Genomic DNA, 56,310 nt, shown 5'->3' with positions numbered 1-56,310 from the left:
AAGTCCGGCACGCCCCGGCTGGTGCCGAGGAGCAGGCCGAAGATCAGGTAGTAGACCAGCGCGTTCAGCAGCGGCGTGGCCACCTGCCACAGCTGGCCCAGCTTGGCCTGGCTGTACTGGGCGGTCAGCTTGGCGCTGGAGAACGCCGCGATGAAGTGGCGCCGCTGCCACAGCTGCCGCACGTACCCCGGCAGGCTCGGCCGGGCGCCGCTCTGCGTCAGCCCGTACTTCTGGGCCAGCCGCACCGGCGTGAGCCCCTCTTCCGGGGCCCGCTGGGCATTCACGGCGACCGCACTGTCGTGCCTGGTCTCGCTCACAGTTGACACTCTCGTCCTCAAGGGGCGCTTCCCGGAGTGAGGTGGGTACCCCGGGCAGCGCCGGATGCTGCTCTCGCCCCGAGCTTGTCAGATGACCGGAGGCCGGCCCAGTCGGGTCAGGCGCCACACGGTACGCCACTTCATGGGGCGCCTGGGGCCGCACGGCTTGGTCCAGCCCTCCTTGAAACCGCCCAGCCAGGCCCGCAGCCCCGGCAGCGACGGGCGCCGCGCGAGGGTCAGCAGCAGCCATACCCCGAGGTACACCGGTACCAGCGGGGCGGGCAGGTTCCGGCGCGCCAGCCACACCCGATTGCGCGCCACCATCCGGTGGTACACGGCGTGCCGGGTGGGCGCCATGGTCGGGTGCAGCAGGACCATGTCGGAGCGGTAGTCGATCATCCAGCCCGCGTCCAGGGCCCGCCAGGCGAGGTCGGTCTCCTCGTGGGCGTAGAAGAAGTCGTCGGGCAGCCCGCCGACCTCGTCGAAGACCTTCGTGCGGACCGCGTTCGCGCCGCCGAGGAAGGTCGTGACGCGGGAGGAGCGCATCGGATCGGACGCGCGCAGCCGCGGTACGTGGCGGCGCTGGGTCTCCCCGGTGTCCGGGTCCGCGATGCGGAAGCTGATGATGCCGAGCTCCGGGTCGTGGGCGAACGCCTCGCGGCACAGCTCGGCCGTGTCCATGGTGGCGAGCAGGCCGTCGTCGTCGAGGAAGAGCAGGACGTCCTTCTCCGACCCGCCGGGCCCGAAGGCCTCGATCCCGACGTTCCGGCCCGCCGGGATGCCGACGTTCTCCGGCAGCTCCACGGTCCGTACGCCCTCGGGCAGCTCCGGCAGCGGCGAGCCGTTGCCGACGACCACGACCTCGACCGCGTCGCCGTTCTGCTTGGCGACGGAGTCGAGGAGCGCGCGCAGCTCCTCGGGGCGGTTGCCCATGGTGAGGACGACCGCGCCGAGCTTCAGGTTCTGGGGAGTCTGAGTCACTTGAGCCTGCTTGAAGCCATGATGGAAACGAGGTGCAGCAACGTCTGGAGGAGCGCGATACCGGCCAGCACCGCGACGCCGAGCCGCGAGAAGAACAGGTCTCCGCGGATCGTGTCGAGGACCGCCAGGACCAGGATCAGCAGCGACGCCTCGATCCCGAGGATCAGCCGGTGGAACTGGAGCGCGGCCGCTGCCTTGCGGGCCAGCGCCATGCCGGACGAGCGCGGCACGGACGCCGACTCCTGGACCGGCGGCTTCCCGGTCTGGTGGCGGGCGACGCCGACGAGGTCCGTCTCCGCCTTGATCATGATCGCGCCGACCGCGGCGAGGGTGCCGAGGAACGCCCACAGCCAGTCGATCCGCCCGGAGCCCCACAGGTCGGCGGCGCGCAGACCGAAGCCGACCAGCACGGCGGCGTCGGTCAGGTAGGCGCCGACCCGGTCCAGGTACACGCCGCCCAGCGAGTACTGCTCACGCCAGCGGGCGATCTCGCCGTCGACGCAGTCGAGCAGCAGATAGAGCTGGACCGCGACGACGCCGAGGACGGCGCCCGCGATCCCCGGCACCAGGAGTGCCGGGGCCGCGAGCACGCCGAAGACGGTCATCAGGTAGGTCAGCTGGTTGGGCGTGATCCTGGTGTTCACCAGGTAGCGGTCGCAGCGCAGCGAGATCTCTCGCATGTACAGGCGGCCCGCCCAGTGCTCACCGCTGCGGCGGTCCTTCACCCCTGCGGGGTGAACGACGGGCCGGAGTTCAGCTACCGATGGCCTTGGCATAGTCGAGGTATGCGTCCTTGATCTGGTCGGATTTCAGGTTGAGGTGTTCGAGGATCGTGTAGCGCCCGGGTCGCGTCTGCGGGGCGTACTCCACGACCTGCACGAACTCGTCCACGGTGAAGCCGATCTCCTCCGGCAGGACCGGCAGGCCGTGACGGCGGAGAACCTCTGCCATGAACACCGACTCCTCGTGGGCCCCGCGCAGATGCATCGCGAAGGCCGCACCCAGGCCGCACTGCTCGCCGTGGCTGGCCGCGCGCTTGGGGAAGAGGAGGTCGAAGGCGTGGTTGATCTCGTGGCAGGCGCCGGACGCCGGGCGGGAGTCGCCCGACACGGACATCGCGATACCGGTGAGGACCAGGCCCTCGGCGAGCACCTGCAGGAAGCCGTCGTCGCCGACGCCACCGGGGTGGCGCAGTACGGCCTCGCCGGCCTGGCGCGCCATGGCCGCCGCGAGCCCGTCGATGTCCTCGCCGCGCTCGCGGGCCGCGAGCTCCCAGTCCCGGATCGCGGAGATGTTGGACAGGGCGTCGCCGATGCCGGAGCGGACGAAGCGGACCGGTGCCTCGCGGATCACATCGAGGTCGATGACCACCGCGATGGGGTTCGGCACGCCGTACGAGCCGCGGCCCGCGTCGTTGTCCAGCGTCGCGACGGGCGAGCAGAGGCCGTCGTGCGACAGGTTCGTCGCGACGGCGACCAGCGGCAGGCCCACTCGCGCCGCGGCGAACTTGGCGCAGTCGATGATCTTGCCGCCGCCGAGGCCCACGACCGCGTCGAAGCGGCCCCGCTTCTTCATGGCGTCGGCGAGCTTGATGGCGTCGTCGAGCGTGCCACCCCCCACCTCGAACCACTCGGCGCTGGGCAGCGCCGGCGCGAGCCGCTCACGCAGCACGGAGCCGGAGCCGCCGCTGATGGCGATGGCGAGCTTGCCCGACGACGAGATCCTCTGGTCCGCCAGGACACCGGCCAGGTCGTTGAGCGCCCCCGGCCGGATGTCGACGACGAGCGGCGAGGGGATGAGCCTCGTCAGTACTGGCATGCGATTTCACGGCCCTTCGCGAGGTCGTCGTGGTTGTCGATCTCGACCCACTTGACATCGCCGATCGGGGCCACGTCGATCCGGAAGCCGCGGTTCACGAGCTCCTGGTAGCCGTGCTCGTAGAACTGCTGCGGGTCCGCCTCGAAGACGGTCTTCAGCGCGTCGGCCAGCTCGTCGGCGGCCTCGCCCTCGATGAGGGTGACGCCGATGTACTCACCGGTGGCCTCGGCCGGGTCCATCAGCTTGGTGATCTTCGTCATGCCCTTGTCGGGGTCGACGACGACCTTCATCTCCTCGTCGGCCAGGTCCTTGACCGTGTCCAGCGCGAGGATGATCTTCTTGCCGTCGCCGCGCGCGGCGAGCAGGGTCTTCTCGACGGAGACCGGGTGCACGGTGTCGCCGTTGGCGAGGATCACGTCGTGCTTGATCGCGTCACGACCGCACCAGAGGGAGTAGGCGTTGTTCCACTCCTCGGCCTTGTCGTTGTCGATCAGCGTGAGCTTGAGGCCGTACTTCTGCTCCAGGGCCTCCTTGCGCTCGTACACGGCCTCCTTGCGGTAGCCGACGATGATCCCGACCTCGGTCAGGCCGATCTCGGCGAAGTTGCCGAGGGTGAGGTCGAGGATGGTCGTGTCGCCGTCGACCGGCACCAGGGCCTTGGGGAGGGTGTCGGTGTAGGGACGCAGACGCCGTCCGGCGCCGGCCGCCAGCACGAGGCCGATCATGCGGGTTCTCCTTCGTCGTGTACGGCGGGTGCATGGGAGGACACCCAGAAGCGGATGCTCTCGGTGAGCACCAGCAGCGCCAGGGCCCCCGCAAGGACCGTGAGCGCGATTGTGAAACCTGAGATGGGCAGTGCGGCCGCGGCGATGGTGACCACGAGGGCGCGGCCCTCGTGCCCGCCGGTCGCCCGCACCAGGGCGCGCGGGGGCGCGCCGCTGCCGCCGCGGATGCGGTACACCGTGTCGTAGTGATGGTAGGCGACCGCGGCCACCAGCCCGAATGCCGCCGGCAACGCTCCGTTCACCTCGGAGCGGGCCGCAATCACCAGAATCGCGACGTATTCGCCGATGCGGAAGAGCGGCGGCACGAGCCAGTCGAGCGCGCCCTTGAGGGGGCGGGCGACGGCAAGTCCGGAGAGTACGGCGTAGCCGAGCGCGGCCACGCAGACCCAGGGGCTGCCCCAGCCGGCGAACGCGGCGGTGGCGATCATCACAGCGGCGCCGGCGGCGGCGATCACGGGGGCCGCGAAGCCGGGGAGCTTGCGGGCCGCGCCCTTGAAGGCGGCCGCGAAGCCCTCCGCGAGCGGCCCGGAGTCGCCGAGGTCGGCGAGCGCCTGCGCGGCGCGGTCGGTACTCCCCCAGCTACCGCTGGGAGGTGCCCCCATCGCTTCGCTCGCCCTGCGGGTCAGCGAGCGCAGTACGCGGCCCGCCGTGGTGTAGCAGGCGGCCAGCGCGCAGCCGACGAGCAGCACCCAGAAGACGATGCGGGGCGTGGTGCAGGCGGTGAGGACCGCGATCAGGGCCCAGCGCTCACCGATCGGCAGCACGATCATCCGGCGGGCCCAGACCGTCCAGCCGACGCTGTCGAGCTTGTCGGAGAGGGCCGCGGTGGGACTGGTGTTGGCGGTGGCGTCGTGGTTCGCCTCGTTGAAGGAGAAGTCCACGACATGCCGGACCGTCTGCAGCACCATGGCACCGAGCGCGAGGGCCCAGACGTCGTCCCCGCCGCGGGCCGCGCCGAGCGCCAGGCCCGCGTAGTACGCGTACTCCTTGGCACGGTCGAACGTCGCGTCGAGCCAGGCGCCCATCGTCGAGTACTGCAGGGAGTAGCGGGCGAGCTGCCCGTCCGTGCAGTCCAGGACGAAGGAGAAGAGGAGGAGCAGCCCGGCGGCGATGAAGCCGCCGCGGGTGCCGGTGGCCGCGCAGCCCGCCGCGATCAGCGCGGTGAGCAGGGACGCGGTGGTGACCTGGTTCGGGGTGAGGCCGCGCCGCGCGCACCAGCGGGCGATGTACTTGGAGTACGGGCTGATGCAGTACGTGGTGAAGAACCCGTCGCGGGACTTCACGGCGGTCCGCAGCCGTACGGCCTCGTCGTCCACGGCGCTCACGGCCGCCCGCGCCTCGTGACGCTGCTGTGCGCCGGAGGGTACGGAGGCGACCAGCGAGCCGAGCTCGGGGTGGTGCACCGATACGCCCTCGGCGTCGAGCGCCGTGGCGACGGCGTCCGGGAGCCCGTCGGCGGAGTCCGCCGTGGCGAGCGCGCGGGTGAGCGCGGCGCGCGCCTCGGGCTGCGCCGTGAGCGCGCCGGTGACCGCCGCGGCCGGGAAGCGGGGGTCGGTCAGGGCCAGGCGCAGGCTGTGCAGGTGGCCGACGAACCGGGCGTCGACCAGCGCGACCCGGCGGCCTGCGGGGACCTCGGCCAGCAGCCGGGCCGCATCGGCGGCGTCGGCCGCGCTGCGGACGTCGAAGCCCAGCTCGCGCAGGTCGCCCTCGAGCGGCGACCCGGCGACCGGCGCACCGGTGAGGATTGCGGTCGACAGACGAATTCACTCCCTGAATGCTGGCAAGGCCGCCGGCCGGTCCGCATTCGGTACGAACTACCCGGGCAGCAGTCGTGGCACACCTCGGGCCCCGGAGGGGTCGGTGGCACGTCGGCAGAGGTTAGCGGATCGCCGGATGCGGCCGTTCACCACGCATTCACCGCCCGGTGGCCGACCGGCGGCGGCGTCTGCCGCGATCATCATGGTGGATCTTGCCGTCGATGAACAACTGCGGCGCTGGTTAGGGTGCCGGTTATGACATGGCTGATCACAGGTGGGACGGGTTATATCGGCGCGCATGTGGCGAGGGCCATGGTGGCGGCGGGCGAGCAGGTCGTCGTGCTCGACGACGTCTCCAGTGGATACCCCGCCCGGCTGCCCGCCGGGGTGCCTCTGGTGCGCGCTTCGGTACAGGACCGTGACGTGGTGGACGCCACGCTCGCGGAGCACGGCGTGACCGGCGTCATCCACCTCGCCGCGAAGAAGCAGGTCGGCGAGTCGGTGGAGCAGCCGCTGACGTACTACAGGGAGAACGTGCACGGGCTGACCGTGCTGCTGGAGGCGGTGGCCGCGGCCGGCGTGCGCCGCTTCGTCCTCTCCTCGTCGGCGGCGGTGTACGGCATGCCGGACGTCGACCTCGTCACCGAGGACACCCCGTGCACGCCGATGAATCCCTACGGCGAGACCAAGCTCGCGGGCGAGTGGCTGGTGCGCGCCGCGGGCCGGGCGCACGGCATCGCGACCGCCTGCCTGCGTTACTTCAACGTGGCGGGTGCGGCGGCGCCGGAACTGGCGGACGTCGGGGTCTTCAACATCATTCCGATGATGTTCGAGAAGGTGACCGCCGGGGAGCCGCCGCGGATCTTCGGCGACGACTACGACACCCCCGACGGCACCTGCGTCCGGGACTACATCCACGTCGAGGATCTGGCCGAGGCGCACCTCGCCGCGGCCCGCCGGCTCACAGACCTCGACAGCCCGAAGGACCTCACGCTCAACGTCGGCACCGGCCAGGGCGTCTCCGTACGGGAAATGGCCGACCTGGTGCTCGGGGTCAGCGGCCGCCATGACCTGACGCCCGTCGTCGAGGCGCGGCGGGCCGGTGACCCGGCACGGGTGGTCGCCTCGTGCGAGCGGGCGACCAGGGAGCTGGGCTGGCGCGCCCGGCACGGCATCGACGCGATGGTCGGCTCGGCCTGGGAGGGCTGGTGCCGCCACCATCCGGAGGCTCGTGGGGCCGCTGAGGAGGGCGCACGGTCGGCTTGAGACGGCGCGTAACGGCTGCTGCGCGCCGCCTGTTCTGCCACGCCGCACACGGTGCGGCACTGTGCCACTGATACGGGCGCTACTAGGGCAGACTGAACATCGAGGACCGACCGAGAAGGATGGGCATGCCGATCACACCTGCCAACGGACAGACTTCCGGAACCGCGGCGGTGGCCGCGCCGGACACGGCCGCGGAGCCGATCATGCTGGAGCTGGTGGACGAGGACGGTAGAACGATCGGTACGGCGGAGAAGCTCGCCGCGCATCAGGCACCCGGGCAGCTGCACCGCGCGTTCTCCGTGTTCCTCTTCGACGAGCAGGGGCGGCTGCTGCTGCAGCGCCGCGCGCTGGGGAAGTACCACTCCCCCGGTGTGTGGTCCAACACCGCCTGCGGCCATCCGTACCCGGACGAGAAGCCGTTCGCGGCAGCCGCCCGGCGTACCGCCGAGGAGCTGGGTGTCGCCCCGTCGCTCCTCGGTGAGGCCGGCACCGTGCGCTACAACCACCCGGACCCGGAGTCCGGGCTGGTCGAGCAGGAGTACAACCACCTCTTCGTGGGCCTGGTCCGGGACACCCCGCAGCCGGACCCCGAGGAGGTCGGCGAGTACGCCTTCGTGACGCCGGCCGAGCTGACCCGGCGCCATGCCGAGGCCCCGTTCTCGGTGTGGTTCATGACCGTCCTGGACGCGGCGCGTCCGGCGATCCGTGAGCTCACAGGGACGTCGGCGGGCTGGTAGGCGTGGGCACCTCGGCGAGCGGCAGCTCGGCCCAGACGACCTTGCCGCCGCTCGCCGTGTGCTCCACCCCGCACTTTCCGCCGGCCTCGGCGGTGAGCATCTTGATCAGCCAGAGGCCACGGCCGCCGACGTCTTCCTCGTCGGCCTCCATCGCCTTGGGCCGGTACGGGTGGTTGTCCTCGACGGCGATCCGTACCCAGTCCGCGCCGATCGCCAGCTCGATGTCGATCTGCGGGGAGAGCAGGGCTGCGTGCTGCACCGCGTTGGTGACCAGCTCGGAAGTGATCAGCAGCAGGCCGTCCACGATGTCGGGCCCCGCGGGCACGCGCTGGTCGCCGAGGAGATCCCGTACCGCGTGCCGCGCCTGTGGCACCGAGGACTCCAGTGCCGGAGCGGTGAACCTCCAGACACCTTCGTACGCGAGCGGGGCCGTCAACTCCTCGGGAGGTTCGGCTGGGGGTCCGGAAGGCATCCTCACCCTTCGAGTGTTGGGAATCCCACCGTCCGGGCTGGCCTGCTGACAAAAAGTCAGCACTTATCGACAGTTTTTGAACGCATTTCTACGTGTCGATCATCCGGGAGATCGACCCTGACCCTTTTGTTCCTGTTTGAAGAACTGCCAGGAAGAGATGCGTTTCTCCGTTTCTCCCGCTTCGCCCGGACCGGCCGGAGCGCCGGCTCGGGGAAACCGGCCGCACGCACGCCGAAGGCCCCTCCCTGAGAGGAAGGGGCCTTCGGTACGCACTGTTGCGCGAGTAGCGGGGACAGGATTTGAACCTGCGACCTCTGGGTTATGAGCCCAGCGAGCTACCGAGCTGCTCCACCCCGCGTCGGTGAACACCACCTTACGGGTTCCGTCCGGCAGGGCCAAATCCATTACCGACCGGACCGGCGGCTACCCGTCAGCGCTCCGCGACCCGGCCGTCCGCGACCTCGATGCGCCGCGTGGTGTGCACCGCCTCCAGCAGCCGGCGGTCATGGCTGACCAGCAGCAGCGTGCCGTTGTACGACGCGAGCGCGGACTCCAGCTGCTCGATCGCGGGCAGGTCGAGGTGGTTGGTCGGCTCGTCCAGGACGAGGAGGTTCACGCCGCGGCCCTGCAGGAGCGCGAGCGCCGCCCGGGTCCGCTCCCCCGGCGAGAGCGTGGCCACCGGGCGCAGTACGTGCCCGGCCTTCAGCCCGAACTTCGCCAGCAGCGTCCGCACGTCCGCCGGCGCCATCTCGGGGACGGAACGCCGGAACGCGTCCACGAGCGGTTCGCCGGCCGCGCCCGGGTGCTGGAAGAGCTGGCCGCGGGCCTGCTCGATCTCCCCGACGACCACGCCGGGCCCGAGGTACGCGTCCCCGTCGTCGAGCGGCAGCCGGCCGAGCAGCGCGCCGAGGAGGGTGGACTTGCCGGAGCCGTTCGGGCCGGTGATCGCGACCCGGTCCGCCCAGTCGATCTGCAGGTCCACCGGGCCGAAGCGGAAGTCCCCGCGGGCCAGGCGCGCGCCGCGCAGCGTGGCGACCACGGCGCCGGAGCGCGGCGCCGCCGCGATCTCCATGCGCAGCTCCCACTCCTTGCGCGGCTCCTCGACGACGTCCAGCCGGTCGATCAGGCGCTGGGTCTGCTTGGCCTTCGCCGCCTGCTTCTCGGTGGCCTCCACCCGGCCCTTGCGGGCGATCTTGTCGTTGTCGGGAGCCTTGCGGCGGGCGTTCTTGACGCCCTTCTCCATCCAGTTGCGCTGGAGGTGGGCGCGCGCTTCGAGGGAGGCCTTGGTCTCGGCGTACTCCTCGTACTCCTCGCGGGCGTGCCGCCGGGCCCGCTCGCGCTCCTCCAGATACGCCGTGTACCCGCCGCCGAAGGCATTGACCTGCTGCTGCGCGAGGTCCAGCTCCACCACCCGGTCGACCGTGCGGGTCAGGAACTCGCGGTCGTGGCTGACCAGGACGGTGCCGGCCCGGAGCCCGGTGACGAACCGCTCCAGCCGGTCCAGGCCCTCCAGGTCCAGGTCGTTGGTCGGCTCGTCCAGGAGGAAGACGTCGTACCGGGAGAGGAGGAGGGAGGCGAGCGAGGCGCGGGCTGCCTGGCCGCCCGAGAGGGAGGTCATCGGCTGGTCCAGGCCGACCGCCAGGCCCAGCTGGGCGGCGGTCTCCTCGGCCCGCTCGTCCAGGTCGGCGGCGCCGAGCGCGAGCCAGCGCTCCAGGGCGACGGCGTACGCGTCGTCGGCGCCCGGCTTCTCCTCGACCAGCGCCTGGGTCGCCTCGTCCAGGGCGAGCTGGGCGGCGGCGACGCCGGTGCGGCGGGCGAGGAAGTCGCGGACCGACTCCCCGGCCCGGCGCTCGGGTTCCTGCGGGAGGTGGCCGACGGTGGCGGTGGCGGGGCTCAGCCGCAGCTCGCCCTCCTGCGGGGTGTCCAGCCCGGCGAACAGCCGCAGCAGCGTGGACTTGCCCGCGCCATTGGCACCGACCAGCCCGATCACCTCCCCCGGCGCGACGACGAGGTCGAGCCCGGAGAACAGGGTGCGGTCACCGTGACCGGCGGCGAGATTCTTGGCGACGAGAGTGGCAGACATCAGACCGCCGATCGTAGCCGCGCCGCCACCGAACAGGCGCGGCATTTCCTGCGGCCCTGTGCACGCGGGCGCCAGCCACGCCACTTGTGGGCATCAGCCCTGCGCACGTGGGTATCGGCCCGGCGCTCGTGTGGCTCCGGCCTGCGCTCGCGGGTCCACGGAGCCGCGTACGCCCGGGGGTTCGGGCGTGCGGGCCTTCCCACGTGCCGCGACGCTGTGATCGCAGTCTCTCCTGTGGGACGCGGGCCGGGCGCCGGCTCTACGATCCGCAGCATGAACCCAGGGCTCAGCACGCGTGTCAGCGGCGGCACCGCGACCGTCACGATCAGCAATCCCGCCAAGCGGAACGCCATGACGGCCGACATGTGGCGGGCGGTGCCGGAGCTGGTGGCGCGGCTGGCCGAGGACCGGTCCGTCCGTGTACTGGTGCTGACCGGCGAGGGCAACACGTTCTGCGCGGGGGCCGACATCGGGTCGCTGCGCGAGTCGGGGGACGAGAACCGCGGGCTCGCGCAGGCCGCCGAGGAGGCGCTCGCCGCCTTCCCCAAGCCGTCGCTGGCCGCGGTCCGCGGCTACTGCGTGGGCGGCGGCAGCCAGCTCGCCGCCGCCTGTGACCTGCGGTTCGCCGAGGAGGGCGCGCTCTTCGGCATCACCCCGGCGAAGCTGGGGATCGTCTACCCGGCCGCCTCCACCCGGCGGCTCGTACGCCTCGTGGGCCCGGCGACCGCCAAGTACCTCCTCTTCTCCGGCGAGTTGATCGACTGCGCGCGGGCGCTGCGGTCCGGTCTGGTGGACGAGGTACTGCCGGAGGGTGAGCTGGACAAGCGGGTCGCGGACTTCTCGGCGGTGCTGGCGAGCCGGTCGCAGCTGACCCAGGCGGCGGCGAAGGAGTTCGCGGACGGGCCGGCGGACGCGGAGCGGGACGCGTACTGGGAGGAGCAGGCGCGCGGCAGCGGCGACACGGCGGAGGGCGTCGCCGCCTTCCTGGAGCGCCGGGCACCGCGCTTCGAGTGGACGGTGTGAGCCACCCGGCCCGCATCGGAATCATGAGGCAACCGTAGACCGCACCACTGACAGCGCCCCGGCGGAACGTGTCCGCCGGGGCGTCCGTGTCAGGCCGAGCCCTTCAGGATGAACCGGCTGCGGTCGCGCAGCGCCGCCACGACCTCTGCCGGCGCCTTCTCCGGCGAGCCGCTGTCGTACGGCGGCTGCGGGTCGTACTCGACGGCGAGCTGCACGGTCTGCGCGAGGGTGTCGCCCTGAAGCCGGCCCAGGAGGGTCAGGCCCATGTCGATGCCCGAGGAGACGCCGGCCGCCGTGACGTACTTGCCGTCGAGGACGACCCGCTCCCCCGTGGGCTCCGCTCCGTACTCCTTGAGCTGGTCCAGCGCGAGCCAGTGGGAGGTGGCGCGGCGCCCCTCCAGGAGCCCGGCGGCGGCCAGCAGCAGCGAGCCGGTGCACACGGAGGTGGTCCAGGTGGTGGCGGTGTCGACGGCGCGCAGCCACTCGTGGAGCGGGCCGTCGGTCATCAGGTCGCTCTGTCCGGGGCCGCCGGGCACGACCAGGATGTCGGGCGCGGTGACCTCTTCCAGGGTCGCGTCGGCGACCATCGCGAGGCCGTGGCTGTCGTTGCGTACGGGGCCCGTGCGCTCGGCCACGAAGACCGTCTCCGCGCCGGGCAGCCGCCCGAGCGTGTCGTACGGCCCGACGGCGTCCAGGGCGGTGAAGCGGTCGTAGAGGAGGATCGCGATCTGCACGAGGTGCCCTTTCGTCAGCGTGCGGCCGACGGCTGAGGGGCCGCCGGGTGGTGCGGGCGGTACCGGCGCCGGTACTCCGCCGGGCCGGTGCCGAGGGCGCGCAGGAAGGCGCGGCGCATGGCTTCGGGGGTGCCGTATCCGCAGCGGCGCGCGACGCGTTCGACGCCGTCGGTGGTGTCCTCCAGGAGCCGGCGTGCGGCCTCCAGCCGGACTCTGTCGACATAGCGACCTGGCGTCATGCCGACTTCGTCGCGGAATGCCCGCGCGAAGTGGCGTGGTGAGAGCCCGGAGCGGGCCGCGAGCGCCTCGACGGACAGGTCGGCGGCCGGGTGCTCGGTGATCCAGTGCTGGACCTCGCGCAGCGGCGGGCGCTCCGCGGTCTGCGCGGCGAGCTGGGCGCTGAACTGCGTCTGGTTGCCGGGGCGGCGCAGGAAGACGACGAGGTGGCGGGCGACGGTCAGTGCCACGTCCCGGCCGTGGTCCTCCTCCACGAGGGCCAGCGCGAGGTCGATGCCGGCGGTGACGCCGGCCGAGGTGGCCACGTCGCCGTCCCGGATGAAGATCGGCTCGGGGTCGACGTCGACGCCGGGGAAGCGGCCGGCCAGCGTGTCGCACATCGCCCAGTGCGTGGTGGCGCGGCGGCCGTCCAGCAGGCCGGCGGCGGCCAGCAGGAAAGCGCCCGTGCAGACCGAGACCTTGCGGCCGGCCCGCTGCGCATGAGTACGCAGCCAGTCGACGAGACGCGGGTCGGGGTCCCTCGTGCCCTGCCCGCCGGGCACCAGGAGGGTGTCCGGGGGTGCCGCGTCGGACAGCGCCAGGTCGGGCGTGATCCGCAGGCCGCTGGAGGTGCGTACCGGGGTGCCGTCGAACGTGGCGGTACGGACCCGGTAGGCGCCGGGCACACAGTGGCCGGCGCCCGTGAAGACCTCCAGGGGGCCGGTGACGTCCAGGCTCTGGACGCCGTCGAACAGGACGGCCAGTACGTCGTGCGGTGGCATGGCCCCATCGTGGGCGCAGTGCGCGAGGGCGGCAAGGACGTATTTCCCACCTTTTCTGCCACGGACGGCCGGTCCAGCCGTCCGCCCGCCCCGGGCTACCCGGCATACCGACGGGTCGGTAACGTGCTGCCATGACCACCACGGCTTCCTCGCAGGACCACTCCGCGCTGCCCGACCGCGCCGGACGACGCTGTCACAACGTCGTCAACCCGCTGCACTCCACCGTCTACTTCGCCCCGGACTTCCCCGCCGAGATGGCGAAGCTCGGCATCGAGGACCGCAGCGCCGCCTACTTCCTCGGCCGGGCCGCCGCCATGGGCCCGGTGGGCCCCGGCGTCATCGCCGCGACGTTCTACAACTTCAAGTACGAGCTGATCGCCCGGCACATCCCGGAGGCCTGGTCGGTCGTCACGCCGCAGCAGGTGCTCGACGCACGGCTGCGCGCCGCCGACAGCACGCTCCGGCGGCTGCTGGGCGACGAGCTGGCGGAGTCCGACGAGATGGCCGAGGCGGCCCGGCTCGCGCTCCGCGCCGCCGAGGCCTGCGTCCGCCACGCCCGGCCGCTGTACGCCGCCCACGCCGACCTCCCGGTGCCCGAGGCGCCGCACCTGGCGTACTGGCACGCCGCGACGCTGCTGCGCGAGCACCGCGGTGACGGCCACCTCATCGCGCTCGCAGACGCCGGCCTGGGCCCCCTGGAGGCGCTCGCCTCGCACACCGCCAGCGGCCGCGGGATGAGCACGAAGTGGATTCTGGCGACCCGCGGCTGGTCGGCCGAGGAGTGGCAGGGGGCGCGCGACGCGCTGCGCGACCGCGGCCTCCTGGACGCCGAGTACGGCCTGACCGAGGCCGGTACGCAGCTCCGCGCCGACCTGGAGGACACCACCGACCGTCTGGACGCGGCGCCGTACGAGCACCTCGGGGCGGAGGGCGTGGCCCGGCTGACGGAGCTGGCCACGAAGTTCACCACCACCGCGGTCGGCAACGGGGCTTTCCCCGCCGATCTGTTCGGCCAGGGCTGAGCCGGCCTTCGGGGCGGGCCGCCGGGCGTCCGGCGGCCCGCCCCGCTGCCGTGCCTCTTGTCACACCTGTGTACTCCTGCCCGGGTCACGCGACAGGCCGGACCGCGACCCTGCACAATGCAGGCTCAAGCACAGCGCGAGAAGGCAGGTCGGGAGCATCGTGACGGCAACCACCGAGTCCACCGGGCCCATCCAGTCCCCGGGGGCTCCCGGGGCCCTGGGGTCCATCGAGAGCAGGATCGCCGAGGAGCTCGGCGTCAGGGAGCGGCAGGTGAAGGCCGCGGTCGAACTGCTCGACGGCGGCTCGACCGTGCCGTTCATCGCCCGGTACCGCAAGGAAGCGACGGAGATGCTCGACGACGCGCAGCTGCGCGCGTTGGAGGAGCGACTGCGCTACCTGCGGGAGCTGGAGGAGCGCCGGACGGCCGTCCTGGAGTCCGTACGGTCCCAGGGGAAGCTGGACGCGGCGCTGGAGGCGCAGATCCGGGGCGCGGAGTCCAAGGCCCGCCTGGAGGACATCTACCTGCCGTTCAAGCCGAAGCGGCGGACGAAGGCACAGATCGCCCGTGAGGCGGGTCTGGAGCCGCTCGCCGACGGTCTGCTGAGCGACCCGTCCGTGGAGCCGCAGGCGGCCGCCGCCGCTTTCGTGGACGCCGACAAGGGCGTGGCCGACCCGGCGGCCGCCCTCGAAGGCGCGCGGGCCATCCTCACCGAACGGTTCAGCGAGGACGCCGACCTCATCGGCGAGCTGCGCGAGCGGATGTGGACCCGCGGCCAGGTGGCGTCGAAGGTGCGCGAGGGCAAGGAGGAGGCGGGCGCGAAGTTCGCCGACTACTTCGACTTCGCCGAGCCCTTCACGGAGCTGCCCTCGCACCGCGTCCTGGCGATGTTCCGCGGCGAGAAGGAGGAGGTCCTCGACCTCGCCCTGGAGCCGGAGACCGAGCCGGTCGAGGGCCGGACGTCGTACGAGTCGTCCATCGCGCAGCGGTTCGGGATCGCCGACCGCGGCCGCCCGGCCGACGGCTGGCTGCTGGACACCGTGCGCTGGGCGTGGCGCACCCGCGTCCTCGTGCACCTCGGCATCGACCTGCGGCTGCGGCTGCGCCAGGCCGCCGAGGACGAGGGCGTACGGGTGTTCGCCTCCAACCTCCGCGACCTGCTGCTGGCCGCGCCGGCCGGCACCCGCGCCACGATGGGCCTCGACCCCGGCTTCCGTACGGGCGTGAAGGTGGCCGTCGTGGACGCGACCGGCAAGGTGGCCGCCACGGACACGATCTACCCGCACGTGCCGCAGCAGAAGTGGGACGCCTCGCTGGCCACTCTGGCGAAGCTCGCCCGCGAGCACGATGTGGAGCTCATCGCGATCGGCAACGGCACGGCCTCGCGGGAGACGGACAAGCTGGCCGCCGACCTGATCGCCGCGCAGCCGGAGTTGAAGCTGACGAAGGTGATGGTCTCCGAGGCGGGCGCCTCGGTGTACTCCGCCTCCGCCTTCGCCTCCCAGGAACTGCCCGGCATGGACGTGTCGCTGCGCGGCGCGGTGTCCATCGCGCGCCGTCTCCAGGACCCGCTGGCCGAGCTGGTCAAGATCGACCCGAAGTCGATCGGCGTCGGGCAGTACCAGCACGACCTCTCCGAGGTGAAGCTCTCGCGCTCCCTGGACGCGGTCGTAGAGGACTGCGTGAACGGCGTCGGCGTGGACGTCAACACCGCCTCCGCGCCGCTGCTCTCCCGGGTCTCCGGGATCGGTTCGGGCCTGGCCGAGAACATCGTGGCGCACCGCGACGCCAACGGCCCGTTCCGCACCCGCAAGGCGCTCAAGGACGTGGCGCGGCTGGGCCCGAAGGCGTACGAGCAGTGCGCGGGCTTCCTGCGGATCCGCAACGGCGACGACCCGCTGGACGCCTCCAGCGTGCACCCGGAGTCCTACCCCGTGGTGCGCCGGATCGTCACTGCAGCGGGCAACGACGTGCCCTCACTGATCGGCAACACCGCGGTGCTGCGCACCCTGAAGCCGGCCGACTTCGTGGACGACTCCTTCGGTCTGCCGACCGTCACGGACATCCTGAGCGAGCTGGAGAAGCCGGGGCGCGACCCGCGGCCGGAGTTCAAGACGGCGACCTTCAAGGAGGGCGTCGAGAAGATCGGCGACCTGCAGTCCGGGATGCTCCTGGAGGGCGTCGTCACGAACGTGGCCGCCTTCGGGGCCTTCGTCGACATCGGTGTGCACCAGGACGGCCTCGTGCACGTCTCGGCGATGTCGAAGACGTTCGTGAAGGACCCGCGGGACGTGGTGAAGCCGGGCGACATCGTGCGCGTGAAGGTGCTCGACGTCGACATCCCGCGCAAGCGGATCTCGCTGACGCTGCGGCTGGACGACGACCACAACGCGGCCTCCGGCCAGGGCGGCGGCCGTGGCGGGCGCCGCGAGGAGCGCGGCGGCGAGCGGCGCGGCGGCACGCCGCGGCAGCGGCAGGGCGGCGGCCAGGGCCGGCAGGGCGGCGGCAACGCCCGCGGCGGACGCGGCGGCGGCCGGGACGCGGCCCCCGCGAACGGCGCGATGGCCGACGCACTGCGCCGCGCGGGCCTGCTGGGCAAGGACAAGGGCGGGCGCTGAGCCGGCTGTACGGGAGCGGCGGGCGGCCGGGCGTACGCGCCACGGCCGCCCGCCGCTGTACGAGGACGGCGTCAGTCCTCGCCGACGTGGGTCAGTCGGTCGTCGCCGAGGCGGTGCTGGACGTCGGCGAGGAGGGTGCGGAGCAGGGCGGTCAGCTCGGCCTGCTTCTCGGGGGCGAGGCCGTCGAGCAACTCGGCCTCCCGGTGCAGCACCTGGTCCACGGTCGCCTCGACGACCTCGTGGCCGGTCGGGGTCAGGGTGACCTCGACGGTGCGCGGGCGCCCCTGCGCGGGCCCGCGGATCACCAGGTTCTCCCGTTCGGCGCGGGCCACCCGCTGGGAGACGGCGCCGGCCGTGATCATGCTGCGGCGGCCGATCTCGCGGGTGCTGAGGGTGTACGGCGGGCCGCTCCGCCGCAGCACGCTGAGCAGGTCCAGGGTGGCGGTGTCCACGCCGGCGCGGGCGAGGGTGCGGCGGCGGTCGTCGCCGAAGAGCTTGGCGAGCTGCCAGACGCTCGTCACGATGCCGATGGAGGAGACGGGCGTCCCCGGGCGCTCGCGCTCCCACGCGGCGGCGATGTCACGCACGGGGTCGGACGGGACCCTGCCCTCCTGCCGGCCGCACTCGGCCTGCGTCTCGTTCTCCCTTGCCACGGTGCCCCTTCCTCCTGCTACGTTTAGCTCTAAATTTAGACCTGAATGGATGTGAGGGGTTCAGCTTATGACACGCAACGTCCTGGTCACCGGCGGCGGCACGGGCATCGGCCACGCGATCGCGCGGCACTTCGCCGAGCAGGGGGACACGGTCGTCATCACCGGCCGCCGCACCGGTCCGCTCAAGGAGGCGGCGGACCGGATCGGCGCCCGTGCCGTGGTGTGCGACCACACCGACCCCGATGCGCTCACCCGGCTGCTCGCCGAGCTGCCCGACCGCGTGGACGTGCTCGTCAACAACGCGGGCGGGAACACCGACTTCGACGCGGACGCGGCGTCGGACCTGGCGTCGTACGCCCGGGACTTCCGCGCCAACCTCGACGCGAACCTGGTCAGCGCCGCGCTGACGACGAAGGCCCTGGAGGGGCGGCTCGCCACAGGCGGCGCGGTGGTGCACATCGGGTCGATCGCGGCCGCCCGGGGAGGCGGTTCGTACGGCGCGGCGAAGGCCGGGCTGGCGACCTGGAACATCGACCTGGCCCGCGCCCTGGGGCCGCGCGGGATCACCACCAACGTGGTCGCGCCCGGCTACATCGCCGACACCGAGTTCTTCCGGGACCGGCTCACCGACGAGCGGCGTACGCAGCTGGTGACGGAGACCGCCGTCGACCGGCCGGGCAACCCCGAGGACGTGGCGGGCGCGGTGGCGTTCCTCGCCTCCCCGGCGGCGCGGCACATCACGGGGCAGACCCTGCACGTGAACGGCGGCGCGCTCACCACCCGATGAGACGAGGGGCGCGGCGCCCTCGTGGGCCCCGGGCCTCCGCGCTACAAGGGACGCGGCCACGCCCGCACTCTCGTGGGCTCCGGACCGCCCCGCACGAGGACACCGTGCCCGTACCCTCGTGGCCCCCGGGCCGCCCCGCACGAAGGCGCCGTGCCCCGTACGTCTCACACCGCCCCCGCGTACCCCCGCATCCGTTCCAGTTCGGTGGCGACGTCGCTGAGTGTGGCGCAGTCCGGCGCCGACTCCAGGGCGGGCGGGGGCAGCAGCCGGGGGTGGTGCCGGCGCGGGGCGTCCAGCGCCCCCGCCATCTCCGTCAGCACCGCGCACAGCCGCTGCGCGTCCTCCTCGCTGGGCCGCTGCGCGCCCTGGTCCAGCCGGACGGCCGCTGCGGTCGTCGCGTCCACGATGCGCTCGGCGGCCCTGACGACGGTCGGCCAGTCGGGGGCGTCGGTCCGGTGCGCCAACAGCTCCGCCGCCGCGGTCTCGGCCGCGGTACGGGCCTCGGCCAGCGCCTGGTAGGCGGCCCGGCGGAGCGCCAGCCGCTCCCCCGTGTCCGTACCGGGCTCGGTGGCGAGCACCTGGCGCAGGTACGCCTCCGTGCAGCGCAGCGCGGCGCCCACTCGTGGGCCGACCCGGCGGCGGGGGTCGGCGAGCTTCGGCAGATGGCCGACGACCAGCACGATGAGGCAGGCGATCGAGGTGTCGACGATCCGCTCGGGTGCCGCCTCCCGCGCACCGCTGACGTGCACGAACGACAGCACCATCAGCGTGATGGCGACGGTCTGCAGGGCGAAGTGCCGGATCGCGAACGGCAGCAGCGCACCGCCCGCGGTCGCCATCACCACCGGCCACCACGCGCCGGGCAGCAGCGGTCCGAGGAGCGCGAAGACCAGCACCCCGCAGGCGGTGCCGGCGAACCGGTTGACCGTACGCGAGAACAGCGGCCCGAGGTCGGGCTTGACGAGGAAGGTGGCGGTGGCGGGCAGCCAGTACCAGTGGTCGGCGCGCAGCAGGAGCGCCGTGGCGGCGCAGGCCGCGATGCAGAGGCCGACCCGCAGTCCGTAGTCGCGCCCGGCCGGCCCGAAGACGCGGCGGCCCGGCCCCCGGCGCCAGGCGAACACACCCGCGACGCCGCGCGCCACGGAGGCCCAGCGCCCGGTCTCGAAGGCAGCACGCGACCCGAAGGGGGCCCAGGCCCCGCTCTCCTCGGGTGCTGCGTCGGCAGCGGTGTCCGCCACCTCCTCCGGGGTCGCGCCGGGCCCCCCGAGGGCCGGGCGCAGCCCACGGAGGAGCCGCTCGTCCGTCGCTCCCGCCGCGGTTCCGCCGCCCGGTGGCTGCGTACGGGCGAAGACCACCGCGGCGTCCAGCAGCGCCCGGTCGAAGGCGCTGCGGGCGGGTGTGGAGCTCTCGGGCGCCGGCAGCCGGCCCGGCGGCCGCCCGGTGCGCAGGGCGGTGGCGAGGGCACGCGGTCCGTCGGCGATGCGCGCGGGCAGCGGCCGCGCCTCCCAGAGCAGGGCGACGCTGGCCTCGCACAGCGCCGTGGCGGCGGCGAAGCGTTCGATGAGCCGCCGTTCGCCCGTGCGGGGCCTGCGGCGCAGCAGCCGGCGCAGCCGCATGGCCTCGTCCGCCCGGTCCAGGGCGGTGGTCAGCCGGCGCCTGGCCGGTTCGGCGCCCGGTGTGCCGACCGCGGTCAGCGCCTCGGCGAGCGCGTCGAAGACGGTGGCGACGGCCGCGCGCTCGCCGCTGAGCGAGCCGCCCGGCGGCCGCGGCGAGCGGAGCACCAGCCGCAGCAGGAGCAGCCAGGCCGCGCCGGCGAGCGTCAGCAGGCTCTTCTGCCACGGCTCCAGCTGCGGCAGCGGCATGCCGGCACCGAGGATCGCGGCGGCGAGCATCTGCATGCCGGCGGTAGAGCGTACGGGCCCGGCGACGCTGCCGGCGCCGGAGACGAATCCGATGCCGAAGAGGGCGAGCACCAGCCACCAGCCGACGCCCGACAGCGAGGCGCCCGCGAACATGCCCAGCGCGACGGCGAGCGCGGGCAGTCCGATATGCACCACGCCCTTGCGGCGGGTGCCGGGCCGGTCGTTGACGCCCGCGAGCATGGCGCCCAGGCTCACGAGCACGCCCGCGGCCGGGTGGCCGGTGGCGATGCCCGCGCCCAGCAGCGGTCCGGCGCACAGCGCTCCCCTGACCACCGCCGCCCACGGGACGGGCAGCCGCTGCCAGCGGAACGGGTGAGCGAGCCAGGCGGGTACGGCGCGGGGCATGGGCCTCCTCGGGTCGGCTGCGTACGGCTGCGGTACAGGTCATCGCTGCGTACGAGTACGGACGGTCCGTGGGGCGTCGTCGGCCGACGGTGTGCTGCTACCAGCCTAAGTGCCCGCATTGTCCGGGTCGCTGCCGGAGGGTTAACCCAAGATCACAAAAGGTCGAAGGGACTCCGGATACGGTCCTCCCATGACGAACGATGTGATCGTGATCGGAGCCGGGGTCACCGGGCTGACCTGCGCCGTCCGCCTCGCCGAGACGGGCCGGACGGTACGCGTGCTGAGCCGGGACCAGGCGGCGGGAACGACGTCCTCGGTGGCGGGCGGCCTGTGCTGGCCGTACCGCATCCTCCCGGAGGCGGCGGCGGTCGAGTGGTCGGTGCGCGGCTACGAGGCACTGGCCGAACTCGCCGGAACGGACGACACGGGTGTGCGGATGGTGACGGGCACGATGGCGGCGGCGTCGGTGCCCGACCGCTGGCGGGAGGCCGTACCGGGGCTGCGCGCCGCGCGCCCCGAGGAGCTGCCCGCCGGCATACCCGAGGGCCTGCGGGCCCGCACCCCTCTGGTGGCGATGGACGCGCACCTTCAGTACCTGGAGCGGCGGCTGGCCGCGGCCGGGGGCACCGTGGAGCGGCGCCCGGCCGGTTCCCTGGACGACGTCGCGCGGGAGGCCGGCGCGGTGGTGAACTGCTCGGGCCTGGGCGCCCGGGAGCTGGTGCCCGACCCGGACGTGCGTCCCGTGCAGGGCCAGTTGGTCATCGTCGAGAACCCGGGCGTCGAGGAGTGGTTCGTCGACGGCGACGGGCACGCGGACACCACGACGTACGTGCTGCCACAGCCGTACGGGGTCGTGCTGGGCGGCACGGCGGTCGAGGGCGCGTGGTCCACCGAGCCCGATCCGGCGGTCGCCGAGGCGATCGTGGCGCGCTGCGCCCGCGTCCACCCGGCGCTCGCCGAAGCGCGGATCCTCGCGCACCGCGTGGGGCTGCGCCCGGCCCGCCCCGCGGTGCGCCTGGAGGCCGAGCGGCTGCCGGGCGGCGGGCTGTGCGTGCACAACTACGGACACGGCGGCGCGGGCGTCACGGTGGCGTGGGGCTGCGCGGACGAGGTGCTGCGGCTGCTGGACGCGGCGGCCTGAGGGCCCCTGAGCCGCGCCCCGGCCGCACAAGGCCGCACAAGGCCGCACAAGGGGGGCCGCGCCCGGCCGAATGAGGGCCGACGCGCCGGAGCGGAGGGCCGTGGCGGCCCTCCGCTCCGATGTCACCGCTGAGGTGAGTGCGGGTCAGTCCTTCCCGGTGCCCGCGGGTGCGGGACCGTCCTTGTCGCTGATGACCGTCGCCCCCTCCCCCGAGTCGCCGTTGGCCGGCCCGATCCGGATCTCGAAGTCGCCCTCGTACTTCTCGTGTCCGGCCACGACCGCGGCCTCGATGGCCTCCTCGCCGATCTGTCCGCGGACGATCAGCGGATCGCTCCGCAGGTCCTTCAGCAAGGCCCAGCACATCGCGATCATCACGAGTGTGAAGGGCGCCGCGACCAGGATCGTGAGGTTCTGCAGGCCGGTGAGTGCGTCACCGCTGCCGCCGCCGATGAGCAGCATGATCGCGGCGACCGCGCCCGTGACCACGCCCCAGAAGATGACGACGGGCCGGGTCGGCTCCATGGTCCCCTTCTGGGACAGCGTGCCCATCACAATGGAGGCGGCGTCCGCGCCGGACACGAAGAAGATGCCGACCAGGATCATGACGAGCACGCTCATCAGCGTGGCGACCGGGTACTGGTGCAGCACATCGAAGAGCTGTCCCTCCACGGAGGAGGCGTCCGACAGCTGCTTGTGGTCCTTCAGGAACATCGCGGACGTACCGAAGATCGCGAACCAGATGAGGCTCACGACGCTCGGCACCAGGATGACGCCGCCGACGAACTGACGGATCGTCCGGCCCCGGCTGATGCGCGCGATGAACATGCCCACGAAGGGCGTCCAGGAGATCCACCACGCCCAGTAGAAGACCGTCCAGCTGCGCAGCCAGGCGTCGACGTCCGCACCGCTGCTGGCGCCCGTACGGCCGGCCAGCTGGGGCAGCTCACCGATGAACGAGGCCACGCCGGTGGGCAGCATGTTCAGGATGAGGATGGTCGGCCCCGCGATGAACACGAAGACGGCCAGGATCAGCGCCAGCACCATGTTGATGTTGGACAGCCACTGGATGCCCTTGGCGATGCCGGAGACGGCCGAGAGGATGAACGCGATCGTCAGCACGGTGATGATGACGACCAGCAGCGTCGTGCTGACGCTGTCCTTCCAGCCCAGCACCTTGATGCCGCTGCCGATCTGCAGCGCTCCCAGGCCCAGCGAGGCGGCCGAGCCGAAGAGCGTCGCGAAGATCGCGAGGATGTCGATGATCCGGCCGACCGCGCCGTTGGCCCGCCGCTTCCCGATCAGCGACGTGAAGACGGCGCTTATGGTCTGCCGGCGGCCGCGCCGGAAGGTGCTGTAGGCGATGCCGAGCCCGACCACCGCGTAGATCGCCCATGGATGGAGCGTCCAGTGGAAGAGCGTGGTGGCCATCGCGGTGTCCATGGCCTGCGCGGCGTCGCCCGGGTGGGTGCCCGGCGGCGGCGTACTGAAGTGCCCCAGCGGCTCGCTCACGCCGTAGAACATCAGACCGATGCCCATACCGGCGCTGAACATCATCGCGATCCAGGAGACCGTGCGGAACTCCGGCTGCTCGCCCTCGGCCCCGAGGGTGATCCGCCCGTACTTGCTGATGGCCAGCCAGATCGCGAAGATCACAAAGCCGGACGCGGCCAGTACGAAGGCCCATCCGCCGTTCTTGATGAGCCAGTCGAGCATCGTGCCCGACGCGTTCTCCAGTGACTCGGTGGAGGTGGCACCCCAGACGATGAAGGCCAGGGTGAGCAGTGCCGTGACGCCGAAGACGACCTTGTCGGTCTGCGCGGGCCCGGCACCCTGAGACTCCGTGGGCAGGTCTATGGGGCTTGGTGCCCCGCTTCCGCCCCCCGGTTCGTTCTCTCTGTCCGTCACGTGGTGACCTTTCGATGGGCTGGATTTCCCCTAGCCATTACCCCTTACCACGGTTCAACACCTGGATGAGGGCTTCGCGACCGTAAGGTGACCTGCGGACCGCCCGTCCAGCAGCAGGGGCACCAGCGCCCGTAGCGGCTGACGCAGCCGGACGAGTGCACCCGCACCGTCATGTTCGACCCGTACTCCGTGAAGCGCCAGTTCGTCGCCGATTTCTTCGTACGCCGCACCGTCCAGCCGGTAGCCGCACGGCGGGTCCTTGATGATCTGCTCGTCGGTGGCCGGATCGTTGTCGGCGCCGCCGAGGTAGACCGGCCCGCGGTCCGCATATCCTGCCAGCCGCGCCGCCGTGGTGGCCGCCTCGATCCGGCCACGGCGCTCCCCGAGGAAGGCGAACGCGCCCTCCAGCCCGGCGAGCTGGGAGTCCACCCGACGCCGGTTGTTGACCGCCGGGTCGTCCTTCTCGGCCTGGGTGAGCGGCGTCGTACGGGTCTCGACGAGCAGCCCGACGGAGTTCTTCACACCGGCCGTGTTGCGCAGGATGCGCTCCTGGCCGTCGCCCGCCACCTGCTTGACGGGCTCACCGGTCTCCGGGTCGGTCCAGATGCCGTAGATGCCGGTGCTGAAGCCGCTGTCCCGCACGGTGGGGCGGACGTACCGCTCGGAGAGGGTGGTGGCCTCCTTGTGCACCGCGTCCGCGGTGTTGAGGTTACGCGGCCACAGTGACAGCAGGTCCTTGTCGTAGTACGGCGGAGTGGCGCCGTACTCGTGCAGGTCGTAGAGGGTGTCGGGGCGGTAGTCGCGGAAGACCCGGGCCATCGCGCGGCCCTCCGCGGTCTTCAGCGCGATGTGGTCGCGGTTGATGTCCACGCCGTCGGAGTTGCCGCGGGTGTTCGCGGCGCGGCCGTCCGGATTGGCGGTGGGGATCACCAGGACGCTGGTACGGGCCAGGAAGCGGCGGGTGGCGTCGTCGGTGGCGTAGGCGAGGTCGCGGACGGTGGACAGGCAGGCCTCGCGGCCCGAGGGCTCGTTGCCGTGCTGGGAGCAGATCAGCAGGACGGAGTTGCCGTGGCGTACGCGGTCGGCGGAGGGCGGCTGCGCGGCGCCGATGCGGACGAGCTGGACCGGCCGGCCCTGTTTCGTCGAGCCGATGCGGTCGACCCGCATGCGCGCGCTCTCCCGGTCGGCGCGGGCGAGGAGCTCCTGTTCCTCGGGCTGGGTGGTCCAGCGGGCGCCGTCGCTCTCCTCGAAACCGGTGCGCGGCCCTTCGTGGCCCGCGGCGACGGCCTGGCCGGGTACGGCGAGGAAGGCCGTGGTGAGCGCGGTGGTGACGACGCCGAGCAGTGCGGTGCGGAATCTGTACCTCACGAAGCGGTGTCTCCCTTGAGCGGTTCGGACACGGTTCTCCGGGGCGGGCCGCACGTATGCGGTGCGGTGCGGCCCGCCCCGGGGGTCAGCGGGCCGCCGGTACGGGGCGGATCGGGCGCGGCGCATCGAGGCCGGCGAGCGGCTTGCCCTCGGTACGCGGCGTGCGCGCCGTACCGGAGAGAGCGTGCGCGGCCCCTACGAGGGGCAGCTCGGCCTTGGTGCGGGACAGGTCGAGGGTGAGCGTCGGCTTCGTGGCCGGCGGGTCGATGAGTCCGGCGTCCGTGCCGCCGATGATCAGGGCGAGCCGGTGCCCGGCGGGCACGACGTGGTCGGTCGCGGCCAGGTCCAGGGTGACCGTGTACGGCTTCCCGGGCGTCAGCGGGCGGCCCTTGTGCGGGTCGGCGTACGTCCCCAGGTCGGCCCAGCCGCGGCTGACGACGGTCTGCGCCACCTTCGCGGTGTCGGGCGCGGTCTCCTTGAAGCAGGCGCTGTCGCCGTCCCGGCTCGCGCCCCAGCAGGTGCGCCGGTCCAGCGTCGTGATGCCCTCGCCCTCCCCGGCGTAGTCGCGGATGGTGGCGGGGCCGAGGTCCACGAGGACGGCCGAGAGGTGGGCGCTGGCAGTGGAGGGCGTGGCGGTGACGGTGACCCGGCCGGCGCCGGACAGCCGCAGCGGTGCGGCCAGCGGGGCGGTGCGGAACGCGGCCTTGGCGGCGGTCGGTTCGTCGGCGTGCTCGGCCCAGTCCGTCTCGCTCAGCTTCGGGTCGTCGGTGAAGGTCTCGGTGGCGCCGGACGGCGCGGGCCGCGTCCCGAGCACCCCGACACCCGGCTCCTCGCCCGTGCCGGGCCGCAGCGTCGTACGGTCGGCCGTACCGGGCGCGGGCCAGACGCGGTCCGTCGTCCACTTCCCCGGGGCGCGTTCGACGTCGGCCATCGGGGCCCGGTCGATGCCGTTGTCGTAGCCCATCAGGTAGTGATCGAACCACCGGTGCAGCGTCGGCACCCAGTCGGCGCGCCGGAAGTCGAACGGGTCGACGTGGCCGGTCTGCGAGAGCCAGATCTTGCGCTCGACGCCGTGCTTCGCGAGCGCGTCCCACCACTGCCCGAAGTGCTTGGTGCGGACATTGAGGTCCTGCATGCCGTGCACCACGAAGACGCTCGCCTTGACCTTGTGCGCGTCCTTCACGTAGTCGCGCTCGGACCACAGGTCCGTCCAGTCGCCGCTGCGCGGGGCACCGTCGACGAGCTTCTTCTGCACGGCGGCACAGCGACCACGGGCGGCCGGGCTCTCGACGTAGTCGGACAGCCACTCGGGGCCGGAGTCGTAGAGCGGGGCGCCCTGGGAGAAGTAGTAGTCGTACCAGGAGGAGATGGCGCCGATGGGCACGATGGTCTTCAGGTTCGGCACCCCGGTGGCGGCCACGCCGTTGGCCACGGTGCCGTCGTAGCTCTTGCCGATCATGCCGGTCCTGCCGTTGGACCAGCCGGCGGTGACCCGTTTCCCGCCCGTGGGGGCGTCGTAGGCGCGGGCGCGGCCGGCCAGCCAGTCCACGACGGCCTTGGCGGACTGCACGTCGGACCGGCCGCCGACGTCGACGCAGCCGTCCGAGTGGTTGGTGCCGGCGAGGTCGACCAGGACCGTGGCGTACCCGCGCGGCACGAAGTAGTTGTCGTAGAACAGCGGGAACTGCACGGGGCGGCCGTCGGCGTCGTAGGTCTTCTTCTGGTTCTCGTTGCCCCGGCCGCAGCAGGAGTAGTACGGGCTCGCATCCATGATCACGGGGACCCGGCGGCCCTGCTCTGCGGCTTCGCGCGGCCGGACGATGTCGACGGCGACCCGGTCGGTCCTGCCGTCCGAGTCGCCGTCCAGTTTCGTGTCCACCCATACGGATTCGCGGATGGCGCGGTCGTAGGAGTAGACGGGTCTGCTCTCTCCGGGACCCGCGGCCCGCGCATCTCCCGAAGCGGCGGGCCGCATCCCCTCGGAGGCGGCGGTCCGCGTCCCTTCGGGGGCGGCCTGCGCGGTGCCACCGGGTGGCAGCAGGACGGCCAGCAGGGCGGCGGTGGCCGCCACGACAAACGCTTGCCACGGTATGCGGCCCAGCCGCGTGCGTATGGTCACCCGCCGGACCGTAGCGCGGGCTCCCGGCGCCACGTAAGGGTGCGGCAGGGACGGAAGTGACCATGACGGCCCGATGTCGGTCATGTGTCAGATATGGCCATGCACCTGACGTGAGACGCCGCAGTACATAGGGTCGGGAGAGACCCGACCAGGGTCGGTGTCACCCCCCACGTAGGCCGGAATCGTCCGGCCTCTCCGACGAGTTGGAGGACTCGTGCGTCACAGACTCCTCGTGCCGGGCGCTGCCGTGCTCAGCCTGCTGCTGGCGATCCCGGCATCGGCTGCCGACTACTCCCCCGGCGCGCCGGGCGCCGGCGACTCCTACTACCCCGAGAGCGGCAACGGCGGGTACGACGTCTCCCACTACGACCTGCGCCTGAAGTACCAGCCGAAGACGGACCTGCTGGAGGGCACCGCGACGCTGCTCGCGAAGACCACCCAGGACCTCTCCCGCTTCAACCTCGACTTCGGCCTGAAGGTCAGCGAGGTCCGCGTCAACGGCAAGAAGGCGTCCTTCAAGGCCTCCGGGAAGCACGAGCTGGAGGTGACGCCGGGCGCGCCGCTGCCCAAGGGCAAGGACCTCAGTGTCGTCGTGCGGTACGCGGGCAAGCCCTCCGAGCTGAAGATCGACGGCTTCACTGCGTGGGCCCGCACCCCCGACGGCGGTGTGGTGGCGCAGGAACCGGACTCGGCGGTGTGGTGGTACCCGAGCAACGACCACCCCACCGACAAGGCCACGTACGACATCTCCGTGGCGGTCCCGGACGGCACCCAGGCCCTCAGCAACGGCGTCCTGCTCTCGCAGTCCTCCAAGCTCGGCTGGACGCGCTACAACTGGCGCTCGGACAAGCCGCAGGCGACCTACCTGACGACGCTGGCGGTCGGCAAGTTCGACATCACCAAGGACACCACCGCGAACGGCCTGCCGGTCATCAACGCGGTCAGCAAGGACCTGGGCAGCAACGAGGGCGCCGCGAAGGCCAGCATCGAGCGCTCCACCGAGGTCGCCGAGTGGCTGGAGACGGTCTTCGGCCCGTACCCCTTCAACGCGCTCGGCGGGTACGTGCCGAACGTCCCGGCGGGCTACGCGCTGGAGACCCAGACCCGCCCCTTCTACGGCAAGAAGGCCTTCGACGCGGGCACCAACGTCTCCGTGGTCGTGCACGAGCTGGCCCACCAGTGGTACGGCGACAGCGTGTCCCTGAAGGACTGGAAGGACATCTGGGTCAACGAGGGCTTCGCCCGCTACAGCCAGTGGCTCTGGTCGGAGAAGGAGGGCGAGGGCACCGCGCAGGAGCTGGCGGACTACGTGTACGACCAGCACCCGGCCGACGACGCCTTCTGGAAGGTGAAGCCGGGCGACCCGGGCCCGGACAACCAGTTCGACATCGCGGTCTACGACCGGGGCGCGCTGACCCTCCAGGCGCTGCGCAACAAGCTCGGCGACAAGACGTTCTTCGGGCTCCTGAAGTCCTGGCCGACGGAGAACAAGTACGGCAATGCCTCGGTCGCCGACTTCGTGAAGTTCGCCGAGCAGAAGTCCGGCAAGCCGCTCGCGGAGTTCTTCGACACCTGGCTGTACCAGCCCGCCAAGCCCTCCGCTCCGGCGGCGAAGGGCGCCTCCATCGCGGCCGCGAAGACCGCGGCGGAGCGGCCGAAGTCGTGGCAGTCCATCGCGGCGACGAACGACGTCCACGACCACGGTGACGTGCACGCGCAGGACGGGCACCGGCCGGAGTAAATCTCCCGGCCGCCCGGTGGTTACCAGAAGGTAATCACGGCTGGTTGGATGTGCGGCGCCGGATCAACCCACACCCCCACAGGGAGATTCAGTGCCGCACTCCACGCCGCGCCGTACGCGCGCCGCCGTCCTCGCCGCCGCGATCACCGTCGCGGCGGCGCCGCTCGCCACCGCGGGGCCCGCGTCGGCCGCCACCGCGGACACCCCCGCACTCAAGGTCCTGACGTACAACACGTTCCTGTTCAGCAAGACGCTGTACCCCAATTGGGGCCAGGACCACCGCGCCAAGGAGATCCCGGCGGCCGGCTTCTTCAAGGGACAGGACGTCGTCGTCCTCCAGGAGGCGTTCGACAACTCCTCCTCCGAGGCCCTCAAGGCGAACGCCGCGGCCGACTACCCGTACCAGACCCCGGTACTGGGCCGCTCGAAGGACGGCTGGGACGCCACCTCCGGGGCGTACTCCTCGCTCACCCCGGAGGACGGCGGGGTCACCGTCCTCAGCAAGTGGCCTGTGGTCCGCAAGGAGCAGCACGTCTTCAAGGACGCCTGCGGTTCGGACTACTGGTCCAACAAGGGCTTCGTCTACGCGGTCCTGGACGTGAACGGCGAGAAGGTGCACGTCGTCGGCACCCACCCGCAGTCCACCGACCCGGGATGCGCCGCGGGCGAGGCCGCCGCGACGCGCGCGAAGCAGTTCAAGGAGCTGGACGCCTTCCTCGACGCCCGGCACATCCCGGCGGACGAGCAGGTCATGGTCGCCGGCGACTTCAACGTCGACTCACGGAGCGCGGAGTACGGGACGATGCTCAACGACGCTGGCCTGGTGGCCGCCGACGCCCGCACCGGCCACCCGTACTCCTTCGACACCCGGGACAACTCCATCGCCAGGGACCGGTACCCCAGCGATCCCCGCGAGGACCTGGACCACGTCCTGCACCGCGCGGGCCACGTCCGCCCCGCGGGCTGGCACAACGAGGTCGTCAAGGAGCAGACCCCGCCCTGGACCGTCACCAGCGGCGGCAAGTCCTTCACGTACACGAACCTCTCGGACCACTACCCCGTCACGGCTGCCGCCGGCGCACAGGACGGCGCGGCGGACCAGCGCTCAAGGTAGGCAGGAACGGCTCGGGGCCATCGGGTGGTGGTCGTCCGACCGCCACCCGATGGCCCCGAGCCGATGCCGGGATCAGCCGCGCGGGCCGGGCACCTTCGGCGCGTCCGGTGCGGACGGGCCCTCCAGGCCGTCCGAGCCGCCGGCGGCGCGCTCCGCCGCGATGCGGCCGACGCGGCCGCGGACGACGAACCAACCGACGATCAGGGCCAGCACGATCACCGGTGCCAGCATGACCGTGTCCCGGCCGACGCCGCCGTCGAACCACATCAGAACGATGACGCCGAGCAGGAACGCGATGGTCACGATGTCGGTGACCGGCGTGCCCGGGAGCCGGAACTTCGGACGCTGGAGGAGGCCCTCCTTCGTCCGGCGGACGAACACCATGTGACAGATCATGATGACGACCCAGGTGCTGATCACACCGAGCGCGGCGATGTTGATCACGATCTCGAACGCCTGGCTGGGCACGAGGTAGTTCAGCGCGACGCCCAGCACACACACCGCCGAGGTGAGCAGGATGCCGCCGTACGGCACCTGGTGGCGGTTCATCCGGCCGACGAACTTGGGCGCGGAGCCGGACATCGACATCGAGCGCAGGATGCGGCCGGTGGAGTACAGGCCGGAGTTCAGGCTGGACATGGCGGCGGTGAGCACGACGAGGTTCATCACGTCGCCCGCGGCCGGTACGCCGACGTTGGAGAGCACGGTGACGAAGGGGCTCTCGGAGCCGCTGTACTTGTCCCACGGCATCAGGAGCGTCAGCAGCACGACCGAGCCGACGTAGAAGATGCCCACCCGCCACATGATCGAGTTGACGGCCTTCGGGACGACCTTGTGCGGCTCGCTGGTCTCACCGGCGGTGACGCCGACCATCTCGACGGCGGAGTACGCGAAGACCACGCCCTGGAGGACGACCACCACGGGCAGCAGGCCGGTCGGGAAGAACCCGCCGCTGTCGCTGATCAGGTCGAAGCCGGGGGTGTGACCGCTCACCGGGTGCTGGGTGGCCAGCAGGAAGATGCCGATGAACATGAAGACGACCAGCGCGGCGACCTTGATGATCGCGAACCAGAACTCCAGCTCACCGAAGATCTTCACCGAGATCAGGTTCACGGTCAGCACGACCGCGAGCGCGATCAGCGCCATCACCCACTGGGGCACGTCGGTGAAGAGGCTCCAGTAGTGCGTGTAGAGCGCGATGGCGGTGATGTCGGCGATACCGGTCGTCGACCAGTTCACGACGTACATCCAGCCCGCGACGTAGGCGCCCTTCTCGCCCAGGAACTCACGGGCGTAGGAGACGAAGGAGCCCGAGGAGGGGCGGTGCAGCACCATCTCGCCCAGCGCGCGTACGACGAAGAACGCGAAGAGACCGCAGACCGCGTAGGCGACGGCGAGCGCGGGTCCCGCGGACGCCAGCCGGCCGCCGGCGCCCAGGAACAGGCCGGTGCCGATCGCGCCGCCGATGGCGATCATGTTGATGTGCCGGGCCTTGAGGCCCTTGCTGTATCCGGCATCGCCCGCGTCGTGCGGGGCATTGCCGTTCCCCCCGTCCGGCGGCCGGTAGGCGTCTTCCTGGACGGTATGCGTGCTCACGGGTGGGTCATCTCGCTTTCGGGAGGGCGATAAAGCCACGGTCGGCCGCTGCGGATCGCGCGAGCCGGGCCGACGGCACACCTTCCCCGAAGGATGGCCATCCGTCTGTGAAAGAGATCACACGAGCCGGGTTCTCCGTCCCGTGTTTCGTCCGTACGCCGTCCCTCAGTCCCTCAGGAGCAGCACGAGCACCAGCACCACGGCCACCGGCCAGCCCGCCAGCAGGACGACCGCCCAGAGGCCGGCGCCCGGGCCCTTGAGCAGCGCGAGGAGCCACGCGACGAGGCCGGGGCCGTCCTGCGGGAGGTCCTGTGCGCGCTGGGGCCCCGGGCCCGGCCCCGTCCGCGGTGCCGCCTCTCCGGGACGCCTAGAGGCGGCCACAGGAGGCGGTGCCTTGCGCGCCGCCGGGTCGGACGGCTCCGGTCCGGGCTCCGCCGCCGGGACCGTCCCGGCGGCCAGCGACGCCAACGGCACACACGCCGAGACCAAGGGCCGGAACGCCCGCTCGTCGGCCAGGAAGCGCGCGAACACCTCCAGGGCCATCGGGCGCAGCCCCGGCAGCTCGGCTTCCGTCACGGAGACCCGCGCCCGCGCGCCCGTCGCCCCGGTGACGACCACGCCGTACGCCACCTCCACGGGCCGGCCGCTGCGGTCGCGCAGCACCACGCCCTCGGCGCCGGGCGGTGACGCCTGGACGATGCGGTACGAAAGCCCGATCCGCCCGCCGTCCGGCAGTGCCGCCTCCGCGTGCCGGCTCTCCCCCGCCTGGGTGAGGCTGCCGGTGATCGCGTCGCGCAGCAGCCCGGACAGCCCGCGCTCGGCCAGGAAGCGCGGTACGAGCAGCGTCCGCTGCCCCACCACCCGGCCCCGTGCCACCAGGAAGGGCCAGCACCCGTGGTCCCGCGCTCCGCGGCGGTTCACAGGGCCTCGCCGTCACGCAGCACGGAGAACGGCATCCTGGCCACGAAGGAGGCCAGCTCGGCGTTCATCCGGTCCATGGCGATCCGCCGCGCGGAGGCGGCCTCCTCGGTGAGCCGGTCGACCTGGCCCAGCTCCCGCTCCCGCACCCCCATCTTGATGTCGCCCCGCTCGGTCAGCCTGCTGGCGAACATCTCCACCGCGGCCTCGCTCACCTTGTCGAGCTTCTTGCCGCCGACCACCGCGCCCAGCACGCCGGTGAGGGCCTTGCTCAGCCGGGTGCTGAGCGTGCCGCTCAGCCACTTGATCCGCTCCCCCGCGGTCAGCGCCGTGCTCCGCTGGATGTCGAGGATGAGCTGACGGCGGGTGGCGTCGTCGAGCCGGCCGAGGATCGAGGAGAAGATGTCGGGCAGGATCGCGAGGAAGGGGATCTCGACGTACTGCGGATGCGGCAGCGCACCCGGATGCTTGCGCATCTGCCCGTCCGGTTCCAGCGTCGCGAAATCGGGGCCGACCGCGCTGACGGGCAGCAGACGCACGGCGGGGGCGTACTCGTTCCCGGCCATGGTGACGTTCTCGACGAGGTGCGCGAACTCCTCGATGCCGTACAGCGCGTCCCGCACCGCCGCCAGCGAGGCGCCCTCCGTGCGGGCGTGTCCGGCGAGCAGGTCCCACTTGGTGACCACGAAGTGCACCGGCTTCTCCGCCGACTGGAGCAGCCCGAAGATCAGCGACATCTCGTGGTGGAAGTGGTCCAGGCCCGCCTCGGTGCCCATGAGCAGTTCGCGTACGTACTGCCCGTCCAGCAGGCACAGCACCGTGTCGGCCGCCACCAGCCGCTCGGTCAGTTCCTCCTGGGCCCGCGAGGCGGCGTCGTCGTGCGTGGCCTCGGTGAGCAGCTCGCCCGCGTAGTCCAGGTACTTGATGCGCAGCACCGAGTGGTTGGTGCCGCTCCGCCGGGTCTTGCAGTCGAAGGTGTACTCGCGGCTGTTGTGCACCCGCGTCGAGGCGGGCCACTCCTTGCGGTCCCGCACCTGGCGGTAGAACTCCATGAGCTCGATGCGCTGCGCCTGCGGGCACTCCAGGAAGATCGCGGCACTGCTCTGCACCTGGAGGCGCTTGAAGAGGCTGGCGAGATAGACCGTCTTGCCCGATCCGGACGGCCCCACCACCAGCACGCGCACGGTGAACGGGTCATCGCTGAGTTCGAGCATGCGTCCCCCGTGGGCTCCGTACCGGACCAGCGGATGCTACTGAAGGGGGTGCCGCGCAGGAGGGAGAGCGGCCGCTCCCTCACTCGTCGGAGTGGTGACAAGTGTGGTGAGACAGCAATACTGTCCAACATGATGGAGTCCGCTGCCGACGAGAGCCTGACCGTGGACGAGCTGGCCGCGCGGGCCGGGGTCACGGTCCGTACGATCCGGTTCTACAGCACCCGCGGGCTGCTCCCGCCGCCCGAGCTCGGCCCGCGCCGCGTCGGCCGGTACGGCCCGGACCACCTCTCGCGGCTGGCCCTCATCGAGGAGCTGCAGCACCAGGGCATGACCCTGTCGGCCATCGAGCGCTATCTGGCGCAGCTGCCGCCGGACCTCAGTGCGCAGGACCTCGCCATCCACCGTGCCCTCGTGGCCGGCTGGCTCCCGGACCGGGCCGAGGAGCAGACCCGGGCGCAGCTGGAGCGGCGGGTGGGCCGGTCGCTGACGGAGCCCGACCTGGACCGGCTGGCGGCGATGAGCGTGCTGGTGCGGACCGAGGAGACGGATGTCTTCCAGGTGGATCCCGGGCTGCTGCAGCTCGGGGTGCGGCTGCTGGACGTGCCGATCGCGCTGGAGACGATCCTCGCGGCCCGCACCGTCGTCCTGGAGCACACCCGCTCGGCGGCCCGGGAGCTGAGCCGGCTCTTCAAGGACGAGGTCGGCGCCGCGTACGAGGACGACGGACCGGACGCCGAAGAGGTGGCCCGCCGCAAGTCGCTCTCCGCCCACATGCAGCCGCTGGTCGTACAAGCCCTCGTGACGGCATTCCAGCGGTCGATGAAGGAAGAGCTGCAGGAGTGGTTCAGCGAGCGGTGAGCGGGAAGGGGCGGGCCCCGCAGGACCCGCCCCCGTTCGCGCGCGTCAGTCCTTGAAGCGCTCGCCCTTCTCCGCCTTCTCCAGCAGCAGCGGCGAGGGCGCGAACCGCTCGCCGTACGTCGCCTGCAGCTCCTTGGCACGGGCCACGAAGCCGGCGACGCCGCCCTCGTAACCGTTGATGTACTGCATCACGCCGCCGGTCCAGCCGGGGAAGCCGATGCCGAGGATCGAGCCGATGTTGGCGTCGGCGACGGAGGTGAGGACGCCCTCCTCGAAGAGGCGGACGGTGTCCAGCGCCTCGGAGAAGAGCATCCGCTCCTGCATGTCCTTGAACGGGATCGACACGTCGGGCTTGGTGTAGTGCTCGCGCAGCCCCGGCCACAGCCCGGCCCGCTTGCCGTCCTCGCCGTACTCGTAGAAGCCTGCGCCCCCGCTGCGGCCCGGCCGCCCGAACTCGTCCACCATCCGGTCGATCAGCGCGTCGGCGGGGTGCGGCGTCCAGCTGCCGCCCGCGTCCTCGATCGCCTTGCGGGTCTCGTTGCGGATCTTCCGCGGCAGGGTGAGGGTCAGCTCGTCCATCAGGGAGAGCACCTTGGCCGGGTAGCCGGCCTGCCCCGCCGCCTGCTCCACGGAGGCCGGGTCGACGCCCTCCGCGACCATCGCCACGCCCTCGTTGATGAAGTGGCCGATGACGCGGGAGGTGAAGAAGCCGCGGCTGTCGTTCACCACGATCGGGGTCTTGCGGATCTGGCGTACCAGGTCGAACGCGCGGGCCAGCGCCTCGTCGCCGGTCCGCTCGCCCTTGATGATCTCCACCAGCGGCATCTTGTCGACCGGCGAGAAGAAGTGCAGGCCGATGAAGTCCCGCTGCCGCTCGACGCCTTCGGCGAGGCCGGTGATCGGGAGGGTGGAGGTGTTGGAGCAGAGCAGCGCGTCGGGCGCGACGATGCCCTGGATCTCCTGGAACACCTTGTGCTTGAGCGACGTGTCCTCGAACACCGCCTCGATGACGGCGTCGCAGCCTGCGAGGTCCTGGGGGTCGGCGGTCGGGGTGATCCGCGCCAGCAGCGCGTCCGCCTTCTCCTGCGTCGTACGCCCCCGGGAGACGGCCTTGGCGCACAGCTTCTCGGAGTAGCCCTTGCCCTTGGCCGCGGCGTCCGCGGACACGTCCTTGAGGACGACCTCGATGCCCGCCTTGGCGCAGCTGTACGCGATGCCCGCGCCCATCATGCCCGCGCCGAGGACCGCGACCTTGGAGACCTTCCGCTCCTCGATGCCCTTCGGGCGGTTGGCACCGGAGTTGACGGCCTGGAGGTCGAAGAAGAAGGCCTGGATCATGTTCTTCGAGGTCTGGCCGGTGACCAGCTCCACGAAGTAGCGCGCTTCGATGGTCTGCGCGGTCTCGAAGTCGACCTGGGAACCCTCGACGGCCGCGGCGAGGATGTTGCGCGGGGCCGGGTACGGCGCGCCGTTCAGCTGCTTCTTGAGGTTGGCGGGGAACGCCGGGAGGTTCGCGGCGAACTTCGGGTTGGCGGGCGTGCCGCCGGGGATCCGGTAGCCCTTGACGTCCCAGGGCTGCTGCGACTCGGGATGGGCGTCGATGAACGCGCGGGCCTTGGCGAGCAGGTCCTCGGGGGTCTCGGCGACCTCGTGGATCAGCCCGTTGTCCTTGGCACGGGTGGCGTTGTACTGCGTTCCCTGGAGCAGGACCTTCAGCAGCGCGTCGGCGATGCCGAGCAGCCGTACGGTACGGGTGACGCCGCCGCCGGCCGGCAGCAGGCCGAGGGTGACCTCGGGCAGGCCGATCTTGGTGCCGGGGGTGTCGAGCGCGACGCGGTGGTGACAGGCGAGCGCGATCTCGTAACCGCCGCCCAGCGCGGCGCCGTTGATGGCCGCGACGACCGGCTTGCCGAGCGTCTCGATGCGGCGCAGGTCGCGCTTGATGCCCTGGCCCGCCTCGAAGGCCCGCTGGGCGTTCTCGGGGGTGACGGCGATCAGTTCGCGCAGGTCGCCGCCGGCGAAGAAGGTCTTCTTGGCGGAGGTGAAGACGATGCCGCGGATGCTGTCCTGCTCGGCCTCCAGGCGGTCGGCGACCGCGGCGAGGGAGGCCTTGAAGTCCTCGTTCATCGTGTTCGCGGACTGGTTCGGGTCATCGAGGACGAGGGTGACGACGCCGGTCTCGTCCTGCTCCCAGCGGATCGTGCTGGTCTCACTCATGGTGCGTTCTCCGTAAGGGGTTCGGGACGGACGGTCAGAGGCGCTCGATGACGGTGGCGACGCCCATGCCGCCGCCGACGCAGAGGGTTGCCAGGCCGTAGCGCTTGTCCTGGCGCTCCAGCTCGTCGACGAGGGTGCCGAGGATCATCGCGCCGGTGGCGCCGAGCGGGTGGCCCATGGCGATGGCGCCGCCGTTGACGTTGACCTTGTCCAGGCCGATGCCCATGTCGGCGGCGAAGCGCAGGACGACGGCGGCGAACGCCTCGTTGATCTCCACGAGGTCGATGTCGTCGATGGTCAGGCCGGCCTTGGCGAGGGCCTTGCGGGTGGCGGGCGCGGGCCCGGTGAGCATGATGGTCGGCTCGGAACCGGAGACCGCGGCGGAGACGATGCGGGCCCGCGGGGTCAGGCCGTAGCGCTCGCCGACCTCCTTGGAGCCGATGGCGACCAGCGAGGCGCCGTCCACGATGCCGGAGGAGTTGCCGGCGTGGTGGACGTGGTCGATCTGCTCGACCCAGTGGTACTTCTGCAGCGCCACCGCGTCGAACCCGCCCATGTCGCCGATGGCGGCGAAGGAGGGCTTGAGGCCGGCGAGCGAGTCGGCGGTGGTGCCGGGGCGCATGTGCTCGTCGTGGTCCAGGACGGTGAGCCCGTTGCGGTCGGTGACGGGGACGACGGACCGCTCGAACCGGCCGTCCTTCCAGGCCGCCGCGGCCCGCTCCTGGGACATCGCGGCGTACTCGTCGACGTCGCGCCGGCTGTAGCCGCCGAGCGTGGCGATCAGGTCGGCACCGATGCCCTGCGGGACGAAGTTGGTGTCGAAGTTGGTCATCGGGTCGTTGAACCAGGCGCCGCCGTCGGAGGCCATCGGCACCCGGGACATCGACTCCACGCCGCCGGCCAGGACCAGGTCCTCCCAGCCGGACCGGACCTTGGCGGCCGCCATGTTGACGGCCTCCAGGCCGGAGGCGCAGAAGCGGTTCTCCTGTACGCCGGCGACGGTGTCGGGCAGCCCGGCGGCGATCGCCGCGATCCGGGCGATGTCGGAGCCCTGGTCGCCGACCGGGCCGACGACGCCGAGCACGATGTCGTCGACGGCGGCCGGATCGAGGTCGGGGAAGCGCCGCCGCACCTCGTGGATCAGGCCGACGACCAGGTCGATCGGCTTGGTGCCGTGCAGCGCACCGGAGGCCTTGCCGCGCCCGCGCGGGGTGCGGATCGCGTCGTACACGTACGCTTCGGAAGTCACGGTGTGGAGCCTTTCAAGATGAGGGTGAGCCGTGCGTAACAGAGGGGCGGCCGGGTCGGGGGCCCCGTCAGCCGAGCAGCGAGCGGCCGATGATCTCCTTCATGATCTCGGTGGTGCCGCCGTAGATCGTCTGGATGCGGCCGTCGGTGAACGCCTTGGCGACGCGGTACTCGTTCATGTAGCCGTACCCGCCGTGCAGCTGCAGACAGCGGTCGGCCACCCGCTTCTGCAGTTCGGTGGCCCACCACTTGGCCATCGAGGCGTGTACGGCATCCAATTGCCCGGCCGAGTGGTCGACAATGCAGCGGTCCAGGAACGTGCGGGTGACGGCGCACTCGGTGGCCATCTCGGCGATCTCGAAGCGGACGTGCTGGAGCTTGGCCAGCGGCCGGCCGAACGCCTCGCGCTCCTTGACGTACTGCGTGGTGATCTCCAGCAGGTGTTCGGCGGCGGCGATCCCGGCGACGGCGATGCCCATCCGCTCCTGCGCGAGGTTGGTCATCAGGTGGATGAACGCGCCGTTCAGCTCGCCGAGGAGGTTCTCCTTCGGCACGCGTACGTCGTTGAAGAACAGCTCGGCGGTGTCCTGGGACTTCTGGCCGATCTTGTCGAGGTTGCGGCCGCGCTCGAAGCCCTCCATGCCGCGCTCGACGACCAGCAGGCTGAGTCCGTGCGCGCCCCCTTCGGGGGTGGTCTTCGCGACGACGACCACGAGGTCGGCCAGGATGCCGTTGGAGATGAAGGTCTTGGAACCGTTCAGCACCCAGTGGTCGCCGCGGTCCTCCGCGGTCGTTCTGATGCCCTGGAGGTCGGAGCCCGCGCCCGGTTCGGTCATTGCGATGGCGGTGATGATCTCGCCGCTGCAGAAGCCGGGCAGCCAGCGCCGCTTCTGCTCCTCGGTGGCCAGCGAGGTGAGGTACGGGCCGATGATGTCGTTGTGCAGGCCGATGGCCAGGCCCGCGGCGCCGGCCCGGGTGAACTCCTCGGCCAGTACGGCGCTGTAGCGGAAGTCGGGGTTGCCGCCACCCCCGTACTCCTCGGCCACCGCGAGCCCCAGCAGCCCCTGCCGACCGGCGGCGCGCCACGCCTCCCGGCTGACGATGCCTTCCTTCTCCCACTCCTCGTAGTGCGGCTCGACCTCCTTCTTCAGGAAGGTGCGCACGGTCTCCCGGAAGGCGTCGTGGTCCTCGGTGTAGATCTGGCGCTTCAGCTGCGCCGGCTGCTGGGTCATCGCTGCGGGCCTTCCTCGGGGCCGGCGCCGGGCCGGTTCTCGGGGTGTGCGGTGGACGGGCCTTCGGGCTGTGCGGTCGTCGGGGCTTCGGGGCGTGCGGCGGTCGAGCCCTCGGGGTGTGCGGTGGTCAGGGCGGGGACGTCCCAGTCGCGGGCCACCGCTTCGGTGTCCGCGCCGGGCAGGGCGGGGCCGCCGCGCACGGCTCCCGGCGTACGGGAGAAGCGCGGCGCGGGCGCGGGCTGGGTCAGCCCGGCGTGCTCCACGAAGGTGCCGCGGGCGGCGAGATGGGGGTGGGCGGGCGCCTCGCGCAGGGACAGCACGGGGGACACACACGCGTCGGACCCCTCGAAGACGGCCGTCCACTCCTCCCGGGTACGGGTACGGAATCGGTCGGCGATGGCCGTACGCAGCTCGCCCCACTTGGCGAGGTCCTCTCTCGGGGGCGCCTCGTCCGCGATGCCGAGCAGCCGCAGGAACTCGGCGTAGAACCGCTGCTCCAGCGCGCCGACCGCCATGTGGCCGCCGTCGGCCGTCTCGTACGTGCCGTAGAAGGGCGCCCCGCCGTCCAGCAGGTTGGCGGCGCGGCGGTCCTGCCAGGCGCCGGCCTCCAGCATGCCGCGGATCATGGTGGTGAGGTGGGCCGTGCCGTCGACGATCGCGGCGTCCACGACCTGGCCGCTGCCGCCCTCGGTGCGGGCGTGCTGGAGGGCCGCGAGGATGCCGATGACGAGGTAGAGCGAGCCGCCGGCGTAGTCGCCGAGGAGATTGGCGGGGGCCACGGGCGGGCCGTCGGCGGTGCCGGTCATGCCGAGGGCGCCGGTGAGCGCGATGTAGCCGATGTCGTGGCCCGCGGTGTCGGCGAGCGGGCCGTCCTGGCCCCAGCCGGTCATCCGCCCGTAGACGAGGCGGGGGTTGCGGGCGAGGCAGTCCTCGGGACCGACGCCCAGCCGTTCGGCGACGCCCGGCCGGAACCCCTCGATGAGCACATCGGCCCGCTCTGCCAGGTCGAGCACCTGCTCCGGCCCCTCGGGGGCCTTCAGGTCCACCAGTACCGAGCGCTTGCCGCGGTTGGTGAGGTCGTGCGCCGGGTCGATGCTGATGCCGGAGCCGCCCGGGCGGTCCACGCGTACGACGTCGGCGCCGAGGTCGGCGAGGTGCATCGCGGCGAACGGGCCCGGCCCGATCCCGGCGAGTTCCACCACCCGTACTCCGCTCAGCGGGCCGTTCCCTGTCTGCGCCATCGAGCCCCCTGTCTGTGAAACTGCCTGTGACGCCGTCTGTGACACCAATGCTGTAACACTCGTGATGTTAAGAACGTGTTCCACTTTCCACAAGCCCCCTCAGGGCAGGTTGGGGATCGGGCTCGGTCGCCGGCGCGAGGGCGGATTCGGTGGCCGGTGGGAGGGCCGGTTCGGGGGCCGTGGGACGAGGGCTTTCCGGGCGGCATTGCGGGCGGGTTGGACCCGCCGCCATTGCCTGCCGGGAGGCCGTGGTGACAATGGCCGGATGTCTTACACGCACCTCGCCGCCGCACTGTTCGATCCCGGCTCCGGCCAGGGCTGGCGCCAGATCGCCGAGCTCTCCATCGCGCTGCTGCTGTCCTCCCTCATCGGGCTGGAACGTGAGGCGCGCCAGAAGAGCGCGGGCCTGCGCACGCACACCCTCGTGGGCGTCGGCAGCGCGCTCTTCATGGAGGTGTCGATCCACGGCTTCGGTGCGGTCACCGGCATCGACGGCATCGGGCTCGACCCGTCCCGGGTCGCGGCGCAGGTCGTCTCCGGCATCGGCTTCATCGGCGGTGGCCTGATCTTCGTGAAGAAGGACGCGGTGCGCGGCCTGACCACGGCCGCCACCGTCTGGCTCACCTGCGCCATCGGCATGGCCTGCGGCGGCGGACTGCCGCTGCTGGCGCTCGCGTCGACGGCCGTGCACTTCCTGGTCGTCCGCGGCTTCCCCAAGGTCACCGACCGCATCGCGCCGGCCCCGTCCGTCGAGCGCTTCGAACTGCGACTCGCCTACCGGGCCCAGCACGGCCTGCTCGGCCGCATGCTGGAGATGTGCACCAGCGGCGGCTTCCAGGTCACCGACGTCCAGGTCGAAACCGACCCCGAAGCCCCCGACCGGGTCGCCTCGGAAGTCCTCCTCGGACTGGAGGGCACCGCCTCGGCACACGACCTGGTGGAACGCCTCTCCGAACTGGAGGGCGTCCGCGGCATCACCTTGGGCCGCGAGTCGGACCGCACTGAGTGAGGGCGGCTCAGCTGTAGAAGCTGAGCGCCTGCGGTGCCGAACTCCGCAGCGTCCGAAGGGGCGTGTTGACGCCATGTACAACTGATCCATAGCGTGCGACCACTGACTGCGCGAGTGCCTTGACCCACTGCGCGCATACGTGAACGACTGCGCACGCACCTTGAAGGCGACCGCACCGAACGCGCCCGCACCGGCGCTCACACCGAAGGGGCCGCACCATGGCACGACAGGACGACGCGGGACGGACGTACGACGTCGTCCTCTTCGGCGCCACCGGCTTCGCGGGCCGGCTCACCGCCGCCTACCTCGCCGCGCACGCCCCCGAAGGCTGCCGCTGGGCGCTGGCCGGGCGTGACAAGAGCAAGCTGGAGCGGCTCCGCGCCGAACTGGCGGCGAGCCACCCGGCCTGCGCCGACCTGCCCCTCGTGCACGCCGATGCCGCCGACCCCGAGTCGCTGCGGGCCGTGGCCGCCGCCACCCGGGTGCTGGCCACCACCGTCGGCCCGTACCTGAAGTACGGCGAACCGCTGGTCGCAGCATGCGCCGAGGCGGGTACGGACTATGTGGACCTGACCGGTGAGCCGGAGTTCATCGACCTGATGTACGTGCGCCACCACGAGACGGCACGCGCCTCGGGCGCCCGCCTGGTGCACGCCTGCGGCTTTGACTCCGTCCCGCACGACCTCGGCGTGCTCTACACGGTGGGGCTGCTGCCCGAGGGCGTACCGCTGCGCATGACCGGCATCGTCCGCACCAACGCCACCTTCTCGGGCGGCACCCTGGCCTCCGCGCTCACGGTGATGTCGCGGCCGCTCGGCATGGTGCGCGCCGCGCGGGAGCGGCAGCGCGTCGAGCCCCGCCCGGTGGGCCGCACGGTGCGCGCCGTTCCGGGGGCACCGACCCGTGAGCAGGGCGTCTGGGGCGTGCCGCTGCCGACCCTCGACCCGCAGGTGATCGGCCGCTCCGCGGCGGCCCTGGAGCGGTACGGGCCGGACTTCCGCTACCGCCACTACGCCGGCGTCAGGCGGCTTCCCACGGTGGTCGGCGGCGTACTGGGAGCGGGCGCCGCGTACGGTGCGGCGCAGGTCCCGCCCGCGCGCCGGTGGCTGTCGGCACGGCTCGCGCCGGGCGACGGGCCGGACGAGGAGCGCCGCGCCCACAGCTGGTTCAAGGTCCGCTTCGTGGGCGAGGGCGGCGGCCGGCGGGTCGTCACCGAGGTGTCGGGCGGCGACCCGGGGTACGACGAGACGGCGAAGATGCTCGCCGAGTCGGCCCTCTGCCTGGCGTACGACGAACTCCCCGACTCCGCGGGGCAGGTGACGTCGGCGGTCGCGATGGGCGACGCGCTCACGGGCCGCCTGCAGCGGGCCGGGCTGCGCTTCCGGGTGGTGGAGCAGCAGGGCTGACACGGGCCGTACGGGCCCCGTACGCAGGGCGCCGCATCTCCGGCGCCGTACGGGGGCTCCCAGCTCTTGCGCGACGGCTCAGGCGTCAGCGAGCGTCTCAGGTCTCCGTGAGCGTCTCAGGCCTCCGCGAGCGCCCGGCGGCACAGTGCGTCGGCCGCGCGGGTGGTCTCCGGCTGACGGTAGGACGCCGCCAGCCCCAGCGTGTGGGCGCAGGCGCGGTCCAGGCCGACACGGTGGCCCACGGACACGAAGACCGGCTTCACGCCCGGCTGCGTCCGAAGGGCCCGGCCGACCTCCTCGCCGCCGTCCAGCAGCGGGGAGGTGGCGCCCCGCTCCGGTCCCGGCGCCTCGTACGTGAAGGTGAACGGGTTCTTCGCGACACCGATCACCGGCAGCCCCGTGAGCACCCCGAGGTGGCAGGCCAGCCCGAAGCGGCGCGGATGGGCGAGCCCGTAGCCGTCGCAGACCACCAGGTCCGGTACGCGGGCGAGCCGGTCGAGCGCGGCGAGCACGGTCGGGATCTCCCGGAAGGCCAGCAGCCCGGGGACGTACGGGAAGGACACCGGGCCGACCGCCGTCGCCTCGTCGACGACGCCGCGCGTGCGGGCGTCGAGCGCGACGGCCGCGGCCGCGACGACGCCCCGCTCGTCGTCGTACGCGACGTCCACTCCGACCACCGTGCCCGCGAAACCCGGCTCGGGTCCGGGCTCGTCCAGGATGACGTGCGGGCGCAGCCGGTCCTGGGCGGCACGGGCCGCGGCCTCGTCGGCGGGCCAGTTGCGCAGTTCGTCGTCGCGGGAGACGGTTCCGTTGCTCGTCATCGTGGCGCCCACGCTACCGGGCCTCCGTGACGGGGTGAGAGACGGACCGAGGGACAGGAGAGGCAGCGATGACGGTGCCGGAGGAAGCGCGTCCGGTCGTGGTCACGGAGCGGGGCGCGGTGCGCGGCGTACGGGAGACGCCGACACCCGTGCACGGAGAGCCCCTGACGCCCGGCCCCGAGGGTGAAGCGGTGGCTGTCGCCGCCTTCCGGGGGATCCCGTACGCGGCATCTCCTGTGGGCGAGCGGCGGTTCGCGCCGCCCCGGCCGCACCCCGGTTGGCCGGGCGTGCGCGACGCGGCACGGTCCGGGCCCTCGGCGCCGCAGGCCGCTTCGCGGCTGGAGGCCGTGATGGGGCCGCGCGCCGCGGACTGGGACGAGGAGGGCTGCCTGAACCTCAACGTGTGGACGCCCGCCGCCGCGCTCGCCCCCGGAGCGCGGCCCCGCGCGGTACTCGTGTGGTTCCACGGCGGCGGCTGGACCAGCGGTTCGGGCGGCTGGGACTGGTACGACGGCGCGCGGCTCGCCGCACTCGGGGACATCGTCGTGGTCACCGCCAACTACCGGCTGGGCCCGCTGGGCTTCCTCCACCTGCCCGCCATCGGCGCCGCGAACCTGGGCAACCAGGACCAGGCCGCCGTCCTGCGCTGGGTACGGGACACCGTGGCGGCGTTCGGCGGCGATCCCGGCCGCGTCACCGTCGGCGGCCAGTCGGCGGGCGCCTGGTCGGCCCTCTCGCTCGCCCTCGCCCCGGACACCGGCGGCCTGGTGCACCGGGTGATCGCCCAGTCGGGGCCGTGGGGACTGCGCCCGCAGGCCCCGACGGACGCCGCGGAGCGCACCGCCGCCTACCTGCGCATCCTCGGCATCGATCCGGACGGCTCCCCCACCGCGCTCGGCAAGGCGCTGCGCGCGCTGCCCGCCGGGCAGTTGGTGGCCGCGTACGGGCAACTGGCCGCCCGTACGGCCCGGCCGGGCGAGGTGGCACCGCCGATGTACCCGGTGCTCGGCGGGCCGGGCCTGCCGCACGCCTTGCAGGACGCCGTCGCCGACGGCGCGCTGGGCGGCAAGGAGCTGCTGATCGGCGCCACGGAGGACGAGATGACGGCGTTCCTGTCGTTCGACGGTGTGGACCGGTCCGGCGTCGGTCGGCTCACCGCCCGGCTCTTCGGCGACGGCGTCACCGAGATCGCCGCCCATCGTGCGGCCCGGGGCGTCCCCGCCCACGTGTACCGCTTCACCCGCCGCCCGGTACCCGACCCGCACGGCCTCGGGGCGACGCACTGCGCCGAGCTGCCCTTCCTCTTCGGCACGTTCGACGCGTACCCCGAAGCGCCGATGCTCGGCCCCGTGGGCGACGACGACCGCGCACTGGCCCGCGCCTTCGGCGGTGCCCTCGCCGCCTTCACCGCCACCGGCTCCCCCGAGGCGCACGGGCTCTCCCTCTGGGGCCCGTGGCTGCCCGGGCCGTCCCCGGAGGTCATGCGCTTCTGACCCCTTCGAGGAGCCGGGCGCCGGACGCCGTGCCCGCGGTCTTACTCCTTGCCGCGGGCGCGGCGGAAGCGGGACAGGCCGTCGGCGAGGTCGAGCAGCGGGTCGGGGTAGTCGTACTGTGCGCGCTCCCGTGCGGGCAGCTTCCACGGCTCGTGGACCGCGCGCCCCTCGATCCCGGCGAGTTCGGGAACCCAGCGGCGTACGTAGGCGCCGTCCGGGTCGTACCGCTTGCCCTGGGTGACGGGGTTGAAGACGCGGTTGGGCCGGGAGTCCGTGCCGGTGCCCGCCACCCACTGCCAGTTGAGCTGGTTGTTGGCCACGTCGCCGTCGACCAGCAGGCGCAGGAAGTGCCGGGCCCCGGCGCGCCAGTCCACGTACAGCGTCTTGGCCAGGAAACTCGCGGTCAGCAGCCGCCCGCGGTTGTGCATCCAGCCCTCGTGGGCCAGTTGCCGCATGGCGGCGTCGACGACGGGATAGCCCGTCCGCCCCTGCTGCCAGGCCTCGACCTCCGCCCGCGCCCCCTTCTCGGTACGCCAGCGGTCGTGCTGCGTGCGGTACTCCTCGGCCGCCGCCCGGGGCCGGGCGGCCAGCACCTGATGGTGGAAGTCCCGCCAGCAGAGCTGCCGTACGAAGGCCTCGGCCCCCGCGCCACCCTTCGTGCGCGCCCGGTGCACCGCCTCCACGGGGGAGACCGTCCCGAAGTGCAGGTGCGGGGAGAGCCGGGAGGTCGTGTCGCCCGCGAGGTCGTCGTGCCGGTCCTCGTAGGCGTCCATGCCGTCGCGGCTCCACGCGGACAGCCGGGCCCGGCCCTCGGCCTCGCCGCCGCTCGTCAGCCCTTCAGAGACGCCCTTGACGGCCTTCCGGGACGGGATCTTCTCGGAGCCGATACCGTTCGGCACCCGGACGGTCCGCGGGGCGCCCAGCGGCTTGCGGAGGCTCTGCTGCTCCCACTTCCGGGCGTACGCGCCGAACACCGCGAAGTGGTCCCTGGACTGCGGGGTGACCGCACCGGGCGGTACGGCGGTCACGACCCCGTCATGGACGTGCAGCCGCCGGCCGTCGGCGGCCAGTGCGGCGCGCAGCCGGTCCTCGCGGCGCTGGGCGTAGCCGCTGACGTCGGCCGACATGTGCACATCGGCGGCATCCGCCTCGGCGGCGACCTTGCACACGGTCTCGGCCACGTCGCCCGACCGCACCACCAGCCGGCCGCCCCGGTCCCGGAGCGCCGCGTCGAGGGCGGTCAGGCAATCGGCCAGGAACGCCGAGCGGTTCGGCGTCGCGAAGCCGGCTGCACCGATGGCATCGTCCCGCACGAAGAGCGGCACCACCTCCCGCCCCTGCTTCAAGGCCGCGCGCAATGCAGACTGATCGTGCACCCGCAGATCGGCGGTGAACAGGACGACGGACACGGTCATGGTGGTACTCCGGTTCAGGAAGGTGCGTTGACGCCCCACGATGCCGTGCCGCCCTGCTCACCGCTCTACGCCACGCCGCCCGCGATCTGCTTGCGAGGGCACCGGCCCCTCTCCTTGATGCCCCCTCCGCTCACGCCCCTCGAAGAGGCCGGTCAGGGCATGGTGGGGAACGCCCTCACGTACAAGGCTGGGAAGGGACAGCACGGGAGCGGGGCGGCGGAAGGGCGGCCGGCAATGGCGACCGACGAACCGGACAGGAACGAAGCCGTACGCACGACTTCGAAGTGCGGCGACACGGGGCACTCCGGAGAGCCGCCGATACGGGTCTTCCTGCTGGACGACCACGAGGTCGTGCGCCGCGGCCTGCGCGACCTCCTGGAGGACGAGCCGGACATGGCCGTCGTGGGCGACGCGGCCGACGCCCGCCAGGCGCTCGCCCGGGCCCCGGCGCTGCGGCCGCACGTCGCCGTGCTCGACGTACGCCTCGGCTCCAGTGCCGAGGCGGGCGACCACGAAGGCATCGACGTGTGCCGCGAGTTGCGCGTCGCGCTCCCCGGCCTGGCGTGCCTGATCCTCACGTCCTTCGATGACGACGAGGCCCTCTTCGACGCCATCATGGCCGGCGCCTCCGGCTACGTGCTCAAGCAGATCAAGGGCTCGGCCCTCGTGACGGCCGTACGGACGGTGGCGGCGGGCCGGTCGATGCTGGACCCCGGCGCCACCGCCCGCGTACTGGCCCGGGTGCGCGGCCCGGCCGTCCCCGCCGGCCCGCCCGAGCTGGCCCGGCTCTCCCCACGGGAGCGGCAGATCCTCGACCTCATCGGGGAGGGCCTGACCAACCGCCAGATAGCCGAGCGCCTCTACCTCGCCGAGAAGACCGTGAAGAACCGCATCTCCGCGATCCTCACCAAGCTCAAGGTCGGCCGCCGCATCCAGGCCGCGGTCATCGCCGAACGCGTACGGGAGCGCGAGGAGCCACCCGGCCACCGTTGAGCACGGGCCCCTTCGCCCCTTTGCTCCGCAGGCCGCGACCCGCATCGCCCCGCACTCCAGGCATCACCCGGAAACCTCAGGAATGTCCATGGCCCCGTACCGCGTCCTGATCGCCTACGGAAGCTCGTCCGAGTCCACCCAGGGCATCGCGGAGGAAATCGCCGCCGCACTACGGGAGGACGGCTTCGACACCGAACTGCGCCCCGCAGCGGAGATCGTGAGCGTGGGCCCGTACGACGCCGTCGTCCTCGGCGGTGAGCTGCGCGGAGGCCGGTGGCACCGCGAAGCCCGCCGCTTCGCCCGCCGGCATGCGGCGCAACTGCGTTCCCGCGCCGTCTGGTTCTTCAGCAACGGACCCGGCTCGGCGGACGCGTCGGCGAGCGGCGGGGCCGACGCGCCGTCGGTCCGCGGCGCGATCCGGGCCATGGACCGCACCGGGGCCCGCGGCCACCTCACGATCGGTGGCCGGACCGGCCGGCTCCCCCGTGTCCCGTTCACCCGCTCGACGGCCCCTGGCGACTTCTCGGCCGACCACCGGGAGGTGTCCCGGGTCCGCGACTGGGCGCATCACATCGCGAACGAGGTGAGCGACTCCTGACGGGGCGGGGCTGCCGGGTGCGGCGGGGCGACGCGTACGGGAGCAGGGCCGGGGAAGTCGGCCGGCCGGCTCCACCGGGGTGCGGTGGAGGGGTCAGCGCTGGCCGCCGCCGAAGAGGGAGCCGAGGACGTTGCCGGCGAAGTCCAGGCCCGCCTGCTCCCGCGGAGTCAGCTGGTCCGGTTCGTCCGCGGGTGCCGCGACCGCGGACCCGGTGGCGAGCAGTCCTGCGGTGAAGACGGCGGCGAGCATGACCGTGAGACGTCGCATCATTGCTGTTCCTTCCCGTGAGGAAACCAGTGCGGCTCCATCCTCGGCCGCGGGCCGACCACCCGCCACGCGACGCCCCCGGCGCTGCTGCGAACGGACCACGAGCGCCATCCGTCCTGCTCCGCGCCGTACCGCCCCGCCACGAGCCGGTGCAACACCTGTCCTATATTTCAAGGATGTTCGTACTTGAGTTGACCTACACCGCCCCTCTCGACCGCGTGGAAGCCGCGCTCGACGAGCACGTCGCCTGGCTGGACCGGCACTACGCCGCCGGACACTTCCTCGCCTCCGGCCGCAAGCAGCCGCGCGACGGCGGCGTCATCCTCGCCTCGGTCGAGGACCGCGCCACGGCGGAGCGGATCAGCCAGGAGGACCCGTTCGTCACGGCCGGCGTGTGCGAGTACCGGATCACCGAGTTCATCGCCACCAAGACCGTCCCGGACCTGGAGAGCCACCGCGAGCAGCAGCCCGCCTGACGCAAAAGGCCTGACGAGAGGGGTGTGCGCGCCGGTTTTCCGGCGAGCGCACCCCTCTTTTTTCATGCCCCGACGACCCCGCTCACTCATTCGAGGGATGGCAGCCCGGCGCCAAACTGCGTACAGTTGATTGCAGTGAAGCCAAAAGTTGCAGTTTCGTGCACGAGCCGAGGGATTCACGCAAGCAATGGACGCCGAGTGGCGGACGACGGGGACGAAGGGCGGGGTCAGCGATGAGCGGCATGTCGCACATGGAGCAGGAGCTGCGCAGCCAGCCGGAGACCTGGCGCGAGGCGGTGCGCCTGGGCGGCGCGGACGGCCCGCTGCCGAAGGCCGGCCGGCGCGTGGCCGTCATCGGCTGCGGCACCTCGTGGTTCATGGCGCAGTCGTACGCCGCGCTGCGTGAGGCGGCCGGCGCCGGTGTCACCGACGCCTTCCCCGCCTCCGAGGCGTTCCTCGGCACCGAGCGGGGTTACGACGCCGTGGTGGCGATCACCCGTTCCGGCACCACGACGGAGGTCCTCCGCATACTCGACGCCGTGCAGGGCCGGATCCCCACGGTGACCCTGCTCGGCGACCAGGACACCCCGGCGAAGGAACTCTCCGACGAGACGGTCGCCCTGCCCTTCGCCGACGAACGCTCCGTCGTGCAGACGCGGTTCGCCACCACCGCCCTGGCCCTGCTCCGTACGCATCTGGGCGAGGACCTCTCCGCCGCGATAGGTGACGCCGAGGAGGCACTGTCCGCGCCGGTCGCCCCGGAGTGGGTCGACGCCGAACAGTTCTCCTTCCTCGGCACCGGCTGGACCGTCGGCCTGGCCAACGAGGCGGCACTCAAGATGCGCGAGGCGTCGCAGAGCTGGACCGAGTCCTACCCGGCCATGGAGTACCGGCACGGCCCGATATCCATCGCCGCTCCCGGACGCGTCACATGGCTCTTCGGCAACGCACCGGAAGGGCTGGCCGACGACGTCGTACGGACCGGCGCCCGGTTCGTGGCACACGACCGCGACCCGCTCGCCGACCTGGTACTGGTCCACCGCGTCGCACTGGAACGCGCCCGCGCCCGCGGCCTGGACCCCGACAGCCCCCGCAGCCTCACCCGCTCGGTCATGCTCGCCCCGACGACGACTCCCTGACCGCGGGCCTTCGCTTCCCTACTTCCCCTGCTTCCCCCGACCACCGCCTCTGAGCTTCGCCGCTGCCCATCGACCGGCACCCGCGCCTCACCGGCACCGCCACCGTATTCGCTCCTCCCCCACCCACTCTCCTACGTGATCCCGAGATCCAGGGATCCGGAGATCCCGTGATCACCCGATCCCGAGATCCCGAGATCCACGGACCGTCCATACGCCAGGGAGGCCGGCTCCATGCCCCTCGTCCCCACGTCAGAGATCGTCCGGGCCGCCGATGAGGCACGGGTCGGCGCCATGTCCTTCAACGTCATTCACCTGGAGACCGCGGAAGCGCTGGTCGCCGCCGCCGAGCGCACGGGCATTCCGCTCATCCTCCAGATCAGCGAGAACTGCATCCGGTACCACGGCAGTCTGTTGCCGATCACCCGCGCCTCCCTCGCGCTCGCGGAGGCCTCGTCCGCACGGGTGGCCGTGCACCTGGACCACATCACGCAGCACCAGCTCGTGTACGAGGGGGTCGAGGCCGGGGTGAGCTCGGTGATGATCGACGCCTCCGCCCTCCCGTACGAGGAGAACGTGGCGACGACGGCGGAGCTGACCGCCTGGTGCCACGAGCGGGGCGTGTACGTCGAGGCGGAGCTCGGCGAGGTGGGCGGCAAGGACGGCGTCCACGCACCCGGCGTGCGCACCGATCCGGACGAGGCGCTGGCGTACGTCACGGCCACGGAGGTGGACGCGCTCGCCGTGGCGGTCGGGTCGTCGCACGCCATGCGGGAGCGAACGGCCGTACTGGACAAGGAACTGATCGGGGCGCTGCACGCGAAACTGCCGGTACCGCTGGTGCTGCACGGCTCTTCGGGCGTGCCGGACGAAGAGCTGCGCCGGGCGATCGCCGCGGGCATGACGAAGATCAACATATCGACCCACCTGGTCTCGGTGTTCACCCGCTCCGTCCGGGAGACGCTGACCACGGAGCCGGACCTGGTCGACTCGCGCAAGTACCTCAAGCCCGCCCGCGAAGCGGTGACCGAGGAGGCGGCCCGGCTGCTGAACGCGCTCAGCGCGAAGACGGCACTCCCCGGCCAGTACGCCCCCGCGACCCCGGCCTGCGGCTGAGCCGGCGAGCGGGTGGCGGCGAAGTCGGCGAGCAGGGGGGGGACGGCTGGGCCGGGGGCGAGGGGCGGGGAAGGGGGTTGCGCCGGCGGAGAGGGAGAGGGGGCGATGTCGACGGTTAGGGTCTTCGCATGAAGCGCCATGAACGGATGAACGCCCTGCTGGAGCTGCTCGGGGAACGGGGCAGGGTGGAGGTCGACGAGGCGGCGACCGCGCTCGAGGTGTCGGCGGCGACCATGCGTCGCGACATGGACGCGCTGGCCGAGCAGCAGTTGCTCACCCGGACCCGTGGTGGCGCGGTGCTCAGTTCCGTGGCGTACGACCTGCCCATCCGTTACAAGCACTCGCACCGCGCGGCGGAGAAGGATGCGGTGGCCCAGGCGGCGGCCGGACTGGTCGAGCGGGGCGACGTGGTCGGGCTGAGCGGGGGTACGACCACCACGGAGATCGCCCGGGTGCTCGCGACCCGGCCGGACTTCGCGGAGGCCGGGCCGCAGCCGCATCTGACGATCGTCACGAACTCGCTCAACATCGCCAACGAGCTGGCCGTGCGGCCGCAGATCAAGATCGTGCTGACGGGCGGGGTCGCGCACTCGCGGTCGTTCGAGCTGGTCGGGCCGTTCAGCGAGCTGGTGCTGCAGCAGATCTCCGTGGACATCTCGTTCATCGGGGCGAACGGAGTGGATCCGCAGCGGGGCGCCACGGTGCACGACGAGGCCGAGGCACGCATCAACCGGCTGATGGCCGAACGCTCCCAGCGGGCCGTGGTCGTCGCGGACTCCTCCAAGATCGGGGAGCGCTGCTTCGCCCGGGTCGGCGACGCGGACGTGTTCGACACGTTCATCACCGACGACCGCGTGGAGGAGTCGGTCCGGCAGGAATTCACCGACCGCGGCCTCCACGTCATCGCCGCCACGACGTCGCGAGCCGGCTCCGGCCCCGCCTCGGCTGCTCCTTCCGCCTCTGCCTCGGCCTCAGCATCCGCCTCTGCCTCCGCCCCGGCGCCGGCGCCGGCGCCGGCCCCGGATCCTCACTGACGCGGGGATCGGCCGCCGGTGGGGTGACCGAGAGGGGCCGATGCCGGTGGTGGGGCTCCGAGCATCGGGCGTGGGGCGTCGGGTGCCGGACCTGGGTTCAGCGAGCGGGGTGGAGGAGGGCTTCGGCGCCGCCGTCCACGAAGAGGAGTTGGCCGGTGACATGGGTGTTCTCGGGTGAGGTGAGCCAGGTGAGGAGGGGGGCGATCTGTTCGGGCCGGGCGTGGCCGTTGAGCGGCATCGGGACGCTGGTGTCGACGACCTTGCGCAGGTCGGGGTCGGCGAGCATGCCTTCGGTCATCGGGGTGAGGACGGTGCCGGGGCCGATGGCGTTCAGCGGGATACCGGCGCCCGCCCAGTCGTCGGTGACCGCCGTGCGCCGTACCCACCGGGCCAGAGCGGCCTTGGACGAACCGTAGATGAGGTGACCTTCGCCGCGGTCGAGGGCGTTCTGTGCCGCGATGGCCGCCGCCTCCTCGTCGCCCGCCAGCGACGCCTCGACGATGGCCGGATCGGTGGGGTGGGCGGCGGCGACGGAGGCCACGACGACCGCGCGTGGGGCGGTACCGGCGGCGAGGAGCGGGCGCAGGCTCTCCAACGTGGCGATCGCACCGAAGTAGTTGACCCGGACGGTGGCGGGCACGAAGTGCGCGAGGCCGGCGCAGGCGATGACGGCGTCGAGCCGGCCGCCGGTCAGTTCGCGGGCCTGGGAGGCCAGTTCGGCACGGCCGCTCTCCGTGGCGAGGTCTGCCGCTATCGCGACACCGTCGGCTTCCCTGGTCCGGTCGGCCCCGATGACGGTATGGCCCGCGGCGCGCAGCCGGTCCGCGGTGGCCTTGCCGATACCGGACGCAGCTCCGGTGACGAGGTACGTACGAGCGGAAGCGGAGGAAGAAGCGGAACAGGCGGAAGGGAAAGCGGAGGAGGAAGCGGAAGAGGAAGGGGGCATGTCGGCTCCTTGTGGCTCGGGGCACGGGGTGCGGGGCGGGGCGTATGGAGCGGCAACTCGCTGGGCCGGCAGCCAATTTAGATTAAGTGGCACGACATGCCAATAAGCCGGGGCGCGGCACTGTGGCAGAGTGACGGCCCGGCGGCACACGAGGGCGGCGAAGGGGCGACGCGGATGGCAGCGGGGCGTGGGCGGCCGTCGTTCAGCGAAGACCGGCGCCAGGCGACCCGGATGATGATCGCCGAGGCGGCGGCCGAGCTGTTCTCCGACCGGGGGTACGAGGCGACGACGGTCGAGCACATCGCGGCGGCCGCCGGGATCTCGTTGCGCACCTTCTACCGTTACTGTCCGGCGAAGGAGGACGCGCTCACGCCGGTCTTCACGGCGAGCGTCAGCGGTCTCGTCGACCAGCTCGCCGTCCGTCCCGCCGAAGAGCCCCTGGTCGAGGCCGTCGGGGCGGCATTCGCCGAGGGGGCCGCGCTGCGCCGGCTCGCCGACGCGGAGCGGGCGCGGCGGCTGCTCCGGGTGATGGGTTCGGTGCCGGCACTCCGTACGCGCTGGCTGGCGGCGGGCCGGGATCTGCAGGACCGGCTCGCACCCGTTCTCGCCCCGCGCACCGACGGGGACCCCGACAGCATGGAGACCCGGCTGCTGGCCGCGGCGCTGATCGACGCGCTCACGGTGGCGATGGAGTTCTGGGCCCGGGAACAACACGGCCCGGAAGATCAGGCAGACGAAGATCAGACAGATGAAGACGTCATGGTCTTGACCGCTCGGGCGTTGCGGTACTTGCGGATCGATGACCGACGGGCGGTCGGTGACCGGAGGGCGATGCCCGCGGCGGCCGACGGCGAGCTGTAACGGCGAACAGCCTGCGACGACCGCGAGCGGCCAGCGACGCCGGACCGACCTGCCTCGCCCCCGCCCCGCCGGGCGGCCGGCCCCCACCCAGTGGCCAGCCGCCCCGTTGCTCCGGCCACCCCGTGGCCTGCCGCTCGGCGCGAGCGGTGGTCAGCAGGAGCGGTTCTTGACGTACAGCGCGCGGGGGTCGCGGTCGGTGCCGTAGCGGACGTTCTTCGTGGTGCCCTTCTTGAGGCGGCCGCGCGGATCGGGGCGCCACGGGACGACGATGGTGTAGCAGGCGGTCCGCTTGGCGCAGAGGTTCTTCAGGCGTACGTAGCGCTTGTGCTTCTTCGTGTAGTACTTCGCCACCTTGACGCACTGCGGCGTCTCCTGGTGACGGGGAGCGGCGGAGGCGGGCTCGGCCGACGCGATGCCGAGCGTTCCGCTCAGTATGGCCGCGACAATGGCTATAGCCAGGTATCTACGCATGGGTCCCCCCGTGATCGGTCCACTTGACTATCGCATTTTCCGCGAGACGGACAAGGGACACCCCACCGTACAAGGGAGCACGCTGCGGCCCAGGGGGCGGCGGGGGCGCCCGGACCGGGGGCACGCTTCCCGCGGTGCTCCCGGTGTGCTGCCGTGCGGACGCGCCCGATGAGGCGGTCGGGAGAGAGGGCGGCGACGACCCGAAGCCACCGCTTCAGCCAGTCACTATCAGTCACCATCGATCACGACCAGGTCGTCACGGACACCGCCGCCACACTCGCCAATCATTCACGAGTAAAACACCTGCTAATATTTATGTATGGGCAAGCACGCTGGACCGACACGACTGGGACAAAGGATCACGAAGAGCCTCCGCATCAGCACCAATGCCAACGCCGACGCCGGGGGCGTCGTCCGGGCGCGGCCGCTGCCGGTCAGGAGCACCGTGCGGCTCCGGCGGCCGCTGGAGACCCGGCACTGGCACAAGCCGGCCTTCAGCGCGGCCGTCGCCATCGGCGTACCGGATCTCGCGCTGCTCGCCCTGGACCGGATGGACCTGGTCCTCTACACCTCGGCCGGCGCGATGTGTGCGCTCTACGGGCACAACAAGCCGTACGCCGCGCGTGCCCGAACCGTCGCGTGGGTGATCCTGGGCATGATCGCCAGCCTCGCCGTCGGCCTGGTCGGCTCGTCCTTCATCGGCAGCACCCTGCTGCTGGTGGTGATCGCCTCGGCGCTGGCCGCGGTACACAAGATGATGTGCGACGCGACCCGTATCGGGCCGCCCGGCAACCTCATCATCACCTTCATCTCGGCCTCGGCCTTCTTCGTGCCGCAGCGGCCGGACCAGATCCCGTTCCACCTGCTGCTCGCCGTCGCGGGCGGGGCCGTCGCCTGGCTGGTGTGCATGGCGCCCCGGCTCGTACGGCCGGAGGGGCCGCAGCGGATCGCCACGGCGCGGGCGCTGGAGGCGGCCGCCGGACTGCTGCGTGCCGCGCCCGAGGCCACGGCAGGCCCCCGGCACGCCACGGCCGCCGCGGTCAACGCCGCGTGGCAGACGATCTTCCTCGTACCGGCCCGCAGTGCGGCCAAGTACGCCGCCAGAGCGCGCCTGGAACGCCTGCTCGTCCGGGCCGAATCCGTACTGGCCGTGGCGGACGTGCCCGCCGGGGAGCGGGCGGCGGACGCCGAGCTGTTCGACGCCTGGGCGCGTGACCTGCGGCGTGGCCTGCCGCTGCCCGAGGTGACGCTGGATGCCGGGCAGACCGCCGAGCTGGCCGGTATCGCCGCCGATCAGGACGGAGCCGGGCTGGATCTGCGCCGCCCCTCCCCCGATCACCGGCGCGGCTTCCGGCCCGTCCTCGCGCAGTTGCGGCCCGGGTCGCCGCTGCTGCCGGTCGGGGCGCGGGTGATGATCGGCTGTACGTTGGCGGGCTGGGCCTCGATGGCCATCGGCTCCGAGCACCCGTACTGGGCGGTCGTCACCGCGGCTTCGGTCTTCCAGGCCAACACCACGCTCTCGTGGCAGCGCGCCGTGCAGCGCTCCCTGGGCAATCTCCTCGGGCTGCTCCTCTTCACCGCGCTGCTGCCCGTGATCCACACCGGGCACCTCGCCATGGTGCTGCTGGTGATCCTCTTCCAGATCGGCGCGGAGGCGTGGATCCCCCGCAACTACTGGCTCGGCTCGGTCTGCGTGACGCCGATGGCGCTGCTGCTGACCTCGTTCGGCAATGCGCTGCCCGCGGGCGTCCTCGTACGCGACCGCTGGGTGGACACGGTGGTCGGCGCGGTCATCGGCCTGGTCTGCTGCGTACTGGTGACCAACCGGCGGGCGACGGACCGCATCGAGGCCGCGGTCGGACGGGTCATCGCGGCCCGGGAGGCGGCGGACGCCCTGCTCACAGCGGACCGGGCGGACGACCTGGCAGCGGACCCGGCGCTCACGGCGAACCAGCCGGACGATCCGCGGGACCGGCCGAACAGCCCGGCGACGGACCCGGCGCTCACGGCGAACCAGCCGGACGATCCGCGGGACCGGC

48 protein-coding genes and 1 tRNA gene (1 of these 49 only partly in view) are annotated in these 56,310 nt (G+C 72.2%); 21 read left to right on the top strand and 28 right to left on the bottom strand.

Annotated elements, in window-relative coordinates:
• From ABZ840_RS19425 to ABZ840_RS19400, 6 genes are all read right to left on the bottom strand, one after another.
• Positions 1–317: the start of an ABC transporter permease gene (locus ABZ840_RS19425; protein ID WP_361561220.1), read on the bottom strand. 613 nt of this gene lie to the left of the window's left edge; only the first 317 of its 930 coding nucleotides appear in the window; its start codon is at positions 315–317; its stop codon lies off the left edge, out of view.
• Between the two features lie 87 nt (positions 318–404).
• Positions 405–1,277, bottom strand: coding sequence for a glycosyltransferase (locus ABZ840_RS19420; protein WP_361561437.1), 873 nt, complete (start codon positions 1,275–1,277; stop codon positions 405–407).
• Between the two features lie 17 nt (positions 1,278–1,294).
• Positions 1,295–2,074: a CDP-alcohol phosphatidyltransferase family protein gene (locus ABZ840_RS19415; RefSeq protein WP_361561218.1), complete on the bottom strand. Its 780-nt coding sequence runs from the start codon at positions 2,072–2,074 to the stop codon at positions 1,295–1,297.
• Complete coding sequence (locus ABZ840_RS19410; RefSeq protein WP_361561216.1) at positions 2,052–3,116, bottom strand: iron-containing alcohol dehydrogenase family protein; 1,065 nt, start codon at positions 3,114–3,116, stop codon at positions 2,052–2,054. The genes ABZ840_RS19415 and ABZ840_RS19410 overlap by 23 nt, the downstream gene beginning before the upstream one ends.
• Positions 3,104–3,841, bottom strand: coding sequence for a phosphocholine cytidylyltransferase family protein (locus ABZ840_RS19405; RefSeq protein ID WP_052866632.1), 738 nt, complete (start codon positions 3,839–3,841; stop codon positions 3,104–3,106). Before ABZ840_RS19405 ends, ABZ840_RS19410 begins: the two co-directional genes overlap by 13 nt.
• The gene (locus tag ABZ840_RS19400; protein ID WP_361561436.1) at positions 3,838–5,658 is read right to left on the bottom strand and encodes a DUF5941 domain-containing protein; all 1,821 of its coding nucleotides are present in this window, start codon (positions 5,656–5,658) and stop codon (positions 3,838–3,840) included. Before ABZ840_RS19400 ends, ABZ840_RS19405 begins: the two co-directional genes overlap by 4 nt.
• Positions 5,659–5,913: 255 nt before the next feature.
• Between ABZ840_RS19400 and galE the strand changes: the two genes are divergently transcribed.
• Together galE and idi are read left to right on the top strand one after the other, a co-directional pair.
• On the top strand, positions 5,914–6,924 hold the full coding sequence (galE, locus tag ABZ840_RS19395) for a UDP-glucose 4-epimerase GalE (protein ID WP_361561214.1): 1,011 nt from the start codon (positions 5,914–5,916) through the stop codon (positions 6,922–6,924).
• 125 nt (positions 6,925–7,049) lie between these two features.
• Positions 7,050–7,661, top strand: a complete 612-nt coding sequence (gene idi / locus ABZ840_RS19390; protein WP_361561212.1) for an isopentenyl-diphosphate Delta-isomerase — start codon at positions 7,050–7,052, stop codon at positions 7,659–7,661.
• Here idi and ABZ840_RS19385 read toward each other — a convergent pair.
• The 3 genes from ABZ840_RS19385 to ABZ840_RS19375 form a co-directional block, all read right to left on the bottom strand.
• A complete protein-coding gene (locus ABZ840_RS19385) occupies positions 7,636–8,133 on the bottom strand; it encodes an ATP-binding protein (protein ID WP_361561435.1) in 498 nt (165 codons plus the stop codon). The genes idi and ABZ840_RS19385 overlap by 26 nt on opposite strands.
• Before the next feature lie 284 nt (positions 8,134–8,417).
• Positions 8,418–8,491 (bottom strand) — tRNA-Met (locus ABZ840_RS19380).
• A 72-nt stretch (positions 8,492–8,563) separates the two neighbouring features.
• Entirely contained in the window at positions 8,564–10,216 is a 1,653-nt protein-coding gene (locus ABZ840_RS19375; RefSeq protein ID WP_361561210.1) for an ABC-F family ATP-binding cassette domain-containing protein, read from the bottom strand.
• A gap of 273 nt (positions 10,217–10,489) precedes the next feature.
• Between ABZ840_RS19375 and ABZ840_RS19370 the strand changes: the two genes are divergently transcribed.
• The gene (locus ABZ840_RS19370; RefSeq protein WP_361561208.1) at positions 10,490–11,239 is read left to right on the top strand and encodes an enoyl-CoA hydratase/isomerase family protein; all 750 of its coding nucleotides are present in this window, start codon (positions 10,490–10,492) and stop codon (positions 11,237–11,239) included.
• 89 nt (positions 11,240–11,328) lie between these two features.
• On the opposite strand, the gene ABZ840_RS19365 is transcribed toward ABZ840_RS19370, so the two are convergent.
• Positions 11,329–11,973: a DJ-1/PfpI family protein gene (locus ABZ840_RS19365; RefSeq protein ID WP_361561206.1), complete on the bottom strand. Its 645-nt coding sequence runs from the start codon at positions 11,971–11,973 to the stop codon at positions 11,329–11,331.
• A 14-nt stretch (positions 11,974–11,987) separates the two neighbouring features.
• Positions 11,988–12,971 (bottom strand): GlxA family transcriptional regulator, encoded by a 984-nt coding sequence (locus ABZ840_RS19360; RefSeq protein WP_361561204.1) that lies wholly within the window; start codon positions 12,969–12,971, stop codon positions 11,988–11,990.
• Positions 12,972–13,102: 131 nt separating this feature from the next.
• Between ABZ840_RS19360 and ABZ840_RS19355 the strand changes: the two genes are divergently transcribed.
• Complete coding sequence (locus ABZ840_RS19355; protein ID WP_361561202.1) at positions 13,103–13,993, top strand: hypothetical protein; 891 nt, start codon at positions 13,103–13,105, stop codon at positions 13,991–13,993.
• A gap of 190 nt (positions 13,994–14,183) precedes the next feature.
• On the top strand, positions 14,184–16,610 hold the full coding sequence (locus ABZ840_RS19350) for a Tex family protein (protein ID WP_361561434.1): 2,427 nt from the start codon (positions 14,184–14,186) through the stop codon (positions 16,608–16,610).
• Positions 16,611–16,681: 71 nt separating this feature from the next.
• Here the strand turns inward: ABZ840_RS19350 and ABZ840_RS19345 are convergent, their stop codons facing one another.
• Positions 16,682–17,197, bottom strand: coding sequence for a MarR family transcriptional regulator (locus ABZ840_RS19345; RefSeq protein ID WP_361561433.1), 516 nt, complete (start codon positions 17,195–17,197; stop codon positions 16,682–16,684).
• Between the two features lie 133 nt (positions 17,198–17,330).
• Between ABZ840_RS19345 and ABZ840_RS19340 the strand changes: the two genes are divergently transcribed.
• Positions 17,331–18,050: an SDR family oxidoreductase gene (locus ABZ840_RS19340; RefSeq protein ID WP_361561200.1), complete on the top strand. Its 720-nt coding sequence runs from the start codon at positions 17,331–17,333 to the stop codon at positions 18,048–18,050.
• Between the two features lie 164 nt (positions 18,051–18,214).
• Here ABZ840_RS19340 and ABZ840_RS19335 read toward each other — a convergent pair whose 3' ends face one another.
• Entirely contained in the window at positions 18,215–20,317 is a 2,103-nt protein-coding gene (locus tag ABZ840_RS19335) for an FUSC family protein (RefSeq protein WP_361561198.1), read from the bottom strand.
• A gap of 190 nt (positions 20,318–20,507) precedes the next feature.
• On the opposite strand from ABZ840_RS19335, the gene ABZ840_RS19330 reads away from it, so the two are divergent.
• Positions 20,508–21,458: an FAD-dependent oxidoreductase gene (locus ABZ840_RS19330; RefSeq protein ID WP_361561196.1), complete on the top strand. Its 951-nt coding sequence runs from the start codon at positions 20,508–20,510 to the stop codon at positions 21,456–21,458.
• Between the two features lie 144 nt (positions 21,459–21,602).
• Here the strand turns inward: ABZ840_RS19330 and ABZ840_RS19325 are convergent, their stop codons facing one another.
• The 3 genes from ABZ840_RS19325 to ABZ840_RS19315 all read right to left on the bottom strand — a co-directional run bounded on the left by ABZ840_RS19325 (position 21,603) and on the right by ABZ840_RS19315 (position 26,850).
• Positions 21,603–23,312 (bottom strand): BCCT family transporter, encoded by a 1,710-nt coding sequence (locus ABZ840_RS19325; RefSeq protein ID WP_361561432.1) that lies wholly within the window; start codon positions 23,310–23,312, stop codon positions 21,603–21,605.
• A 105-nt stretch (positions 23,313–23,417) separates the two neighbouring features.
• Positions 23,418–24,731 carry a M14 family zinc carboxypeptidase gene (locus ABZ840_RS19320; protein ID WP_361561194.1) on the bottom strand — a complete coding sequence of 438 codons (1,314 nt, stop codon included), beginning with the start codon at positions 24,729–24,731 and terminating at the stop codon, positions 23,418–23,420.
• Between the two features lie 85 nt (positions 24,732–24,816).
• A complete protein-coding gene (locus tag ABZ840_RS19315; protein ID WP_361561192.1) occupies positions 24,817–26,850 on the bottom strand; it encodes a Xaa-Pro dipeptidyl-peptidase in 2,034 nt (677 codons plus the stop codon).
• Positions 26,851–27,064: 214 nt separating this feature from the next.
• Between ABZ840_RS19315 and ABZ840_RS19310 the strand changes: the two genes are divergently transcribed.
• Both ABZ840_RS19310 and sph read left to right on the top strand, forming a co-directional pair.
• On the top strand, positions 27,065–28,591 hold the full coding sequence (locus ABZ840_RS19310) for a M1 family metallopeptidase (protein ID WP_361561190.1): 1,527 nt from the start codon (positions 27,065–27,067) through the stop codon (positions 28,589–28,591).
• 91 nt (positions 28,592–28,682) lie between these two features.
• On the top strand, positions 28,683–29,705 hold the full coding sequence (gene sph, locus ABZ840_RS19305) for a sphingomyelin phosphodiesterase (protein ID WP_361561188.1): 1,023 nt from the start codon (positions 28,683–28,685) through the stop codon (positions 29,703–29,705).
• A gap of 72 nt (positions 29,706–29,777) precedes the next feature.
• Here the strand turns inward: sph and ABZ840_RS19300 are convergent, their stop codons facing one another.
• The 3 genes from ABZ840_RS19300 to ABZ840_RS19290 form a co-directional block, all read right to left on the bottom strand.
• A complete protein-coding gene (locus ABZ840_RS19300; protein ID WP_361561431.1) occupies positions 29,778–31,181 on the bottom strand; it encodes an amino acid permease in 1,404 nt (467 codons plus the stop codon).
• Between the two features lie 285 nt (positions 31,182–31,466).
• Complete coding sequence (locus ABZ840_RS19295) at positions 31,467–32,222, bottom strand: hypothetical protein (RefSeq protein WP_361561186.1); 756 nt, start codon at positions 32,220–32,222, stop codon at positions 31,467–31,469.
• Positions 32,219–33,433, bottom strand: coding sequence for an ATPase/DNA packaging protein (locus ABZ840_RS19290; protein ID WP_361561184.1), 1,215 nt, complete (start codon positions 33,431–33,433; stop codon positions 32,219–32,221). The genes ABZ840_RS19295 and ABZ840_RS19290 overlap by 4 nt, the downstream gene beginning before the upstream one ends.
• Before the next feature lie 132 nt (positions 33,434–33,565).
• Here ABZ840_RS19290 and ABZ840_RS19285 point away from each other — a divergent pair, with 132 nt between their 5' ends.
• The gene (locus tag ABZ840_RS19285) at positions 33,566–34,291 is read left to right on the top strand and encodes a MerR family transcriptional regulator (RefSeq protein WP_361561430.1); all 726 of its coding nucleotides are present in this window, start codon (positions 33,566–33,568) and stop codon (positions 34,289–34,291) included.
• Positions 34,292–34,336: 45 nt separating this feature from the next.
• Here the strand turns inward: ABZ840_RS19285 and ABZ840_RS19280 are convergent, their stop codons facing one another.
• The 4 genes from ABZ840_RS19280 to ABZ840_RS19265 form a co-directional block, all read right to left on the bottom strand.
• Positions 34,337–36,508, bottom strand: a complete 2,172-nt coding sequence (locus ABZ840_RS19280) for a 3-hydroxyacyl-CoA dehydrogenase NAD-binding domain-containing protein (RefSeq protein WP_361561182.1) — start codon at positions 36,506–36,508, stop codon at positions 34,337–34,339.
• Positions 36,509–36,542: 34 nt separating this feature from the next.
• Complete coding sequence (locus ABZ840_RS19275) at positions 36,543–37,757, bottom strand: acetyl-CoA C-acetyltransferase (RefSeq protein ID WP_361561180.1); 1,215 nt, start codon at positions 37,755–37,757, stop codon at positions 36,543–36,545.
• 67 nt (positions 37,758–37,824) lie between these two features.
• Positions 37,825–38,967 carry an acyl-CoA dehydrogenase family protein gene (locus ABZ840_RS19270; protein ID WP_361561429.1) on the bottom strand — a complete coding sequence of 381 codons (1,143 nt, stop codon included), beginning with the start codon at positions 38,965–38,967 and terminating at the stop codon, positions 37,825–37,827.
• A gap of 17 nt (positions 38,968–38,984) precedes the next feature.
• On the bottom strand, positions 38,985–40,229 hold the full coding sequence (locus tag ABZ840_RS19265; protein WP_361561178.1) for a CaiB/BaiF CoA-transferase family protein: 1,245 nt from the start codon (positions 40,227–40,229) through the stop codon (positions 38,985–38,987).
• A gap of 265 nt (positions 40,230–40,494) precedes the next feature.
• Between ABZ840_RS19265 and ABZ840_RS19260 the strand changes: the two genes are divergently transcribed.
• Together ABZ840_RS19260 and ABZ840_RS19255 are read left to right on the top strand one after the other, a co-directional pair.
• Positions 40,495–41,238 (top strand): MgtC/SapB family protein, encoded by a 744-nt coding sequence (locus ABZ840_RS19260; protein WP_361561176.1) that lies wholly within the window; start codon positions 40,495–40,497, stop codon positions 41,236–41,238.
• Between the two features lie 218 nt (positions 41,239–41,456).
• Entirely contained in the window at positions 41,457–42,644 is a 1,188-nt protein-coding gene (locus ABZ840_RS19255) for a saccharopine dehydrogenase NADP-binding domain-containing protein (protein ID WP_361561174.1), read from the top strand.
• Positions 42,645–42,760: 116 nt separating this feature from the next.
• Here ABZ840_RS19255 and ABZ840_RS19250 read toward each other — a convergent pair whose 3' ends face one another.
• Positions 42,761–43,465: an endonuclease V gene (locus tag ABZ840_RS19250; RefSeq protein WP_361561172.1), complete on the bottom strand. Its 705-nt coding sequence runs from the start codon at positions 43,463–43,465 to the stop codon at positions 42,761–42,763.
• 68 nt (positions 43,466–43,533) lie between these two features.
• Between ABZ840_RS19250 and ABZ840_RS19245 the strand changes: the two genes are divergently transcribed.
• Positions 43,534–44,958 carry a carboxylesterase family protein gene (locus ABZ840_RS19245; protein WP_361561170.1) on the top strand — a complete coding sequence of 475 codons (1,425 nt, stop codon included), beginning with the start codon at positions 43,534–43,536 and terminating at the stop codon, positions 44,956–44,958.
• A 41-nt stretch (positions 44,959–44,999) separates the two neighbouring features.
• On the opposite strand, the gene ABZ840_RS19240 is transcribed toward ABZ840_RS19245, so the two are convergent.
• A complete protein-coding gene (locus ABZ840_RS19240; protein ID WP_361561168.1) occupies positions 45,000–46,373 on the bottom strand; it encodes a deoxyribodipyrimidine photo-lyase in 1,374 nt (457 codons plus the stop codon).
• Between the two features lie 234 nt (positions 46,374–46,607).
• Between ABZ840_RS19240 and ABZ840_RS19235 the strand changes: the two genes are divergently transcribed.
• A complete protein-coding gene (locus ABZ840_RS19235) occupies positions 46,608–47,366 on the top strand; it encodes a response regulator transcription factor (RefSeq protein ID WP_361561166.1) in 759 nt (252 codons plus the stop codon).
• A gap of 88 nt (positions 47,367–47,454) precedes the next feature.
• Positions 47,455–47,964 (top strand): flavodoxin domain-containing protein, encoded by a 510-nt coding sequence (locus ABZ840_RS19230; protein WP_361561164.1) that lies wholly within the window; start codon positions 47,455–47,457, stop codon positions 47,962–47,964.
• Positions 47,965–48,057: 93 nt separating this feature from the next.
• Here the strand turns inward: ABZ840_RS19230 and ABZ840_RS19225 are convergent, their stop codons facing one another.
• Entirely contained in the window at positions 48,058–48,234 is a 177-nt protein-coding gene (locus tag ABZ840_RS19225) for a hypothetical protein (RefSeq protein WP_361561162.1), read from the bottom strand.
• Positions 48,235–48,407: 173 nt separating this feature from the next.
• Here ABZ840_RS19225 and ABZ840_RS19220 point away from each other — a divergent pair, with 173 nt between their 5' ends.
• The 4 genes from ABZ840_RS19220 (at position 48,408) to ABZ840_RS19205 (ending at position 51,993) form a co-directional block, all read left to right on the top strand.
• The gene (locus tag ABZ840_RS19220) at positions 48,408–48,707 is read left to right on the top strand and encodes a YciI family protein (RefSeq protein ID WP_361561160.1); all 300 of its coding nucleotides are present in this window, start codon (positions 48,408–48,410) and stop codon (positions 48,705–48,707) included.
• A gap of 233 nt (positions 48,708–48,940) precedes the next feature.
• Positions 48,941–49,846 carry a sugar isomerase gene (locus ABZ840_RS19215; protein ID WP_361561158.1) on the top strand — a complete coding sequence of 302 codons (906 nt, stop codon included), beginning with the start codon at positions 48,941–48,943 and terminating at the stop codon, positions 49,844–49,846.
• Between the two features lie 231 nt (positions 49,847–50,077).
• Positions 50,078–50,959: a class II fructose-bisphosphate aldolase gene (locus ABZ840_RS19210; RefSeq protein WP_361561156.1), complete on the top strand. Its 882-nt coding sequence runs from the start codon at positions 50,078–50,080 to the stop codon at positions 50,957–50,959.
• Between the two features lie 128 nt (positions 50,960–51,087).
• Positions 51,088–51,993 (top strand): DeoR/GlpR family DNA-binding transcription regulator, encoded by a 906-nt coding sequence (locus ABZ840_RS19205; RefSeq protein WP_361561154.1) that lies wholly within the window; start codon positions 51,088–51,090, stop codon positions 51,991–51,993.
• A 97-nt stretch (positions 51,994–52,090) separates the two neighbouring features.
• On the opposite strand, the gene ABZ840_RS19200 is transcribed toward ABZ840_RS19205, so the two are convergent.
• Positions 52,091–52,939, bottom strand: a complete 849-nt coding sequence (locus ABZ840_RS19200) for an SDR family oxidoreductase (protein ID WP_361561152.1) — start codon at positions 52,937–52,939, stop codon at positions 52,091–52,093.
• Between the two features lie 174 nt (positions 52,940–53,113).
• On the opposite strand from ABZ840_RS19200, the gene ABZ840_RS19195 reads away from it, so the two are divergent.
• Complete coding sequence (locus ABZ840_RS19195) at positions 53,114–53,800, top strand: TetR family transcriptional regulator (RefSeq protein ID WP_361561150.1); 687 nt, start codon at positions 53,114–53,116, stop codon at positions 53,798–53,800.
• A gap of 150 nt (positions 53,801–53,950) precedes the next feature.
• Here the strand turns inward: ABZ840_RS19195 and ABZ840_RS19190 are convergent, their stop codons facing one another.
• The gene (locus ABZ840_RS19190; protein WP_361561148.1) at positions 53,951–54,271 is read right to left on the bottom strand and encodes a hypothetical protein; all 321 of its coding nucleotides are present in this window, start codon (positions 54,269–54,271) and stop codon (positions 53,951–53,953) included.
• A gap of 319 nt (positions 54,272–54,590) precedes the next feature.
• On the opposite strand from ABZ840_RS19190, the gene ABZ840_RS19185 reads away from it, so the two are divergent.
• Positions 54,591–56,310 (top strand): FUSC family protein (locus ABZ840_RS19185; RefSeq protein WP_361561146.1); only part of this gene is annotated, 1,720 nt, incomplete at its 3' end.

It is taken from the genome of Streptomyces sp. NPDC047117, assembly GCF_040643545.1.
Taxonomy (GTDB): Bacteria; Actinomycetota; Actinomycetes; order Streptomycetales; family Streptomycetaceae; genus Streptomyces.
The sequence above is the reverse complement of the archived record's forward strand: the minus strand, read 5'-3'. Positions and strand labels throughout refer to the sequence as shown.

What these genes read in the sequence shown, in the direction of transcription:
- ABZ840_RS19415 (WP_361561218.1), bottom strand. Translation starts at nt 2,074, where the DNA reads ATGCCAAGGCCATCGGTAGCTGAACTCCGGCCCGTCGTTCACCCCGCA.
- ABZ840_RS19410 (WP_361561216.1), bottom strand. Translation starts at nt 3,116, where the DNA reads ATGCCAGTACTGACGAGGCTCATCCCCTCGCCGCTCGTCGTCGACATC.
- ABZ840_RS19405 (WP_052866632.1), bottom strand. Translation starts at nt 3,841, where the DNA reads ATGATCGGCCTCGTGCTGGCGGCCGGCGCCGGACGGCGTCTGCGTCCC.
- galE (WP_361561214.1), top strand. Translation starts at nt 5,914, where the DNA reads ATGACATGGCTGATCACAGGTGGGACGGGTTATATCGGCGCGCATGTG.
- idi (WP_361561212.1), top strand. Translation starts at nt 7,050, where the DNA reads ATGCCGATCACACCTGCCAACGGACAGACTTCCGGAACCGCGGCGGTG.
- ABZ840_RS19385 (WP_361561435.1), bottom strand. Translation starts at nt 8,133, where the DNA reads ATGCCTTCCGGACCCCCAGCCGAACCTCCCGAGGAGTTGACGGCCCCG.
- ABZ840_RS19375 (WP_361561210.1), bottom strand. Translation starts at nt 10,216, where the DNA reads ATGTCTGCCACTCTCGTCGCCAAGAATCTCGCCGCCGGTCACGGTGAC.
- ABZ840_RS19370 (WP_361561208.1), top strand. Translation starts at nt 10,490, where the DNA reads ATGAACCCAGGGCTCAGCACGCGTGTCAGCGGCGGCACCGCGACCGTC.
- ABZ840_RS19360 (WP_361561204.1), bottom strand. Translation starts at nt 12,971, where the DNA reads ATGCCACCGCACGACGTACTGGCCGTCCTGTTCGACGGCGTCCAGAGC.
- ABZ840_RS19355 (WP_361561202.1), top strand. Translation starts at nt 13,103, where the DNA reads ATGACCACCACGGCTTCCTCGCAGGACCACTCCGCGCTGCCCGACCGC.
- ABZ840_RS19340 (WP_361561200.1), top strand. Translation starts at nt 17,331, where the DNA reads ATGACACGCAACGTCCTGGTCACCGGCGGCGGCACGGGCATCGGCCAC.
- ABZ840_RS19335 (WP_361561198.1), bottom strand. Translation starts at nt 20,317, where the DNA reads ATGCCCCGCGCCGTACCCGCCTGGCTCGCTCACCCGTTCCGCTGGCAG.
- ABZ840_RS19330 (WP_361561196.1), top strand. Translation starts at nt 20,508, where the DNA reads ATGACGAACGATGTGATCGTGATCGGAGCCGGGGTCACCGGGCTGACC.
- ABZ840_RS19300 (WP_361561431.1), bottom strand. Translation starts at nt 31,181, where the DNA reads ATGATCGCCATCGGCGGCGCGATCGGCACCGGCCTGTTCCTGGGCGCC.
- ABZ840_RS19290 (WP_361561184.1), bottom strand. Translation starts at nt 33,433, where the DNA reads ATGCTCGAACTCAGCGATGACCCGTTCACCGTGCGCGTGCTGGTGGTG.
- ABZ840_RS19285 (WP_361561430.1), top strand. Translation starts at nt 33,566, where the DNA reads ATGGAGTCCGCTGCCGACGAGAGCCTGACCGTGGACGAGCTGGCCGCG.
- ABZ840_RS19280 (WP_361561182.1), bottom strand. Translation starts at nt 36,508, where the DNA reads ATGAGTGAGACCAGCACGATCCGCTGGGAGCAGGACGAGACCGGCGTC.
- ABZ840_RS19265 (WP_361561178.1), bottom strand. Translation starts at nt 40,229, where the DNA reads ATGGCGCAGACAGGGAACGGCCCGCTGAGCGGAGTACGGGTGGTGGAA.
- ABZ840_RS19260 (WP_361561176.1), top strand. Translation starts at nt 40,495, where the DNA reads ATGTCTTACACGCACCTCGCCGCCGCACTGTTCGATCCCGGCTCCGGC.
- ABZ840_RS19255 (WP_361561174.1), top strand. Translation starts at nt 41,457, where the DNA reads ATGGCACGACAGGACGACGCGGGACGGACGTACGACGTCGTCCTCTTC.
- ABZ840_RS19250 (WP_361561172.1), bottom strand. Translation starts at nt 43,465, where the DNA reads ATGACGAGCAACGGAACCGTCTCCCGCGACGACGAACTGCGCAACTGG.
- ABZ840_RS19245 (WP_361561170.1), top strand. Translation starts at nt 43,534, where the DNA reads ATGACGGTGCCGGAGGAAGCGCGTCCGGTCGTGGTCACGGAGCGGGGC.
- ABZ840_RS19240 (WP_361561168.1), bottom strand. Translation starts at nt 46,373, where the DNA reads ATGACCGTGTCCGTCGTCCTGTTCACCGCCGATCTGCGGGTGCACGAT.
- ABZ840_RS19235 (WP_361561166.1), top strand. Translation starts at nt 46,608, where the DNA reads ATGGCGACCGACGAACCGGACAGGAACGAAGCCGTACGCACGACTTCG.
- ABZ840_RS19230 (WP_361561164.1), top strand. Translation starts at nt 47,455, where the DNA reads ATGGCCCCGTACCGCGTCCTGATCGCCTACGGAAGCTCGTCCGAGTCC.
- ABZ840_RS19225 (WP_361561162.1), bottom strand. Translation starts at nt 48,234, where the DNA reads ATGATGCGACGTCTCACGGTCATGCTCGCCGCCGTCTTCACCGCAGGA.
- ABZ840_RS19220 (WP_361561160.1), top strand. Translation starts at nt 48,408, where the DNA reads ATGTTCGTACTTGAGTTGACCTACACCGCCCCTCTCGACCGCGTGGAA.
- ABZ840_RS19215 (WP_361561158.1), top strand. Translation starts at nt 48,941, where the DNA reads ATGAGCGGCATGTCGCACATGGAGCAGGAGCTGCGCAGCCAGCCGGAG.
- ABZ840_RS19210 (WP_361561156.1), top strand. Translation starts at nt 50,078, where the DNA reads ATGCCCCTCGTCCCCACGTCAGAGATCGTCCGGGCCGCCGATGAGGCA.
- ABZ840_RS19205 (WP_361561154.1), top strand. Translation starts at nt 51,088, where the DNA reads ATGAAGCGCCATGAACGGATGAACGCCCTGCTGGAGCTGCTCGGGGAA.
- ABZ840_RS19200 (WP_361561152.1), bottom strand. Translation starts at nt 52,939, where the DNA reads ATGCCCCCTTCCTCTTCCGCTTCCTCCTCCGCTTTCCCTTCCGCCTGT.
- ABZ840_RS19195 (WP_361561150.1), top strand. Translation starts at nt 53,114, where the DNA reads ATGGCAGCGGGGCGTGGGCGGCCGTCGTTCAGCGAAGACCGGCGCCAG.
- ABZ840_RS19190 (WP_361561148.1), bottom strand. Translation starts at nt 54,271, where the DNA reads ATGCGTAGATACCTGGCTATAGCCATTGTCGCGGCCATACTGAGCGGA.